Genomic DNA, 53083 nt, shown 5'->3' with positions numbered 1-53083 from the left:
GCGAAGTGCGCGAGAAGGTGCGCCGCAATTTCGGCATGCCGCGCCCGGAAGGTTATCGTAAGGCCTGTCGTCTGATGGAAATGGCTGAGCGTTTCAAGCTGCCGATCCTGACCTTCATCGACACTCCGGGTGCGTATCCAGGTATTGATGCCGAGGAACGCAACCAGAGCGAAGCCATCGCCTGGAACCTGCGCGTCATGGCGCGGCTGAAGACGCCGATCATCGCGACCGTTATCGGTGAGGGTGGCTCGGGTGGTGCGTTGGCTATCGGCGTATGCGACCAGCTGAACATGCTGCAGTATTCGACCTACGCGGTTATCTCCCCGGAAGGTTGCGCCTCCATTCTTTGGCGCACCGCCGAGAAGGCGCCGGAAGCGGCTGAGGCGATGGGTGTAACTGCTGAGCGACTGAAGGATCTAGGGATCGTCGACAAGGTCATTCCCGAGCCGCTGGGCGGCGCGCATCGCAACCCGGCGGTGATGGCAGCCTCGATGGGCGAAGAGCTGACCAAACAGCTGGATATGCTCAAGTCGCTGGATACCGACAAGTTGCTCGCGCGTCGCTACGAGCGCCTGATGAGCTACGGCATCGCCTGATCCTCAGGTAGATGCGAGGCTAGCGGAAGTCAAAGCAGTCAGTCGCGACGCTAGTCGTGCTGCAGTATCGAACAGGGTGCATTATGCACCCTGTTCTTTTTAACGGTGCTCGACATGCTTTGGCCCTGGCTCGCATTCGTTGCGTGAAATCCACGTCGTGATCGATATGTCTCTCGATGCCCGTCTGTTGTCAGCCTTGAATTCATGGCGCAGCGCGCCGCGCTGGCGTGTGGCGTTCTCTGGAGGGCTCGACTCTACGGTGCTGCTGCACCTGTTGGTCCGGCTCGGTCGCCGCGAGCGATTACCGCCGCTCATGGCGATTCACGTTCATCACGGGTTGCAGCCCGCTGCCGAGGCGTGGCCCGGTCACTGTCAGGCGCTTTGCGAAAAACTTGGGGTGCCGCTGGAGGTGGTGTCCGTTAGTGTCGCAACGGCGAGCAGCATGGAGCAGGCGGCGCGGCAGGCAAGGTATACCGCATTTGCCGAAAGTTTGGGCGAGAACGAGGTGCTGCTGACGGCGCAGCATCGTGACGATCAGGCTGAAACATTACTGTTCCGGCTATTGCGCGGCGCTGGCGTGCGTGGGCTGGCTGCTATGCCAGCCGAGCGTCCGCTCGGGCGGGGGCGACTGGTGCGCCCGCTGCTGGGCATTGGGAGAGTCGAGCTGGAAGGCTATGCCCGCGTTCATGGTCTCGACTGGGTCGATGATCCGAGCAACGGCAACATCGAATACTCGCGCAACTACCTGCGCCACCAGGTAATACCCGCACTTCGCCGGCATTGGCCGCAGGCCGCGTCGACAATCGCGCGCGCCACCATCCATATGGCGGAGGCTCAGACGTTGCTGGATGAGCTTGCAGGTATGGATATTGCGGCGGCGAGCGCGGCTGGTGCCTACGACTGGTTGCCTCTGCCGAATCTCGAGTTGTCTCCGCTCAAGGCGCTCAGTCCGGCTCGCCAGCGTAACGCGCTGCGCCATTGGCTGGGAGACTTCACGACGCTACCCGACAGTGACCATTGGCTGGGCTGGGAGTCTCTGCGTGACGCCTCGACCGACGCAACGCCCCTCTGGCGTATAGCCGCGGGCGAGCTGCATCGTTGTGGCGATCGCCTGTGGTGGTTATCGGGGCTCTGGCTGCAGCCGGCGGTTGGCGTGGTCGTCTGGCACGACCCTGGGGAACAGCTGCAGTTGCCGGGAAATGGCGTGGTGCGTGTCGCGGGGCTCGATGGCCGCGCGCGACTCGAGGTGCGCTATCGGCAGGGGGGGGAAGTGATGGATGTGCCAGCACGGGGCCGCCGCGACCTCAAACGCCTGCTTAACGAAGCGGGAGTGCCGGTTTTCCTGCGCTCTCGTCTACCGCTGCTTTATGCCGATGGTCAGTTGATTGCAGTGGCGAACATGCCACACCTGAGTGCGAGGCCGTTGTCCTTAGGTTGGGAGCCTCCGGCGGCCGACGCAGGTTTGAGGTGATAAGGGCTTTCCGGTAGACTACGCTCCCGTCTCAATACAGCTTCTGCGGCTTCCTCGGAATCCGCGGCAGTTGCGCTATTGCCGCCTGGCGCGCAATGGCATCTTCGCTTTCCCCCGGCGGCGCTGACCGCTTAACGCAGACTTCTAGGGTTTTTCATGACGCGCTACATCTTCGTCACGGGTGGTGTTGTTTCTTCATTGGGGAAAGGCATCGCCTCGGCTTCATTGGCGGCCATCCTGGAGGCGCGGGGCCTGAAGGTCACGATGCTCAAGCTGGACCCTTACATCAACGTCGATCCGGGCACCATGAGCCCGTTCCAGCACGGCGAAGTGTTCGTCACCCACGACGGCGCTGAAACCGACCTCGATCTGGGTCACTACGAGCGGTTCATTCGCACCCGCATGACCCAGAACAACAACTTCACTACCGGTCGCGTCTACGAAGACGTGCTGCGCCGTGAACGTCGTGGTGACTATCTCGGCGCGACCATCCAGGTCATTCCGCATATCACCGACGAGATCAAGCGCCGCATCATCAAGGGCGCTGGTGATGCTGACGTAGCGCTGGTGGAAGTCGGCGGCACCGTCGGCGACATCGAGTCGCAACCGTTCCTCGAGGCGATTCGCCAGCTGCGTGTGGAAGTGGGTGCCAAGCGCGCCATGCTGATGCATCTGACGCTGGTTCCCTACATCGCCACTGCCGGTGAGACCAAGACCAAGCCGACCCAGCACTCGGTGAAGGAGCTGCGTTCCATCGGCCTTCAGCCAGACGTGCTGGTCTGCCGTTCGGATCGTGCCATCGACGTGTCTTCGCGACGCAAGATTGCTCTGTTCACCAACGTCGAAGAGCGTGCGGTAATCAGCCTGCCGGACGCCGACACCATCTACAAGATCCCTGGCATCCTGCATGCTCAGGGGCTGGACGACTACGTCGTTGAGCGTTTCGATCTGAAGTGCGGCGGTGCCGATCTGTCCGAGTGGGATCGCGTGGTCGACGCCAAGCTGAACCCCGAGAAAGAAGTCACCATTGCCATGGTTGGCAAGTACATGGAACTTCTGGACGCCTATAAATCTCTGATCGAGGCCATGAGCCACGCCGGCATTCAGAGCCGTACCAAAGTGAACCTGCGCTACATCGACTCGGAAGACATCGAAAATCAAGGCACCGGTCTGCTGGAAGGTGTCGACGCCATTCTGGTACCAGGTGGTTTCGGTCTGCGCGGCGTTGAAGGCAAGATCGCCACGGTCCGTTATGCCCGTGAAAACAAGATCCCCTACCTGGGCATCTGTCTGGGCATGCAGGTGGCGGTCATCGAGTTCGCCCGGGACGTGCTGGGCTGGGCCGATGCCAATTCCACCGAGTTCGATAAGAACAGCACGCACCCGGTCGTTGGTCTGATCACCGAATGGGCCGACGCCAGCGGCGCGGTGGAAACCCGTACCGATAGCTCCGATCTTGGGGGCACCATGCGCCTCGGGGCTCAGGAGTGCGGACTGGAGCCAGGCTCGAAAGTTTATGAGTGCTACGGCCAGGAGCGTATCGTCGAGCGCCACCGCCATCGTTACGAAGTCAACAATACGCTGCTGCCCCAACTGCAGGCAGCCGGGCTGAAGATTACCGGGCGTTCCGGAGACGGGGCGCTGGTCGAAGTGGTCGAAGCGCCGAACCATCCGTGGTTCGTGGCCTGCCAGTTCCACCCGGAATTCACCTCCACCCCGCGTGACGGCCACCCGCTGTTCAGTGGCTTCGTGAACGCCGCGCTGGAATACAAGGCGAACAAGGCATGACCCAGAAGATCATCCGCGTCGGCAACATCGAGATCGCCAACGACAAGCCGTTCGTGCTGTTCGGCGGCATCAACGTGCTGGAATCCCGCGACCTGGCGATGCAGGCCTGCGAGGAGTACGTGCGGGTCACCGAGAAGCTTGGCATTCCCTACGTGTTCAAGGCCAGCTTCGACAAGGCCAACCGCTCCTCGATCACCTCCTTCCGTGGCCCGGGCCTGGAAGAGGGCATGAAGATCTTCGAGGAAGTGAAGAAGACCTTCGGCGTGCCGGTGATCACCGATGTGCACGAGCCCTACCAGGCGGCTCCGGTGGCCGAGGTGTGCGACATCATCCAGCTGCCGGCCTTCCTGTCGCGGCAGACCGACCTGGTGGTGGCAATGGCCAAGACCGGTGCGGTGATCAACATCAAGAAGGCCCAGTTCCTCGCCCCGCAGGAGATGAAGCACATCCTGCGCAAGTGCGAGGAGGCCGGTAACGATCAACTGATTCTCTGCGAGCGCGGCTCCAGCTTCGGCTACAACAACCTGGTCGTGGACATGCTCGGCTTCGGCATCATGAAGCAGTTCGAGTACCCGGTGTTCTTCGACGTCACCCACGCGCTGCAGATGCCCGGTGGTCGCGCCGATTCCGCCGGCGGTCGCCGCGCCCAGGTCACCGACCTGGCCAAGGCCGGTCTGTCCCAGGGTCTGGCCGGCCTGTTCCTGGAAGCGCATCCGGATCCGGACAACGCCAAGTGCGACGGTCCCTGCGCGCTGCGCCTGAACAAGCTGGAACCCTTCCTCACCCAGCTCAAGCAGCTGGATGACCTGATCAAGCAATTCCCCGCTATCGAGACCGCTTGAGGCTCTGCCACAAGCCCTTCACTGGAGTGTTAGCAAGCATGGCAAAAATCGTCGACATCAAGGGCCGCGAAGTCCTGGACTCCCGCGGTAACCCGACCGTGGAAGCCGACGTGATTCTCGACAACGGTATCGTGGGCAGCGCCTGCGCGCCGTCCGGCGCCTCCACCGGTTCGCGCGAAGCGCTCGAGCTGCGCGATGGCGACAAGAGCCGTTATCTGGGCAAGGGCGTGCTGAAGGCCGTGGGCAACGTCAACGGTCCGATCCGTGACCTGCTGCTGGGCAAGAACCCGGAAGACCAGCAGGCTCTGGACCGCGCCATGATCGAGTTGGACGGTACCGAGAACAAGGCCAAGCTGGGCGCCAACGCCATCCTCGCCGTGTCCCTGGCCGCCGCCAAGGCTGCCGCCAAGGCCAAGGGCATGCCGCTGTACGCGCACATCGCCGACCTGAACGGCACCCCCGGCGTGTACTCCATGCCGGTGCCGATGATGAACATCATCAACGGCGGCGAGCACGCCGATAACAACGTCGACATCCAGGAATTCATGGTCCAGCCGGTCGGTGCCAAGACCTTCGCCGACGCACTGCGCATGGGCGCCGAGATCTTCCATCACCTGAAAGCCGTGCTGAAGGCCCGTGGCCTGAACACCGCCGTAGGTGACGAAGGCGGCTTCGCGCCGAACCTGGCCTCCAACGAAGACGCCCTGGCCGCCATCGCCGAGGCCGTGGCCAACGCCGGCTACAAGCTGGGCACCGACATCACCCTGGCCCTGGACTGCGCTTCCTCCGAGTTCTACAAGGACGGCAAGTACGACTTGGCCGGTGAAGGCAAGGTGTTCAGTGCCGAAGGCTTCGCCGACTACCTGGCCGGCCTGACCCAGCGCTACCCGATCATCTCCATCGAAGACGGCATGGACGAGTCCGACTGGGCCGGCTGGAAGGTGCTGACCGACAAGATCGGCGAGAAGGTACAGCTGGTCGGCGACGACCTGTTCGTCACCAACACCAAGATCCTCAAGCGCGGCATCGAAGAGAAGATCGGCAACTCGATCCTGATCAAGTTCAACCAGATCGGCTCGCTGACCGAGACCCTGGAAGCCATCCAGATGGCCAAGGCCGCCGGTTTCACCGCGGTGATTTCGCACCGCTCCGGTGAAACCGAGGACAGCACCATCGCCGACCTGGCCGTGGGCACCGCCGCCGGTCAGATCAAGACCGGCTCCCTGTGCCGCTCCGACCGCGTGTCCAAGTACAACCAGCTGCTGCGTATCGAAGAGCAGCTGGGCGGCAAGGCCCCGTACAAGGGCCGTGCCGAATTCCGCGGTTGAGTATCGGCATTTAAAAAAGGGCGGCGCGAGTCGCCCTTTTTTGTTTCAATCGCCACGGCGGTCACCCGAACAGGGCTCTGTAGGCTCAGCGAGAAACTGTCCGCGTCTCCATTATCGAAAACAGCCGAAGTCGTTTCATGCCTGCTATGCGTCGCCCTTACTGGTTGTTCGTCGTGCTGATCCTGCTGCTGGGCGGCTTGCAGTACCGTCTGTGGGTGGGAGAGGGCAGCCTTGCCCAGGTCAGCAGCCTGAACAAGCAGATCGCCGAACAGCAAGGCGAGAATGAGCGCTTGCTCGAGCGTAATCGCATTCTCGAGGCGGAGGTGCTGGAATTGAAAGCCGGTATGGAGACGGTTGAAGAGCGCGCCCGGCAGGAGTTGGGCATGGTCAAAGAGGGTGAAACCCTCTACCAGCTGACCGAATGAACAGCTTCAATCTGCCTGGCTTCTGGGTCGTGATTCCGGCTGCCGGTGTCGGCAGTCGCATGCGCGCGGATCGGCCCAAGCAGTACCTGCGGCTAGGCGGGCGCTGCATCATCGAACATACCCTTGACTGCTTTCTCGAGCATCCGCAGCTCAAGGGGCTGGTGGTTTGCCTGGCGGCCGATGACCCGTATTGGCACGACATACCCTGTGCCCGCGATGTTCGTATCCAACGCGCCCTGGGCGGATTGGAGCGCAGCGACTCCGTACTAAATGGTTTGCAGCATTTGGTAGAGCTGGGCGCAGCGGAAGACGATTGGGTGCTGGTGCATGATGCCGCGCGACCGAATCTTGCGCGTGAGGATCTCGACAAGCTGCTGGGCGAGCTGGCGGATGATGCGGTCGGTGGCTTGCTTGCCGTGCCGGCGCGCGACACGCTCAAGCGTGCCGGGGCTGATGGCCGGGTGCTGGAAACGGTGGACCGCAGCGTGATCTGGCAGGCCTATACGCCGCAGATGTTCCGCTTGGGAATGTTGCGGCAAGCACTTGCTGCGGCACTGGCGGCGGGCGTGGCGATCACGGACGAAGCATCGGCCGTGGAGTGGGCAGGATTTTTGCCACGACTAATCGAAGGGCGTGCGGATAACCTGAAAATCACGCGTCCTGAAGACCTGCAATGGCTTGAGCAGCGCTGGCGCAACTTCTGACCTGACGCGGAGGCGTCGCTGAGAGAGCGCTGACGGTTTCAGCGTGCAACAGCGGGGTTGTCTGCATATTCGGGGCGTCGGGCCAGACCGTTCTTCAGCGCCTCGATGAGCAGGCGGACCTTGGGCAGCGGATAGCGCCGCTGCGGGTAGACAGCCCAGACGGCCGTGTCCGGCGGCTGGTTGACTTCCAGCAACGAGATCAGCTCGCCGCGGCGCAGTGGTTCCTGTACGTAGTAATCCGGCAGCTGGCACAAGCCGAAGCCACGCAGCGCCGCGTCCAGTACGGCCTCTCCACTGTTGCATCGCCAGTTCCCGCTGGGCTTGAAGTGCTGTTCGCGGCCTTCGGTCTGAAAAGACCAGATGTCGCTCGTGCCGATCAGACAGTTGTGTCGCGCCAGCTCAGACAGGGTGTGTGGCCGTCCGTAGCGCTCCAGATAGCTCGGAGCGGCGCACAAGTACATCGCTCGTGGCGCGATGCGCGTGGCAACCAGGCGCGACTCACCCAGCTTGCCGAGGCGGATGGCCAGGTCGTAACCCTCCTGAACCAGATCGAGGGTGCGGTTGGATAGCTCGATATCGACGCGCAGTTGCGGATGCTGAGCCATGAATTCGTTTACCAGCGGCACGATGAACCGCTCGCCATAGGCCACTGCAGCGGTCATGCGTAGCAGCCCGGTTGGCGCGCTGTGCAGATCGCTGATGGCCAGAAAGGCTTCGTCACGTTCTTCGATCAATCGCTGACAGTGGGCGAAGAAGGTATGCCCGGCTTCGGTCAGCGACACGCGGCGCGTCGTGCGATAGAGCAAGCGCGCCTGCAGACGTTCTTCAAGGCGCGCAACCTGGCGGCTGACATGCGAGGACGACACCCGCAGGCGCTCAGCGGCGCGCATGAAGCTGCCGCATTCGGCAACCGCCACGAATTCGTCGAGGCCTTCCCAGCGACTCATGGGTTCTCCAGCAGATTCAGCGAGTGAGGTGAGCGGGAGATCCTAACGCGCTGCGAGTTTATTGTCCCTCAGTGGCAATAATGTTTTCCTGACGACTTCATTAATCCCTGTTTGGTCATGAATTACACTTTGTGTTTTCCCAATCACATCGAGAGTGATGTCCATGACCATCAAGTCGCGCGCAGCCGTTGCCTTTGGCCCCAACCAGCCCCTGCAGATCGTGGAAGTGGATGTCGCTCCGCCCAAGGCCGGCGAGGTCCTGATCCGTATCGTCGCCACCGGGGTTTGCCATACCGACGCCTACACCCTCTCCGGTGAGGATTCGGAAGGCGTGTTCCCCTGCATCCTCGGTCACGAGGGTGGCGGCATCGTCGAGGCGGTGGGTGAGGGTGTCACCTCGGTGGCGGTCGGCGATCACGTGATTCCGCTCTATACCGCCGAATGCCGCGAGTGCAAGTTCTGCAAATCGGGCAAGACCAACCTGTGCAGCTCCGTGCGCGCCACCCAGGGCAAGGGCCTGATGCCCGACGGCACCACGCGCTTCAGCTACAACGGCGAGCCGATCTACCACTACATGGGCTGCTCGACCTTCTCCGAGTACACCGTGCTGCCGGAAGTCTCGGTGGCCAAGATTCCCAAGGAAGCCCCGCTGGAAAAGGTCTGCCTGCTCGGTTGCGGCGTGACCACCGGTATCGGCGCCGTACTCAATACGGCCAAGGTGGAAGAGGGCGCCACCGTGGCGATCTTCGGTCTCGGCGGCATCGGCCTGGCGGCGATCATCGGCGCGAAGATGGCCAAGGCCAGCCGGATCATCGCCATCGACATCAACCCGGGCAAGTTCGCCATCGCCGAAGAACTCGGCGCCACCGATTTCGTCAATCCGAAGGAGCACGACAAGCCGATTCAGGAGGTGATCGTCGAGATGACCGATGGTGGCGTCGACTATTCCTTCGAATGCGTCGGCAACGTGCAGCTGATGCGTGCGGCGCTCGAGTGCTGTCACAAGGGCTGGGGCGAGTCGACCATCATCGGCGTCGCTGGTGCCGGGCAGGAGATCAGCACCCGTCCGTTCCAGCTGGTCACCGGGCGCGTCTGGCGTGGTTCGGCGTTCGGCGGCGTGAAGGGCCGTACCGAGCTGCCGAGCTATGTGGCGAAGGCGCAGAGCGGTGAGATTCCGCTGGATACCTTCATCACCCACAACCTGCCGCTGGACAAGATCAACGAAGCGTTCGACCTGATGCACGAAGGCAAGAGCATTCGGACCGTCATCCACTTCTGATCCCTAGGGTGGATATCGCCGCCGATCGGCGGCTTGTCCACCTCGACCGGTGGGAGCCCGCGCGGTTTCCACCTTGCGCGAGGCCCGTTCATGACCCTTGAAATCGTTTCCAGCAACAAGAGCTTCGGCGGCTGGCACAAGCGCTACCGCCACCGTTCCAGCGCTCTGAACTGCGACATGGTATTTGCCGTGTTCCTGCCGCCGCAGGCCGAGCAGGGCGAAAAACTGCCGGTACTGTACTGGCTGTCCGGGCTGACCTGCACCGACGAAAATTTCATGCAGAAGGCCGGTGCACTACGCATGGCGGCCGAACTCGGGCTGATCATCGTCGCGCCGGACACCAGCCCGCGCGGCCCAGGCGTGCCGGACGATCCCGATGGCGCCTGGGACTTCGGTCTGGGCGCGGGCTTCTATCTCAATGCCACACAGGAGCCCTGGGCCCAGCATTATCGGATGTACGACTATGTGGTCGAGGAGCTGCCGGCACTGGTCGAAGCCAACTTCCCAGTCTCCGACCGCCGCGGCATCAGCGGGCATTCCATGGGCGGGCATGGGGCGCTGATCTGCGCGCTGAAGAATCCGGGCCGCTATCGGTCCGTCTCGGCCTTTGCGCCGATCAGCAATCCGCTCAACTGCCCCTGGGGTGAAAAGGCCTTCGGCCGCTACCTCGGCGAGGATCGTTCGCGCTGGCGGGAGTGGGATGCCTGCGCGCTGATCGCCGAGGCCAGCGAGAAGCTGCCGATGCTGGTGGATCAGGGCGATCGCGATGACTTCATGGATGGCCAGCTCAAGCCGCAGGCGCTGCGTGCCGCTGCGGACGCTGCTGGGCACTCGCTGACGCTGCGCATCCAGCCGGGCTACGACCACAGCTACTACTTCATCGCCAGCTTTATCGATGATCACCTGCGGCATCATGCCGAGGCGCTGAAGGCGTAGGCTGGATAGCGGCGCAGCCTCATCCACGCGTCTGTTTCGGTCGGTGACCGTGCTGGCCGGGGCGTTTTGCATGCCGCGCTGGTCGCGTGGAAAACGCTTCGCGGTTTCCACCCTACGGCCCCAGAATGGGGCTCAGGGTAGATGACGGCGACGCCTCATCCACGCGTCTACCGACAGGAACGGCAGGTCATAAAAAAGGCCCGAGCGGACATGCCGCTCGGGCCTTTCCATCGCCAGGAGCTTAGAGCGACGGATAATCGGTGTAGCCGACCGGACCCTGGGCGTAGAACAACTCGGGCTTGGCCTCGTTCAGCGGCGCATCCCGGCGCAGACGCTCGACCAGATCAGGGTTGGCGATGTAGGGAATACCGAAGGCCACGGCATCGGCCTTGCCTTCCGCCAGCCAGGCGTTGGCCTGTTCCTTGGTGAAGCGTTCGTTGGCGATGTAGACGCCGCCGAAGAGCTGCTTGAGCTGCGGGCCGAGGCTATCTTCACCGGCCTTCTCGCGGGTGCAGATGAAGGCGATGCCGCGCTTGCCCAGTTCACGGGCAACGTAGCCGAAAGTCTCGGCACGGTTGGAATCGCCCATGTCGTGAGAGTCGGCTCGCGGTGCCAGATGCACACCGACGCGGCCGGCGCCCCAAACGGAGACGGCGGCCTCGGTCACTTCCAGCAGCAGCCTGGCGCGGTTTTCCAGCGAGCCACCGTAGGCATCGGTGCGCTTGTTGGTGCTGTCCTGCAGGAACTGGTCGAGCAGGTAACCATTGGCGCCATGGATCTCGACACCGTCGAAACCGGCTTCCTTGGCATTCTCGGCACCCTTGCGGTAAGCCTCGATGATGCCGGGGATCTCGTCGGTCTCCAGCGCGCGAGGCGTTTCGTAATCCTTCATCGGGCGGACCAGGCTGACATGCCCGGCGGGCTTGATGGAACTGGGCGCGACCGGCAGCTGGCCGTCGAGGTAGATCGGGTCGGAGATACGGCCGACATGCCAGAGCTGCAGGACGATCTTGCCGCCTTTGGCGTGCACGGCGTCGGTGACCTTCTTCCAGCCTTGAGTCTGCTCGGCGGACCAGATGCCGGGGGTGTCCGGGTAGCCGACGCCCATCGGGGTCACCGAGGTGGCTTCGCTGATGATCAGGCCGGCGTCGGCGCGCTGGGCGTAGTACTCGGCAATCAGGTCGCCGGGAACGCGGCCGGGCTCGGCGCGGCAGCGGGTCAGCGGCGCCATGATGACGCGGTTGTTCAGTTCCAGGTCGCCGATCTTGATCGGGTCGAAGAGTGTGGGCATAGCGATACTGCTCCTGTACGGGTGGTGCAAGAAAGGATTCAGAGTTCGTGGCCGATGCGCTCGACGAAGGTCTGGATGACCGCGTCGTTGCGCTTGAAGAAATGCCACTGGCCGACCTTCTGGCTGGTGACCAGCCCGGCCTTCTGCAGGGTGGCCAGGTGCGCCGATACGGTCGATTGCGACAGTCCGGCACGCTGGTCGATCTGTCCGGCGCAGACACCACTCTCCAGCGAGTGACGCTGCTCGGCGAAATAGCGTTGCGGCTCCTTGAGCCAGCGCAGGATGTCGCGGCGCAGCGGATGGGCGAGGGCCTTGATGATGTCGTCGAAGTCGTCCGGCATGGTCTTCAGCTGCCTATATCGGGTTGAGGCGAACTATATATCGGTGTTTGGCGATACAAGATCGATTCGGCTGATGGTGGTTATCGGCGGCGTCGATGTACGGGCGCGCCGCGGCGATCCGCTCAGGGACATCCGCCTCCTGTAGAATCGCCGCCTCTAGTTATTCCAGGGTGTTTGATCTATGCGTATCGGCCACGGTTATGACGTGCACCGCTTCGGCGAAGGCGACCACATCACGCTTGGCGGCGTGCGGATTCCACACCGGTTCGGGCTGCTGGCCCATTCCGACGGCGACGTGCTGTTGCATGCCCTGAGCGACGCGCTGCTCGGTGCTGCGGCGCTGGGAGATATCGGCAAGCATTTCCCGGACACCGACCCGCAGTTCAAGGGCGCCGACAGCCGCGTGCTGCTACGCCATGTGCTGGCGCAGGTGCAGGCCAAGGGCTACGTGGTCGGCAATGTCGATGCGACGATCATCGCCCAGGCGCCGAAGATGGCGCCGCACATCGAAAGCATGCGCGCGCTGATCGCGGCTGATTTGCAGGTTGAGCTGGATCAGGTCAACGTCAAGGCCACCACTACCGAGAAGCTCGGCTTCACCGGGCGCGAGGAGGGGATCGCCGTGCACGCGGTTGCCTTGCTGGTTCGCGTATGACCGAAGATCAGTTGCTCGGGCCGCGCGCCCACGGCGAATCCTGCGGCAGCGCCGTGCTCAAGGCGGTCGCCGAGGATTTTCAGGTTGATGAGGTACTCGACATCCCGCTGTCGGGAGAGGGGGAACACCTCTGGCTCTGGGTGGAAAAGCGCAACCTGAATACCGAGGAGGCGGCCAAGCGCATCGCTCGCGCGGCTGGCGTGCCATTGAAAATGATCAGCTATGCGGGGTTGAAGGACCGCCAGGCGCTGACCCGGCAGTGGTTCAGCTTGCATCTACCGGGCAAGGCGGACCCTGAGCTTGGTGCGGCGGAAAACGACAGCCTGACGATCCTCAAACGCACGCGGCACCAGCGCAAGTTGCAGCGCGGCGCGCATTCGGCCAACGGTTTTCGGCTGCGCCTGACTGAGCTGCGCGCCGACCATGCACTGCTCGATGCGCGGCTGGCGCAGATCAAGGCATGCGGTGTGCCCAATTACTTCGGTCTGCAGCGCTTTGGCTACGAGGGTGGCAATCTGCATGGTGCCCGTGAGTTCGCTGCAAAGGGGGACTTGCCGGTGCAGCGCAACCTGCGTTCACGTCTGCTTTCGGCCGGACGCAGCTACCTGTTCAATCGTGTGCTGGCCGAGCGCGTTGCAGACGGCAGCTGGGCTCAGGCGAGGATAGGGGATCTGCTGGCGTTTACCGACAGTCGCAGTTTCTTTCCCGCCGGTGAGGCGGAGTGCAGCGACCCACGCCTGGCGATCCTCGACCTGCATCCCACCGGTCCACTCTGGGGCGAAGGTGGCTCGCCGGCGGGCGCCGAAATTCAGGCGCTAGAGGATGCGGTGGCTGCAAATGAAGGGGCGATCGCCAATTGGTTGGCGCAGGCCGGGATGAAGCACGAACGGCGCATCCTTCGCCTCCCCATCAGCGGTTTGTCGTGGCATTATCCCGGGCCTGACATTCTGCAACTGGAATTCGTCCTGCCGACCGGATGTTTTGCCACCGCTGTGGTGCGCGAACTGGTCAGCCTGGCAGGGCAGACGGACATCTGATGCGTATTCTGATCGCCAACGACGACGGGGTGTATGCACCCGGGCTCGCCGCGCTTTATGACGCGCTGGCCGACTATGCCGAGTGCCGGGTGGTAGCACCGATCCAAGACATGAGCGGCGCCAGCAGCGCCCTTACCCTGGACCGGCCGCTGCACCCCGTGCGCATGCCCAATGGGTTCATCGGCCTTAACGGTTCGCCCACCGATTGTGTGCACCTGGGCCTCAATGGCCTGCTTGACGAGGCGCCTGACATGGTCGTCTCAGGGATCAATCTGGGTGCCAACCTCGGCGACGATGTGCTCTATTCAGGCACCGTCGCGGCAGCTATCGAGGGGCGTTTCACCGGCCGTCCGGCCTTCGCCTTTTCGCTGATCTCACGCTCGCCGGAGAACCTGCCAACCGCAGCTGCCATCGCTCGAACGCTGGTCGAGAAGCATGATCAGCTGGATCTGCCCGCACGCACTGTACTCAGCGTCAATGTGCCAAACCTGCCGCTGGACCATATCCGTGGTATCCGGCTAACCCGCCTCGGCCACCGCAGTCGTGCCAAGCCACCCGTCAAGCAGGCCAACCCGCGGGGCAAGGAAGGCTACTGGATCTCCGTGGCCGGTGATGTCGAGGACGGCGGCCCGGGCACCGACTTCCACGCGGTCATGCAGGGTTACGTATCGATTACGCCGTTGCAGCTGGACCGGACATTCCACGAGGCCTTCCAGGGTCTTGAGCACTGGCTGGAGGATCTGCTGTGAGCCATCGTGGACCCGGCGACTTGATGCGACACGGTACTGGCATGACCTCGCAACGCACCCGTGACCGCCTGATCCAGCGGCTCTACGAGGAGGGCCTGTCCAACCCCCATGTGCTGGAGGTGATCCGCCGTACCCCGCGACACCTGTTCGTCGATGAGGCTCTGGCGCATCGCGCCTACGAGGACACGGCGCTGCCTATCGGGCACAACCAGACGATTTCCCAGCCATTCATGGTGGCGCGCATGAGCGAGCTGCTGCTGGCCGATGGTCCGTTGGATAAGGTGCTGGAGATTGGCACCGGCTCGGGGTATCAGACCGCGGTGCTGGCGCAGCTGGTCGAACGGGTGTTTTCCGTTGAGCGCATTCAGGCATTGCAGGATCGCGCCAAGGAGCGTCTGACCGAACTCAAGCTGCGCAATGTGGTCTTTCGCTGGGGCGATGGTTGGGAGGGCTGGCCCGCACTGGCGCCCTACAACGGCATCATCGTTACCGCGGCGGCGACCGAAGTGCCGCAGGCTCTGCTCGATCAGCTGGCGCCCGGAGGGCGGCTGGTGATTCCGGTCGGGGCCGGCGAGGTCCAGCAATTGATGCTGATCATTCGAGAGGAAAACGGTTTTTCCCGCCATCTTCTGGATACCGTGCGCTTCGTGCCGCTGCTCAATGGCCCCGTGGTTTGATCATTCAGCGGAAGGATGCATGAAAAACGCTTTGTTGTTGTACGCCAAGGGCATGGCCATGGGCGCGGCGGATGTGGTGCCTGGTGTATCTGGCGGTACGGTCGCGTTCATTACCGGCATTTACGATGAATTGCTGCGCTCTATCGCCGCGTTGCCATATGCCGTTCGACCGCTGGTGCGCGGGCGGCTGGTCGAGGCATGGGCAACCGCCAATGCCGGCTTTCTGCTGACTCTGCTGGCGGGCGTGCTCACCAGCGTTTTCAGCTTGGCTCGTCTGATTACCTATCTGCTGGAGCAACATCCGATCCCCGTGTGGTCGTTCTTTTTCGGTCTGATCCTGGTGTCGGTGCATCTGGTTGCCAAGGAGATCCAGCGGCGCAATTTGTCGCGTGGCGTCAGTTTCGTCCTTGGAGTCGCGTTTGCGTACTGGATAACCGTTGCCGCACCGATGCAGTGGGGTACCGATAGCCTGAGCCTGTTCTTCGCCGGCGCCATCGCTATCTGCGCCATGATCCTGCCCGGCATTTCCGGCAGTTTCATTCTTGTCTTGCTCGGGTTGTACCCGGCGGTGCTGGGCGCAGTGCGCAGCATGGATATTGGTGTTTTGTTGGTGTTCGCGGGAGGTTGTGCGCTGGGTCTGCTCAGTTTCGCCAAACTGCTTAGCTGGACGCTGCGTAAGTGGCGCGATCTCACGCTGGCATTCCTGACCGGGCTGATGCTCGGTTCGCTGAACAAAGTCTGGCCGTGGAAGGAGACGCTGACCTGGCGTACCAATTCCCATGGCGAACGCACCCCGCTACTGGAGCAGAATCTGCTCCCGGGGGCGTATGGCGATCTTACCGGGCAAGATCCGCAGCTATTGCTGGCGATTCTGCTGGCCGTTGCCGGTATCGTCGTTGTGCTTGGTCTGGAATGGTTCGCCACTCGACGTCAGCCGATCACCGAGCGCGTCTGATTGTTCTTCAAAGGGAGCGAGCATTGAGGCTCACCACCATCCAGCGGTTGATTCGCGATCCCTTATGCCGCTCGCTACCTGTCGTGCTACTGACCGGCTGGCTGCTGGTTGGCTGTTCCACGCCGCAGCAGGGGGGCGTCCAGGTGGTGGACCGCAACGGTCGTCCGGCCGCAACGAGCGGTTATCACACGGTCCGTCGAGGTGACACGCTGTCATCGATCGCCAGACGCTATGGTTGGGACTGGCGAGCGCTCGCGCGCGCCAACCGTATTCCGCCGCCTTATGTCATTCATCCGGGGCAACGTATCCGTTTCGATAGCGGTGCCCATAGGGCAGTCGCCAGTGCGCAGCCTCCACGCACCGTAACCGCACCTGCTCCGGCAGCCGTTCCTACACGGACACCGCCAGTTGTCGCGACCCCCGTCCCGCAGCCGCCAGCGATCACTACGACGCCCGTCAAGCCGGCGCCGGCCCCGAGTATCACGCCCGTTGCGCGCTCCGCCAGTGGCTGGGCATGGCCAGCAAATGGCCAGATCATCGGGCGTTTTTCCTCAAACGGCAGTTTGAATAAAGGAATTGATATCGCAGGGGAATTAGGACAGCCTGTTTTGGCTGCTTCTGATGGGACTGTGGTGTACGCCGGCAGTGGTTTACGGGGTTACGGCGAACTTGTGATCATCAAGCACAACGATACCTATGTAAGCGCCTACGGCCATAACCGCAGGTTGCTGGTACGGGAGGGCCAGAAAGTCAAAGCTGGGCAAAGTATTGCCGAGATGGGATCGACGGGAACCGACCGCGTAAAGTTGCACTTCGAAATCCGTCGTCAGGGGAAACCCGTAGATCCGATGCAGTACCTGCCAAGGCGTTGACCGATGGCCGCCCGTTCCACAGTAGGATGGGCTCGAGTTTCGCCAAGGATTGCGCGTCGCCCGAGCCCGTGGTCGAACTCAGAACGGGACAATAAAAATGGCACTCGAAAAAGAAGCGCTGGAGTTTGACGTCGACGATGGGGTTCTTCTCATGGAACCTACCATGGACTTCGATACGACTGGCGAAGTGCATCGGATCTCCGCGGGCAGCAAAGCCAAGTCTGCGGCTACCAAACAACACAAGTTCATCGATTACAACCGGGCCCTCGACGCCACGCAGTTGTATCTCAACGAAATCGGTTTCTCGCCCCTCCTGACTCCGGAAGAGGAAGTCCACTTCGCCCGTCTGGCACGCAAAGGCGATCCGGCTGGCCGCAAGCGCATGATCGAAAGCAACCTGCGCTTGGTCGTGAAGATTGCCCGGCGGTACGTCAACCGCGGCTTGTCGCTGCTCGACCTGGTCGAGGAGGGGAATCTGGGGTTGATTCGTGCAGTGGAGAAGTTCGATCCGGAGCGTGGCTTCCGCTTCTCCACTTACGCCACCTGGTGGATCCGGCAGACCATCGAACGGGCGATCATGAATCAGACCCGGACCATTCGCCTGCCGATTCATGTAGTCAAAGAGCTCAACGTCTATTTGCGTGCCGCTCGCGAGTTGACGCAGAAACTTGATCACGAGCCCAGCCCGGAAGAAATTGCCAATCTGCTGGAGAAGCCGGTGGGTGAGGTCAAGCGCATGCTTGGCCTCAACGAGCGGGTCACGTCGGTAGACGTTTCGCTTGGCCCGGACACCGACAAGACGCTGCTTGATACGCTGACGGACGACAAGCCCAGTGATCCCTGCGATCTGCTGCTGGATGATGACCTGTCCGCCAGTATCGATCAGTGGCTGTCGGATCTGACGGAGAAGCAGCGGGAGGTCGTGGTCCGCCGGTTCGGTTTGCGTGGCCACGAGAGCTGCACTCTGGAAGAGGTTGGTCAGGAAATCGGCCTCACCCGCGAGCGCGTCCGTCAGATTCAAGTCGAAGCGCTGCGCCGGCTGCGCGAAATCCTCGAGCGTAATGGGCTGTCTAGCGACGCCTTGTTCCAGTAATCGGCTGTGGTCATCCGCCCGGAATCCTCCGGGCGGTTTCTTTCTCGATCGAATCTTTCGAGCGCTTGTTCGGCCGGGATGGCGCCGGTTTCGCGCCAGTAAGCTGTCAGCCGGGAGAACTAATCCTTTTCTTGCCCGATTTCCACGTTGCCGTTTTGCGTTGTAAGCATTTACTTACATGAGCTGTAGGAAAAGCGTGGAGAGACCCTGTCGCGTTCGGGCTGAACAGCACTTTTTCTGTCATATCTGTTTGATTCTTAAAGATCTATTTTGGAATGCAGGCAGGCGAAGCGGATTGCGAGCGGGCTTTCAGGGAGTTGCTCGAGCGCTCGCAGTCATTAATATCGCCACCGTGCTGACGGATAAGCGCAGGCCACCAAGGATGATGGTCAGGAGCAATCGCTGGAGGCGATTTCATCAGGACGATGAGCAGGAAATAAAGGGAGCATGGAAGAAGACGGGCGGGGATAAACTCCCGCCCCTTTTTTTGCTCGCAGGAAAGTGCCAAAGGCGCCGAACCGATGATCGAGCGAGTGGCCTAATGGTTCACTGTGGTTCGACAGGAGACGCGTAATGAACAGTACTCGCACAGACCGGCAGGCTCCAGCTGATGATCCAGAACGGCGTCCGGAAGAGGCTGACGAGGAGCAGTTGGATGAAGCGCTGGAGGAAACCTTTCCGGCGAGCGATCCGATTTCGCCATGACGCTGGCGTAGCTGCCGGCTATCGTCGTTCTGGGGCAAAGCAGCCGCTTTGCTCCAGCAGTACTGGCAGAATGCGCTCGCGCAGTAGTGGTGCCAGATGCTCGGTGCGCGCGGGCGGCAGCTCCAGCCAGTCCAATTCTTCCAGCTCCGCCTGCACCTGCACAGCCTGCGTCAGTCGGCCTTGGAACACCTCCGCTTCGACCCAGTGCCCTGGCTCGTTGGCGGCCGGGGCTGCATAGTGCCCGAGGGGCTGAAGGTCCCGCTCTTCCAGCTGCAGTCCCAATTCCTCCAGTAGCTCCCGCTGCAAGGTTTGCACGGGCGTTTCGCCTGCCTCGGCCTTGCCGCCGGGGAGCATGAAGTAGCGGCTGCCACGCTTGCGCACAATGAGAATGCGTCGAGCATTGTCGAACAGGCAAGCGATGGCGATCGTCAGGGTCGGCATGGGCATGGTGGATATCCAGTCGTTGCGTTGGAGGGCGATCAGCGTCTTGGTTTGCTGGTAGCGTGCCAGCCGGTCGGCCAGCGGTTCTGGCAGGGTGGTGGCCGAGGTGAAACCCAGCCGAGCATAGAATCCGTAGAGCCGTGGCTGGCAGAACAGCCAGACCGGCTGGTGAATATCGCGCAACGCGCACTCCACCAGTTGCGCGCCGATGCCCTGATTGCGCTCACTGGGAGCCACCAGCAGCCCTGTGAGGAAATGCCCGCTCGCCACGGGCGTAAGGCATAGGCCGCCGACGATCTCACCACGCCGGGCGACCCAGCACTGTGCTTGCGGCCGAACTCGGTTGCGGCTGTTGTGGGCTCGGTAGAAACGCACGATCAGTGGTTGCTGCGCGGCGGAGAGCTGCTGGATTTCGAGGGCTGGCATGGCCGTCCGATGGTTTGAAGGGCGTCCAGTTTAGCGCCGCAGTCGCCGTTGCCGAAGCTCGCTGCCGTTTATCTGCTCGTTGCATCTTTTTCTGTCGATTGGCGCTCTCACTTTCATAGGCCTCCAACGACAGGAATAACAAGATGTTGGACTTGCTCATCGTGCTGATCTTCGTGCTCTACGGTCTTGCCTCGGGACTGCGGGCGCGCAACAAAGCCTCACAAAGCCTGGACGAATACTTTCTCGCCGGTCGCACTATAAAAGGCTGGCGCGCTGGGGTGTCGATGGCGGCAACCCAGTTCGCGGCCGACACACCGTTGCTGGTCAGTGGGCTGGTCGCCACGGCGGGCGTTTTCGCACTGTGGCGGCTGTGGATATACGGTTTGGCCTTCCTGCTGCTCGCCTGGTTGTTTGCTGCCGGCTGGCGTCGTTCCGGCGTGCTGACGGACGCGGAGCTGACCCGGGTGCGCTATAGCGGAAAGGCCGTGGTGCCGCTGCGCCTGTTCAAGGCGGTGTACTACGGCACCGTGATCAACTGTGTCGTACTGGCGATGGTGCTGGTCGCCGCGATCCGTATCGCTGAGGTGTTCCTGCCGTGGCACGAGTGGCTGCCTGCGGGGCTGTATCAGCCGGTCGTCGGGCTGATCGAAGCAAGTGGCTTGCGCCTGGGGGAGAGCATCAGCGGCTTGGATCCGGCGACGATGAGCGCAAATAACCTGATTTCCATCCTGCTGATTCTCGTATTCACTGCCATGTACTCGATTACTGGCGGACTGCGGGCTGTGGTGCAAACGGACGTCATGCAGTTCAGTGTTGCGATGCTGGGAACCTTCGCCTATGCCTGGTTCGTGATCGATGCCGTGGGTGGGCTAGGCGCGCTGACCGATCGAGTCGTCGAGCTGTATGGTTCCGAGCAGGCCGGCAAGCTGCTCGCCTTTGCACCGCCCGCCGATGCCGGCGAGGCATTGCTGCCGTTTCTGGTGATCGTCAGCATGCAGTGGCTGTTCCAGATGAATGCCGACGGTACTGGCTATCTGGCCCAGCGCAGCATGGCCTGCCCGACCGATCGCGAGGCGCGGATCGCCGGGCTGGTGTTCACCTGGCTGCAGATTCTGCTGCGCAGCCTGTTCTGGCTGGCCATCGCCATCGGCCTGCTGGTGCTCTATCCCTTCACACCGGCGGAAATGAGCGGGGACGGCTTTACTGCGGCACGCGAGGCGCTGTTCGTCACCGGCATTGAAGAGCTGCTACCGCCGGGTATCCGTGGCCTGATGCTGGTCGGCTTGTTGGCCGCGTTGGCATCTACGGTGGATACCCATCTGAACTGGGGGGCGTCGTATTGGAGTAACGATGTCTACGGCGCGGTTGTCGCGCCGCAGCTGCTCAAACGCAAACCGCGAGACAGGGAGCTGGTGCTGGTGGCGCGGCTGTCGAACGTACTGATTCTGGTAGTCGCCATGCTGATCATGGCCAATCTGGGGTCGATTCAGACCGCTTGGTTCATCTCGTTGCTGTTCGGTGCCGGCATGGGTTCGGTGCTGGTGCTGCGCTGGCTGTGGGAGCGCATCAATCTGTATTCGGAGCTGGCCGCCATGGTGGTGTCGTTGATCACGGCACCGCTGCTGCTGTACTACCTGGGCACCGATGCCGAGCGGGAATGGCAGCGCCTGGGAATCATGTCATTGGTGGCCTGTAGCGCGGCAATCCTGATTACCTTCGTCACCCCGGCGACTGATGACAGCACGCTGGATCGCTTCTATCGTCGCGTGCGTCCTTTCGGTTTCTGGGGGCGTACCGCCAGGCGTTGCGGGAGCCTGGGGCACGACGCCTTGCTTGGCTTGCGCGGACGTCTGGTCGCGGTGATTCTCACCGCGGCGTCGCTTTACTGCCTGCTGGTGGGTATCGGACGACTGCTCTTCCCGGCGCCTGAAGGCAGCGATGTGCTGGCCTGGATCTGCATTGCACTGGGCTTGCTGCTGTTGCCCATCTGGCTGCGCATGGCGTTCAGCCGCCGCTTCGATGACTCGCCTGAGCAGCAGGCGGGCGAACCGCAGCGGATAGCCGAACGGGCCTGAGCGGCGGATTGTGCTCAGGCCTGTCCGGCCGGGCAGCCGCGCGCCTGCTGGGCCTGGCGAATCCGTTCAGCAGGTACCCGTAGTTGCCGCAGCAAATATTCAGCAAATTCCACGGAGTAGGGCTGGCGAGCGATGGCCTGGGCCATGCAGTCGAGCCAGGCGTCGCGCTCGCCGTCGCCGACGGTCCAGCGGGTATGGAACTGTGGAATGCTGATGGCGCCGAACTTTTCCGCATAGTCCCGCGGCCCGCCCAGCCATCCGCTGAGGAAGGCCGCCAGTTTCTCGCGCGCCAGCGTCAGGTCTTCAGGGTACATGGCGCGGATGCTCGCAGCCTGAGGAAGCTGGTCCATAGCCAGGTAGAAACCTTCGACCAGTCGCTCGATGCCAGCGGTGCCGCCGGCTGCCTGGAATGAGGCGTCGCCGACGCCGAATTGGGGTGTTTCGCTAACGGTCATTGGCGCTTTCCGAGCTCAGTTGACGGGGCGCGAGATGATGCCGGCTTGTGCCAGATCAACACAAGACGTGATGGCGCGCACCGCTGTCATGCCGCTGGGCTATGCTCAACAGCACTCAAAAAAAGGGAGGTGCCTATGCGCAATATTCTGGTTGCATTCGATGGTTCGGAGAACTCCAAGCGCGCCCTGCAGTACGTCATCGACTTTGTGCGTGAGACCTCACTATCGCCCCAGGTACACGTGCTGAATGTTCAGCACGAACCCATCATCTACGGCGAATACGTCACCGCGAGCCTCATCGAGGATCTCAATGCCGGTCTGATGGCCCAAGCCCAGGAGGTGCTCGATGAGGCCGCCGCATCGTTGAAAGCGGCCGGTATCACTCATGAAACTCATGCGGTGCTGGGCAATGTCGCCGAACAGATCAATGACGCGGTCAAGCGGCTGGGCTGCGACACCGTGGTGATGGGAACTCGCGGGCTGGGCAGTTTCACCGGCCTGGTCCTTGGCTCGGTGGCGAACCGGGTGATCCATGAGGTATCGGTCCCGGTTCTGCTGGTCAAGTGATGCGAAAAGACGGCCCGCCGATCATCCTTCCTGCTTGCCCTTGAGCAGGTCGGCTAGGTTGGCGAAGGCCTTGAAGGTTTCCTTCGGGCCCAGGTCACTGCCTGGCCGTGCTTCGGCCTGATATTGATTGTCCGTGTAACGCGAGTGCTCGTTGTCGTGACAGTACAGGCACAGCAGCTCCCAGTTGGAGCCATCCTCGGGGTTGTTGTCGTGATTGTGGTCCTTGTGATGGACCGTCAACTCACTTAGGCGCTTGCCGGAAAACTCCCGCGCGCAGCGCCCGCAGACCCAGGGATACATCTTCAGCGCCTTTTCACGATAACCCTGCTCGCGCTGGCTGTACGGCGTGGTTGGCTTGTTCGTGCTCATCTGACGGACCTATCGGGTTGCGGCTGCAATTCTCGAGTGTAGACGCGGTCGGGCTGCATCAGCCCGCCAGCCCGACGTAGACGTGCTGAACATCGTCGTGCGCGTCGATGGCTTCGAGGAAGGCTTCGACTTCCTCCAGTTCGGCTCCGGAAAGGGTAACTGGATTCTTCGGCCGATAGCCCAGCTGCGCCGACTGTACGGTGAAGCCGAATTCCGGCAGCGCCTTGCATACCGCATCGAGATCGGTCGGCTCGGTGATGAACAGGGTGGCGCTGTCATCGGCAGGCTCAAAATCCTGCGCACCGGCTTCGATGGCGGCCATCTCGGGATCAGCGTCCGGTTCGGGCATCGCTTCGATCATGCCGACGTGGTCGAAATCCCAGCTGACCGAGCCGGAAGAACCCAGCTGACCCTTGCGAAACAGCACGCGGATCTCTGCCACGGTCCGGTTAACGTTATCGGTCAGGCACTCGACGATCAGCGGCACCTGATGCGGCGCGAAGCCTTCGTAGAGGGTGCGCTCGTAGTGGACAACCTCGCCGCTCAGGCCTGCACCCTTCTTGATGGCGCGTTCCAGGGTGTCTTTGGGCATCGAGGCTTTCTTGGCCTGTTCGACCACCAGACGCAGGCGTGGATTCATGTCCGGATCGGCACCGCTACGGGCCGCGATCATGATTTCCTTCGACAGTTTGCCGAAGATCCGGCCCTTGGCATTCGCCGCCGCTTCCTTATGTTTCGCTTTCCACTGTGCGCCCATAGTCTATCTCGTGTGATGGTCGATCCAGCCGCGGATTCTAGCCGGTCACGACGCCAGCCACACCAGTGTGCGGGCGAACGGCCACGCAACTGTATGGACGAATTGCCGCGCCACTGTATGGAGAGTGCTGAGAATGCGCCGGCTTTAATGAGCCTTTGCCTGATTCGGGTGAGTGCCATGTCACCGAAAGATCTGCTGCTCGCGCTGGTCGTCATCGTCGTCTGGGGACTCAACTTCGTCGTGATCATGGTGGGATTGCATGAGGTGCCGCCGATGCTGCTCGGCGCCTTGCGCTTTCTGCTCGCGGCGTTGCCTGCGGTGTTTTTCATCAAGCGTCCGCAGGTTCCGCTGCGCTGGCTGCTCGCTTATGGACTGACCATTTCGCTGGGGCAGTTCGCCTTTCTGTTTTCCGCCATGAAAGTCGGCATGCCGGCTGGCCTGGCCTCGTTGGTGCTGCAGTCGCAGGCCTTCTTCACGCTGTTCTTTGCCGCGCTGTTTCTTGGCGAGCGCCTGCGCGCCAGCAACTTGTTTGGTCTCTTCATCGCCGCCGGCGGGCTACTGCTGATCGGTGCGCAGAGCGGGCAGGGCATGACTCTGGCGGGCTTCGTGCTGACCATCTGCGCGGCGTCGATGTGGGCGCTGGGCAATATCGTCACGCGCAAGGTCGGCAAGGTGAATCTGGTCGGTCTGGTGGTGTGGGGCAGTCTGGTGCCGCCATTGCCGTTTCTGGCGCTGTCCTGGTGGCTGGAAGGACCGGTGGCCATCGAAGTGGCGTTGCAGGAGCTCGGCCTCGATGCGCTGCTGGTGCTGGTGTACCTGGCATTCGGCGCGACCATCCTCGGTTACAGCCTGTGGAGTCGTCTGCTGTCGCGCTATCCGGCGAGTCAGGTGGCGCCGTTCTCGCTGCTGGTTCCGGTGGTGGGGCTATCGTCGTCGGCGCTGCTGCTTGATGAGCGTCTCGGCCCGCTGCAGATGGCTGGCGCCGTGCTGGTGATGCTCGGCCTGCTGGTCAACATCGGCGGCGGGCGCTTGTTTGACCGCTTGCGCCCAGCGGCGGTGCGCCAGCAGAGCTGAACGCCAGAAAGCAAACGCCCCGCGATGCGGGGCGTAAAGGCTGCTCTAGTGGGGCGCGGCGTGGCTACCCAGCAGGGTGGGGCCATCCTTCTTGGCGCGCTTGGCCATGCGCTTCTCCTGCGCAGTTTTCAGCGGCTTCTTCTTCGCCTGCTTCTTCGTGTCCATACCCTTGCTCATGGTGTTTCACCTCCGACGGTAAGTGGCGCGGCACATCGGGTTCGCGGGCTTTGCAGGGACACCGAGGCACGATTGGGTAGACGACCTGGCGCTCGATCAGTGGTCTCTGCACCCGCCTCAGCAGTATGGACCAACCCTCATCCCACAAGGCGCTATTTTGCCCCGCGGCATCTCCGGCTGCGTTTCAGTCGCGCTGCTTTTCGTTGAGGCGTTCGAGCTCGCGGCGAACCATGGCGGTGAACTCCGGTGGGCTGAGCTGGTATAGCTCGGTGGCCACCCAGGGCAGCCAGCGTGAGCCCATTGCCGCGCGCTGGTCGAGAAGGCGCTGCGCCTCGGCCGTGGCGCGTTCGGCGTTTTGCTGATGAAAGTCTGCTCGGCTCATGAGGTCCTCCTGTCGATACAAGCGCCTGCATAGTAAAGCCTGCGCGTCGGTGCCAGTCTCGTGGCTTGGTTATGGCAGCGGCTCGCGTTAGGCTCGGCGCTTTAGCCTCTGCGAGTGCGACAGATGCCGGTGAATTTCAAGGACAAGATCTCCCGCCAGCGGCCCTACGGCAAGGTCGAAACCGGCCTCCGGGCTTGCGACGGCGACCTGGCCGCAGTGATCGACCAGCTGGAAAGCGATCGCGGACGCATCATCAATTCCGCAGCCGTGCGGCGTCTGCAGCAGAAGACTCAGGTCTTTCCACTCGAGCGCAACGCTGCGGTACGCAGCCGCCTGACGCACTCGCTTGAGGTGCAGCAAACCGGCCGCTTCATCGTGCGTACCCTCTACAAGCAGCTCGGTGCCCGCGCGGCCGATTACGGCCTGGACGGACTCGAAGGGGCGCTCGAAAGCCTGGTGGAGATGGCCTGTCTGATGCACGACATCGGCAATCCGCCGTTCGGCCACTTTGGTGAATTCGCCATCGGCGAATGGTTCGAACGCCATCTCGACGAGCTGTTTGCCGTCGTGGTGCCTGTGGAGCAGGGCGACGCCGAGCTGCGGGCGCGCATGCTCACCGATCTCAAGCGGTTCGAGGGTAATGCGCAGGCGATCCGATTGGTCGTGACGCTGTTGCGGCTGAACCTCACCTATACCCAGACCGCCGGTTTGCTCAAGTATGTGCGCGCCGCCTATGCCGATCGGCCGCCGTCAGGCAGCCCCGGCGCCTACCTGGGCAAGAAACCGGGCTTCTACCTCTCGGAGCAACCGTTCATCGAGCAGCTTCAGCAGGCGCTCGGCCTGCAATCGGGCAGCCGCCACCCGCTTGCGTACATCATGGAAGCGGCCGACGACATTGCCTATTGCCTGGCGGACATCGAGGATTCGGTGGAGAAGGGCATTTTCAGTATCGAGCAGTTGGCGCAGCTGCTGCTGGCGAAGTTCGCCGAGCATGGCGCACTGGATGCACCGATACCGGGGGCTGAACGCAGCTTCCGCAGCATGGTCAACTACGCCCTTGAGCGTGCGGACAGAGAGCCGATCAACAAGACCGGCGAGTTCTTTATCTGGCTGCGCGTGACCATGACCCACCCATTGGTGCAGCATGCCGCTCGGCAGTTCATCGACAACATCGAGGCGGTCTATCACGGCACGCTGGACCGCGCGCTGCTGGAGGATGACAGCCTGCCCAACGCCATCGTGCAGACCTTCAAGGACGTGGCGATGGAGCGGGTGTTTTGCCACCGTGAGGTGGAAACCCTGCAGCTGCAAGGCTACCGGATTCTCCAGGGGCTGCTTGATGACTACGCGCCGCTGCTGCGGGTTGCTCCTGACACCTTTCATGCACTCGCCGCCGGAAGTTGCCGCCGCGAGCCGCATCTGCAAATGCTCGCCCGCCGTCTGCCGAACCAACTGATCAAGGCCTACCACGAGGCGCTCAAGGATATTCCGCGGGACTGCGCAGACTGGGCATTGTGGGAATTCTATTGCCGTAGCCGAATGTTGCAGGACTTCGTCAGCGGCATGACCGATCAACTCGCCCAGGACGAATACCGCGCGCTGTCGGCGTTGTAGCGCTTCGTGCTGCAGCGAGGCGCACCGCGAGACAGCACGGGGCGCCTTCTCTCATCAAGCTGGTACAGGCATTGCTATGCCCTGGTGCAGCAGTCAGCGTGAAAGCCCTCAAATGGCGCACGGTTGAATGCGGGGCTTGGCGCTAACCTTTTGAAATAAAAGACCAAAAGGGCGGATAGGGAAAATCCGTCGCACCGCCTCGTCTGCAAGTGGACGGCCTACCGCGCCGTGTCGGTGATGCATCCTGGTGCGGCCGGCTCGGCGACCTGGCCGTTTTGGTGCGTCCCAACCGGCAAGGCGGTCAGCAATCGATGGAAAACCTGAACAGCGCGGTGGAAACTCTGATCCACGGCGCGAACACACTTTTTCTCCTGATGGGGGCGGTGATGGTGCTGGCGATGCACGCCGGTTTCGCCTTCCTCGAAGTCGGCACGGTGCGGCTGAAGAATCAGGTCAACGCTCTGTCGAAGATCATCAGCGACTTTGCGGTGTCCGCGCTGGCGTACTTCTTCGTCGGTTATTGGATTGCCTACGGCATGACGTTCATGCAGCCTGCCGAGCAACTGGTGGCCGATCACGGTTACGCATTGGTGAAGTTCTTTTTCCTGCTGACATTCGCCGCGGCGATCCCGGCGATCATCTCCGGCGGTATCGCCGAACGTGCCAAGTTCGGCCCGCAACTGTGCGCGACGGCGCTGATCGTGGCATTCATCTATCCCTTCTTCGAAGGATTGATCTGGAACGGAAACCTGGGTTTCCAGGCCTGGCTGGAGCACCAGTTCAGTGCGGCGTTTCATGATTTCGCCGGCTCCGTCGTGGTGCATGCGATGGGCGGCTGGCTGGCCTTCGGTGCGGTGGTACTGCTGGGACGGCGCAATGGCCGGTATCGCGAAGGTCGCCTGGTTGCTTTTGCGCCGTCGAACATTCCGTTTCTCGCGCTGGGTTCGTGGATTCTCATCGTCGGCTGGTTCGGTTTCAACGTGATGAGCGCGCAGACCGTCGCCGGCATCAGCGGCCTGGTGGCCGTCAATTCGCTGATGGCGATGGTCGGCGGCACGATCGCCGCGTGGGCGGTGGGACGCAACGATCCGGGCTTCCTGCATAACGGACCGTTGGCCGGTCTGGTGGCTATCTGCGCCGGTTCCGATCTGATGCACCCCGTTGGTGCGCTCGTTACCGGCGCGCTGGCCGGGGCCCTGTTCGTCTGGGCGTTCACTGCCACGCAGAACAAATGGAAGGTCGACGACGTGCTGGGTGTCTGGCCGCTGCACGGGCTGTGCGGCGTCTGGGGCGGCCTGGCCTGCGGCATCTTCGGTCAAACGGCGCTGGGCGGCCTGGGCGGTGTCAGTCTGGCCAGCCAGTTGATCGGTACCGGCCTCGGCATGCTGGTGGCACTGCTGGGCGGTTTTGCAGTGTACGGCCTGCTCAGGGCAGTGCTGGGCATCCGCTTGAGCCAGGAGGACGAGTACAACGGCGCTGACCTCTCGATCCATCGTATCGGTGCGCTCAGCCACGACTGAGTCGGAAGCCACTGGAGCACCCGAGGCAGTCGCTGCGCGTCGCGTTCGGGCGCGCATGCGGGTCATTGTGGAACTGCGTCTGGCCTGAGGGCCTCTTACCTTCAACAGCTGGGCACGTGAAGTACGCGCCTGGCCCGAACCTAGCCGTAGGAGAGACGTATGGAACTGCCTAACAAAGACCTGGGTACCCTGTTCGAACAGCTGGGTTTGCCTTCCGACCCGGCCAGTATCGATGCCTTCATCGCCAGCCATGCGCCATTGCCCAACGAAGTGAAGGTTTCGGAAGCTCCGTTCTGGAACGAATCGCAGGCCGCCTTTCTCAAGGGTGAACTGCTGGAAGATGCCGAGTGGGCACCGATCGTCGATGAACTCAATGTGCGGCTGCACGAACACCCTGCACCGTAATCACAGCGCCCGGTCGACGCTCACGTGCTCTGCGTGAGGTCGACCGCCAGCCCCAGCGCGATGCTCAGCGAGAAACTCAGCAAGGTGCCGAGCAGCACGTATTCGCTGCGCTGGCGGTTGTTGCGTCCCTTGAGTTCGTTGAAGCGCAGGATGCTCTTGGCCGTCAGCAGAAAGCCGATGGCCTGCCACTGACCGAGCAGGACGAAGGTCAGAATCAGCCCGCGCTCCAGATAGCCGACGAAGGCGCCGCCGTTGACCAGCGAGTCGTCGGTGCCGATGCGCTCCTGCCAGGGCTTGAGCAGGGCGCCGATCAGCGCCGAGGCCGGCCTGAACACCACCAGGTAGGCCAGCAGAATCGACAGGTGTCGGGGGCTGGCCTGTGCCTGCAGGTAGTCGGGTAGCAACGGCCACAGATGTTCGCCGGACAACCAGAACGCCAGGATCAGCAGCGACTGTACGGCGTGCTCCAACAGCAGTGTGGCCGCCGAACGCCGCGCGTGACTCGCGGCCCAGGCGGCCGTCAGTAGGCGGGCCAGTGCCAAGGTCAGCGCAGCGCTACAAGCCAACGCCAGATCACTGCGCAGCACGCCGAATATCGCCAGCACCATAAGCCCTTGGCCTAGTGCCAAGGCGTATAGCGGCGGGCTACGCCAGGCCGCTGCGCCCATGCGAACCCGCTGGCGCAGCGGCAGGAGGAAATCCACTGCGACATGGCCGAGCAGCAGCGTCAGCAGCAGGGTTGCCGAATCAGTCATCCTGCAGCTCCTCGATCCAGGTGCGCATGGTTGCCAGATAGCGGTCCACCAAGCGGGCGTCGGCGCGTTGCAGGGCTTTGGTCACCGTCACGCGCGATTTGCCCAGTTGTTCGGCGATGGCTTGCTGATCCCGGCGCTCGGTCAGGTGCAGGAAATAGGTCTGCGCCTCCACAGGCGTCCAACGGTCGATCAGTGCAGCGAGGAAGGCCGTCGGCAGCTCGATGCAGCGAAGCAGCGAGGCCTCGTTGCTGAACACGCAGAACGTCTCCTTCTTCATGCCGTCCAGGCCCTTGCCGGAGAGCACGAAGGCTTCGCCGTAGGGCTGGTCCGCGGCGGCGGAGTGGCCGAGGCCCAGGGCAATTCTCGCGTCCCAGCGTTCGCCGGACGGGCTCGCTGCAATCAGGCCGGCGCGTATCGCGACCGCGCAGTCGAAGGCGTCCTGTGCGTGCGGCATGACCAGCTGGAAGCCATCGCCGCGAAAGGTCTCGACCTGCGCGCCATAGCGTATGCCGAGCTCGCCGAGCAGGGCTTTGAGGTGCGCAATGAACGCTGCAGTGTCGTGCATCGAACGAGAGTCGATGAGGTCTCCGGTCAGCACAGCCATTGGTTTCACGATTCGCTCCGTAGTGCAAATAAGCTACCTGTTGAAAAGTAGCCTTATTGGGCTACTAAAGCAAAAGTTGCTTTTATAGGCTACATCTGGCGAGCGCCATTCAAGGCTCAACGGCGGTATGCCCAGGCCGTAGCTCTCATTAGAATTCGCAGCCTGCCACTTTTGGTTTGCCGAACAAGGATTGCGTGATGACCCCTTTGCAGAGCCCTGCCACCGACCTCGATATCGAGGCGCGTTACACCTGGGCAAAAAGCGTGGCACAGCAGGCGGCGCAGCTGGGGATGGATTTCTATCGGCGGCGCAACGATCTGACGGTAGAACACAAGGGCAGTGACCGACAGGACGTGGTCAGCATTGCCGACAAGCAGATCGAGGAATTCATTCGCGCCGAACTGACTGCACGTTTCCCCGAAGACGGCTTTCTTGGCGAGGAGAGTGGCTCGTCGCATCTTGGGGCACGCTGCGTCTGGGTCATAGATCCCATCGACGGCACCGCCTGCTTCGTCAATGGTCTGCACAACTGGTGTGTTTCGGTCGGTCTGCTGATCGATGGCGAGCCGCACCTGGGCGCGATCGCCGATCCGAACCACGATGAGCTGTTTCATGGCTGCCTGGGCCGGGGTGCCTTCGTTAACGACACGCCGCTCACGGTCAGTGCCGCGCAGCATGTACGCGAGGGTTTGACCGGAACCGGCACCTTTCATCCGCGCGGCAAGGAGCATTTCATTCCCTTCCTGCAGCAGCTCCTCGGCGAGGGCGGAATGTTCATCCGCAACGGTTCCGGAGCGCTGATGACCGCTTATGTAGCCGCCGGCCGGCTGATCGGCTATTACGAGACCCAGCTCAAGAGTTGGGATTGTCTGGCGGGTTTGGTGCTGGTGCGGGAAGCCGGCGGGCGGGTCAATGATTTCTTCCGCAACGATGGCCTGCTCGACGGCAATCCCTATCTGGTGGCCTGCCCAGGCGTCTACGACCAGCTGGCGGCGTTGATTGGCCCGTCACTGGACGGCTGAACGCAATTCGTCGGTCGCGCATTGCATTGGCGGGGCGAGGCGCGCAGCCTGTGGCCTACGCCTCGGCCAGGCTCTGCTGTCTGTTGCCGGAGGTGGGTATTTGGCTACTCCAACGGGGCTTTGTTGCTGAAGGAGCAAACTGTCGTACCGTCCTGATGGATGCCTTCGAGACTGCGAGGTACCGATCATGAGCACGATGCAATGCACCTACCGTGGCTACGACATCATCGCCGAGGTGATGGAGTATCCGGGGTCACCAACCCCCTGGGCCGGCGGCTGTCGGATCAGCGATCCGGCCGGTCATACCACGCGGCGTATGCCGTTACCCGTCGAGCATGCCTTCATGGCCGAGTTGGATAAGGCGCAACGACTGTCCATCGCTCACGGAAAATGGCTGGTGGATCAATGTCTTGATCACGGCCGAAGCCTTTTTCCCGAAGCGGCTTGAAAGGAAGTTTCGAAGATTCGATATGGCGGGCAGCTATTTCAGTGCGGCCCGCCGTTTTGAGTCGTGGCGGCGATCGGTTGGCATTGGCGGACATCTGCCTGCATCGAGTGTCGAATCCGTTCGGTTGTGCGGTCGCGACGCGACGTTTTCTCACGGCTGTGTCGATTTTCCCCGTTGCTTAATATCGGCAACGGTGGCATAGCTTGTCTCAAGCCATTCCCAAAGATGGCGTTCACGAAGCGGAAGTAAGGACGACGTATGCAAATCCAGGTTCATAGCGATAACCACATCGAAGGCAGTGCTCGGTTAGTCGACTGGGTCAGTGCCAGTGTCGCCAGCAAGCTGGAGCGTTTCGACGACGAACTGACCCGGATCGTCGTGCACCTCAATGACGAAAATGGTGAAAAAGCCGGCGCTCAGGACAAGCGCTGCCAGATCGAAGCCCGGCCAAAGGGCCAGCAGCCAATTTCCGTGACCCACAAGGCCGAATCTCTGGAGCTGGCCATCGACGGCGCCATCGACAAGCTCGGTAATGCGTTGAGCCATCAGTTCGGCAAGCTGCGCAGCAAGCGTTCCGTAGCGCAGGCGCAGGTAGCCGGTGGCAGCGGTGTGCAGGATGCGCTGCTGGAAGAGGACTTCCTGGCCGACGAACAGCTGCGTAGCTCATAACCAAGCCTATCCGCTTCCCGGACCGCGACTGCGGCCGGTAAGCGGATCACTCACTGTTCTATGCGCCTGCTCGGCGCGCCAAAAAAGCTGCCCCGCAATGATGCGGGGCAGCTTTTTTTAGGGTTGCCTCAGCGCCTCAGTGCAGCAGCTCTGGCGGAATGCTGCCGCCGTGCTCGGCGAGCTTCTGCATCACCGTCTTGTGCAGCCAGATGTTCATGGTGCCGGAGTCGGTCATCTTGTCCTGCGGGCAGCCGAGCTCCGTGGCCAGCTCCTTGCGAGCAGTCAGGCTGCTATCGAGGCCCAGCAGTTTGAGCAGATCAACGATGGAGGTGCGCCAGTTGAGCGTCTCAGGATGGGTTGCCGCCATGCCGTCGAGCTTGACCGCGACATCCACCTGCGACATTGCCGGGGCTGCGGCCGGCGTGATCGTCGCATTGGTCGTGGCTGTTGGCCGATCCGCACCCAGGGTGGCCCCTTCGGCGCTGGTGGCTGTGGCATTGGCCGGGGGCGTGGATGCCTGCTTGTGCGCCTCGCTGGAGTCGTGGCCGAAGCCGAGTTTTTCTTTGATCCTGTCGAACAGTCCCATGGGGAGCACCTCCTCGTTTGGTCGTGCCGCATTGGACCGCTGAGCAAGCGAAAGCATTCGCGGCGGCGAAAAGTTTTTTTGCCGTGTTGGATGGGATGAAGAGGGGCGGGAAGCGAAAGATGAGCCAGAAGGCGGGCGGCTGATCGTGAACCAGCGGGGTGCGGGGTAATGCGTTTTTTGCTGTGAGCGCCCCCCACCGAAGCGAGGGGCATATCCGGTCAGTCTTCGCGACTGGTGACTTCCAGCAGGTGATAGCCGAACTGAGTCTTCACCGGGCCCTGCACGACGTTGATCGGCGCGCTGAAGACGACGGTGTCGAATTCGCGAACCATCTGCCCCGGGCCGAAGGAACCAAGATTGCCGCCATCACGGCTGGACGGGCAAGTGGAGTTCTCCTTGGCGACCTGGGCGAAGTCGGCACCGCCTTCGATGGCGGCTTTCAGTTCGTTGCACTTGGCTTCGGTGGAAACCAGGATGTGGCGGGCGGTGGCGCGGGCCATGGGGTGACTCCTATAGGACTCTTGAACGAGGCGTCGAGGCTACCGCAATCACCCCGCGTTTGGCGACCAGCGAGTCAGTTTCTCGCGTGACCGGACTGCGTAGGAATGAAGGCCCCCCGCCAGCAGGGCTTTTGCTATCCTCGCGCGCTTTTTCACCAGCCCGGATACCTCCCAATGCTTGAAGCCGCTCTCGTCCAGCTCGAACGTGTCGTCGCCGACCTGCTGCAACAGAACCAGTCCCTGCGCGAAACCTCCGCGATGCTTGAGCAGCAATTGCAGCAGGCTCGCGAGGAGAACGACAACCTGCAGCTGGCCGCTCTCGAGCAGGAAGAGAAGCAGGGGGCGGCGCTGGCGCGGCTGCAGTCGCTGATCGAGCGCGCCGCGGCCGGTAATGCTGCATGAAGGATGAGGGCATCCAGATCCTGAAGGTCCTCGGACGCGATTATTCGATTCGCGCTGCCGAGGGCCAGGGAACGCTACTGAGCGATGCGGCGGCGTTGCTGCAGGAGCATCTGGAGGCCAGTCGCCGGCTGTTCCCTGGCGCCAGCAGTGACAAACTGCTGGTGCTGACTGCGCTCAATCTGTGTGCTCCGCTGCTCGAGCAAGGCGAGCAGCTGCGTGCAGCGGAGCAACGATTGATCGCCAGCGTCGAGCGCATCACCAGCCGGTTGCGTGGGTGAAAGCGCTCAGGCCGCGTCGCTGTTCCGTCCGTTGTTCTCTGGCTGTTCGGCGAGATAACGCTGCAGTCGCGCCTTGTCCTGTGCGTTGAATAGCATCCCGAGTTTGGTACGGCGCCACAGGATGTCGTCGACCTGACGCGCCCATTCCTCGCGCTGCAGATAATTCACTTCCTGGCTGTAAAGCTGCGGTCCTAGCCGCTGGCCGAGCTGATCGAGCGAATGAGCACTGCCGAGCATTCGCCACACGCGACAGCCGTAAGTGGTGGCCCAGCGTTGTGCGAGTTCTGGGGGGGCGTCGACGACGTGGCCGGCGATCGCCACGGCCAGCGCTTGCACCGTGTTCATTTCCTCTCCGCCCGGTAGTGGCGCGGTTGCCGTCCAGCGTTCGCCCATGCCGGGGAAGAACGGCTTGAGCTGTGCCAGCGCAGATTCGGCGAGCTTGCGGTACGTGGTCAGCTTGCCGCCGAATACCGACAGTAGCGGCGCCTGCCGCTGTTCCGCCGCGAGGGCAAGGGTGTAATCGCGCGTCACGGCTGCAGGATTGTCCGATTCGTCATCGCACAGCGGGCGCACGCCGGCAAAGGTATGCACTATGTCGGCGGGCGCCAGCTGCCTGCGGAAATGCGTATTGGCCACGCCCAGCAGGTAACCGATCTCTTCCTCGCTGATGTGTACCCGTGCCGGGTCGCCCTGATACTCGCGATCGGTCGTGCCGATCATCGTGTAATGCTCCAGATAGGGAATGGCGAAGACGATCCGACGATCCTCGTTCTGCATGATGTAGGCCTGTTCGCCCTTGTACAGTCGGGGCACGACGATATGGCTGCCCTGAATCAGGCGAATGCCGTAGGGCGAACGCTGTTGCAGGTTCTCGCCAATGAAACGCGCCACCCAGGGGCCGGCAGCGTTGACCAGCGCCTTGGCGCGGATGGCGAAGCGGCTGCCATCCTGGCGCTGTAGCTCGACCTGCCAGACACTCTTCACACGCTCGGCGCTCAGGCACTGAGTGCGGGTATGGATGTGTGCGCCGTGCTCGCGAGCACTCATGGCGTTGAGCACCACCAGCCGCGCATCGTCCACCCAGCAATCGGAGTACTCGAAACCTCGCGTGATGTGAGGCTTGAGCGGGCTGTCAGCAGTGAAGCGCAGCCCGCGCGAGCCGGGCAACTTCTCGCGCTTGCCAAGATGGTCGTAGAGGAACAGCCCGGCGCGGATCATCCATGCCGGGCGCAGATGGGGACGGTGCGGCAGTACGAAACGCATCGGCTTGACGATGTGCGGCGCCTTGCGCAACAGCACCTCACGCTCGGCCAGCGCTTCGCGGACGAGACGGAATTCGTAGTGTTCCAGGTAGCGCAGGCCGCCATGGATGAGCTTGCTGCTGGCCGATGAGGTGTGACTGGCAAGATCGTCGCGTTCACATAGAAATACCGAGAGGCCACGGCCCGCAGCATCGGCAGCAATACCGACGCCATTGATACCACCGCCGATCACGGCGATGTCGTACAGCTCGGAGACGGGGGTTAACGGATCTGGCACGCTGCTCTCCTCGAAAACGAATACCAATGTTCGGATATGAACATGCTAACGCGTAATATATCCGCATTCCATGGCATAAATGTTCTATTTAGATAAGTAAAAGAAAATTATCGAACTAATGGCAGGCGGTCTGGTAACGAGCGTCAGGAGCGGAAAAGGTCAGTCAGCGATTTCGAGTTGCACGCTGTGTCGGGCCAATAGCTCGACGAAGGGCTCCGCTGGCTGCGCATCGGTGAACAGGCAGTCAATCTGCTCCAGCGAACCCAGGCGCGTCATGGCGCTGCGGCCGAACTTGCTGGAGTCCGCGGCGAGGAAGACCTTGCGTGCGTTGTGGATGATCGCCTGGGAGACGCGAACTTCCTGGTAGTCGAAGTCGAGCAGGGTGCCGTCCTCGTCGATGCCGCTGATGCCGATCAGTGCGAAATCGACCTTGAACTGGCTGATGAAGTCCGCGGTGGCCTGGCCCACTACGCCGCCGTCACTGCGCACGTTACCGCCAGCAATCAGCACATCGAAGTCTTCCTTGGTGCTGAGGATGCTCGCCACGTGCAGATCGTTGGTGATGACTTTCAGGTCCCGGTGGTTGAGCAGGGCCTGGGCGATGGCTTCGGTGGTGGTACCGATGTTGATGAACAGCGAGGCCTGGTCCGGTACTTGGGCAGCCATTGCGGCGGCGATACGGCGTTTCTCGTCGCGCATCTGCCGTGCGCGCATGGTGTAGGCGGTGTTCTGCACGCTGGAGTCATGAGCTGCGCCGCCGTGATAGCGACGCAGCAAACCGGCTTCGCCCAGCTGGTTGATGTCCCGGCGAATGGTTTGCGGGGTCACAGCAAAGTGCCTGGCGAGTTCTTCGATGCTGACATAGCCGCGCTCGCGCACGAGTTCGAGGATGTTCTGCTGTCGGGGCGCCAGGCTCATGGAGGCTTCCTTGTTCGCGATGTTGCGCGAAGCATGCCGTAGTCTGGCTTTCGATTAAAGCAGCGGTTTTTCGGATTCGCGCAATGCCGCGGCTGCCTGCGAACCGCTCGCAGGCAGCGCGGGGCGCGGCCTTTCAGTCCTCGGCCCAGTTGCGGGTGCGGTCGACCGCCTTCTGCCAGCCGCGATAGAGCGCCTCGCGTTGTTCGCTTCCGCACGCCGGTTCGAACACCCGCTCGATGCTGCTCTTGCTGCGCAGTTCGTCGAGATCGCTCCAGAAACCGGTCGCCAGCCCGGCCAGGTAGGCCGCGCCGAGGGCGGTGGTTTCCTTCATTTGCGGGCGTTCCACCTGGGTGCCGAGCAGGTCGGCCTGGAACTGCATGAGGAAGTTATTGGCCACCGCGCCGCCATCCACACGCAGTGCGCGCAGGCGCTCGCCGGCGTCCTGCTGCATGGCGTCGAGCACGTCGCGGGTCTGGTAGGCGATGGATTCCAGCGCCGCACGGATCAGGTGGTCGACCTTCACGCCGCGGGTCAGGCCGAACAATGCGCCGCGGGCGCGCGGGTCCCAATAGGGCGCGCCGAGCCCGGTGAAGGCCGGCACCAGGTAGATGCCGTTGCTGTCCGGCACCTTGGTGGCGAAGTACTCGGAATCCAGCGATTCATTCAGCACCTTCAGCTCGTCGCGCAGCCATTGCACGGTCGAGCCGCCGTTGAAGATGGCGCCTTCCAGCGCATAGTTCACTTCACCACGCGGGCCGCAGGCGATGGTGGTCAGCAGGCCATGTTCGGATTGCACCGCCTTGGTCCCGGTGTTCATCAGCAGGAAGCAGCCGGTGCCGTAGGTGTTCTTCGCCTGGCCGGGCTCGACGCACATCTGGCCGAACAGCGCCGCCTGCTGGTCGCCGGCGATACCCGCGATGGGAATGCCGGTGCTCTGGCCGGAGCCGATGTAGGCGTGCCCGTAGACCTCTGACGAGGAGCGCACCTCCGGCAGCATCTCGCGCGGGATATCCAGCGCTTCGAGCATCACCGGGTCCCAGTCCAGCATGTGGATGTCGAACAGCAGGGTGCGCGAAGCGTTGGTGTAATCGGTGACGTGGGCTTTGCCCTGGGTCATCTTCCAGATCAGCCAGCAGTCGACGGTGCCGAACAATAGTTCTCCACGGCGGGCACGTTCGCGGCTGCCCTCGACGTGGTCGAGAATCCATTTGATCTTGGTGCCAGAGAAGTAGGGGTCGATCACCAGGCCCGTAGTCTTGCGGATGTGCTCTTCCATGCCGTCGCGCTTGAGCTGGTCGCAGATCGGCGTGCTCTGGCGGCTCTGCCAGACGATGGCGTTGTAGATCGGCCGGCCGGTGACCTTGTCCCAGACGATGGCGGTTTCGCGCTGGTTGGTGATGCCGATCGCCGCCACCTGCTCGTTGCTGATGCCGGCCTGGGCCAGCGCCTCGACGAACACGCCGCTCTGGGTCGCCCAGATTTCCATGGGGTCATGTTCGACCCAGCTCGGCTGCGGGTAGATCTGCGCGAATTCGCGCTGGGCGATGGTCACCACGTTGGCGTTGCGATCCAGCACGATGGCGCGCGAGCTGGTGGTGCCCTGGTCGAGGGCGACGACGAATTGCTTGTTCTGGTTGCTCATGACGACATTTCCTTAGCGAACTTTGCTGATGTCGGGCTGGGCGGAGCCCATTTCGGCAGAGGCCATTTCCTTGGGTTTCGGTGCATCGCAGGCGGCCGAACCTACCCCCGGCAGGTGCCGGCAGATCAGCGCCTTGTAACCGGCGGCGCCCAGGCAGGCGCCGAGGATCGGCGCAAAGATCGGCACCAGGAAATACGGAATGTCCCGCCCGCCGGTGAAGGCGACATCACCCCACCCGGCGAAGAAGGTCATCAGCTTGGGCCCGAAGTCCCGAGCCGGATTCATCGCAAAGCCGGTCAGCGGTCCCATCGCTCCGCCGATCACGGCGATCAACAGGCCGATCAGCAGCGGCGCCAGCGGGCCGCTGGGCAGGCCGTTACCGTCATCGGTGATGGCCATGATCATCGCCAGCAGAATCGCGGTGATCACCACTTCCACCAGGAACGCCTGGCCGAACGACAGCGACGCGTGCGGGTAGGTGGAGAACACCGAGGCCAGCTCCAGGCTTTCTAGGCTGCCGCGCAGCATGTGGTTCGCCTGCTCGAAATCGATGAACAGGCTGCTGTACAGCCCGTACACCAGCGCGGCGGCACAGAAGGCGCCGGCGACCTGGGCGAGGATGTACGCCGGCACGCGATGCCGCTCGAAGGTGCCGAACAGCCACAGCGCGATGGTTACGGCCGGGTTCAGGTGCGCGCCCGATACGCCGGCGGCCAGATAGACCGCCATCGACACACCGATGCCCCAGATGATGCTGATTTCCCATAACCCGAGATTGGCGCCGCCCAGCTTGAGCGCGGCGACGCAGCCGGTGCCGAAGAAGATCAGAAGGGCGGTGCCGAGAAACTCGGCGATGCATTGTCCCTTGAGCGTCGGGACGGATGGAGTACTCATGCGCGGGAGCCTCATATGGATTGTTGTTGTTTTCGAGCCGACAACGGAATGGTTCGTAAATGTTCGGAAACGAAAAGCTATGAGCAAAATACGGTGCTGTCAAAGTAAAAAATTGAACATTCTGACGAAGGGTCGGCGAACGATTTCCGCGCATCGTTGTCGGGCCCGCAGCTGTGCGGGCAGTGTCTGGAGGGCGTTTTCACTGAGAAAAATGGCCGCGGTGCCTGCAGCTATCGCCACTGTGTTGTTCGCTGTTTCGGCAACAGTGCAGCGTGCAGGTTCGGCGCAGACAGGGGAGCGTGTTTGGCATCCTCTGCCTGCCCAGGGGAAGGGACTACAGCACGTCTTCCAGAATGATGTAGACGATGCCGGTCGCGATATTCAGCAGGATCAGATCTCTGCCCAGGCGACGCCATTCGTATCCTTCGTAATAGGGGATGCCGCGACGTTGCCGGGCAGTTAGCGGCCGGCCCCAGCCGTGCGGCAGCGGCTTACCTTTCTGCACGACGACATACCCCGGAACCGGGCCGCCGCGGCCGATCTGTGCCCGATGCAGTTCGACCTGTCGCCGGACATGGCCGAGATCTTCCGGCAGGTACTGGCGCTGCTGGAACTGGCGCTCGCGCCGCTCGCCCGCGCGCAACTCACGATGCGGCTGCTGCTGCCAGTGTCGCTGCTGTTGGGATGAGCGTTGCGGCTGGTGTTGTGGAGGCCGCTGCGGCTGGCGTTGCTGGAGTTGCGGGCGTTGCCGAGAATGGACATGCGCCGGTTGACGCTGATACGGCCCCGTGTCCGGTGCGGCGGTGGTACCGCCAGTCATACCCAGGGCCAGGCTTGCACAGAGCAGTGAAGTCGTGAGTTTCATCCGGATACCTCCTACGCGATGCTGCAGCACCGCAGCAATGAGTTAAGCGTAGCGGTCCCGCTGGAAGCGGGGCGGAAGAGACGGCTTTAATCGACTGGTTTTCGGGCTGAATCAGTCCGTCAGCGTTTGCGCCGCCAGAGCGTCCAGCCCAGACGCAGGTCATCCCACATCGGAACCAGGGCGAGAAACAGCAGCGCGCCAGCCAGCGGTATGGTGGAGAGAAAGCCGAAATGCTTGAAACCGATCGCGCCGCTGACACCGCCGGCGAAGAAGCACCCGACCATCAGGCTGTTGATCAGCAGACGCGCGCGGTCGGCGCGTACCGGCTTCTGCCCCGTCTGGCGTGACCGATTGATGTACACCAGCTTGCCGAGCTCGATGCCGATATCGGTAACCATGCCGGTGATGTGGGTGGTGCGGACTTCGGCATTCGAAAGCTTGGTGATGATCGCGTTCTGCAGCCCCATGATGAAGCACAGCAGCATGACCGTAAGTGGCACGAAGAACCCCGGCACGTCCATCAGCCGTGCTCCCAGCACGCCGAAGCACAACAACAGCACGGCCTCCAGCGCCAGCGGCAGGGCGTATTGGCTGTGCAGGTGCCGTCGCCGGGAGACGTTGATCATGATGGTCGAGCACATCGCCCCCAGCAGGAACGACAGCAATGCGCCGAGCCCGCCGAGGGCCAGGTCGCTCGCACCCAGCGCCAGGTTGTCGGCCATCGAGGAGACGATCCCGGTCATGTGCGAGGTGTATTGCTGCACGGCGATGAAACCACCGGCATTGGCTGCGCCGGCATTGAACGCCAGCCACAACCCCAGTTGGCGATTGCTCTGCTTGGAACGCCGGCGACCGGTCAGACTGCGTGCGTAATTGAATGGCATGACGCCGAGAAACTCCCATGCGGGGCGCTTGGTAACGGGGTGGCGATTATACGGCGCGGTGGCGAAGCGTGGTGGTGACCGCACAGCTGACGGCGATCAACTAATTCCAATCGCGCGATGATAGCTAGTGGCCATTAATCGAGGCCTTGCCCTATAGTTCGCCGCGCAATGGATGGCGATTTATCTGGCCGAGCCGGTGCCGGTCGGCGCCATCGATTCCGATGGTTAAAAAGGACTTGGTAATGAACGTCAAACACCTCTTCGCCGTGGCCACCGCGGCCGCCCTGCTGTCAGCCTGTAGCGCCACCACCTCGCTGCGTTCCAGCGACCCCAAACTGGCCGTCGAAATCAATGAAGATGCACCGTTGATGCTGGCAAATCCGGTCAACAAGACCTACAAGGCCACGAGTTTCGGCCAGTACCGCTTCCGCGCCAGCAAAGAGGGCCTGGAGCCGATGTACGGCCTGATCCCGCTGAAGTTCAACGGCGGCTATCTGGCGGCCGACATTCTGTTCTTCGCCCCCGCTGCGTTCTACAACCTGCGCGAGGTGTATCCCTTCTACGAGTTCGATATCGAGAAGGGCGAGATTCGCTACAAGAAGGATGAGGCCGATCCGTGGATGAGCTACAAGCCGACTCCTGCCGAAGCCGAGCGCGCCAGGGCTTACTTTGCCAAGTAAGCAATTGATGATCGACGGGACCTTCGACCCTGGCGGTTCCGTCGACAGCTAGCGCTCCGCCTTCGGCGTAACGCTGGCCGATTGCTCGAGTTGCTCCGCATCTGGCTTATTCCGGGTGTACTGCAGCTCCGCTCGCAGGCTCCGTACTTCGAGGGTCAGACTGTCGACCTGCTCCAGCAGTCGGAGCATCAACTCGCGGTCATTCGCGTCGCGCTTTTCTTCTTCCTCGTTCTGGTCGGCGACGAACAGCGAACCGATATAGGCGGCAAAGCTGCCAAACAGGCCCACGCCCGACACCATCAGCAACACCGCCACGACGCGCCCCTCGGTCGTCACCGGATAAAAATCGCCATAACCGACCGTCGTCACCGTGACGAAGGCCCACCACAGCGCCTCTTCCGGCGTATTGATCGAGCTTTGCGGATTCGGCGCCTCCACCAGCAGCATGGTGATCGCGCCGAAAGCCACCAGCAGCATGGTTGCGGTCGCCGCGGATGCCACGATGCCTTCGGCGCGATTGCGGAACAGCACCCGCCAGATCAGTTGCAGCGACTTCAGCGCGCGCAGGATACGCAGCACCTGGAACGCACGCACCAGCTTGGCTGCCTGCAAGCCGCTGGCTGGCACGCTAGCCAACAGGTCGATCCAACCCCAGCGCATGAAGCGCCACTTGTCCTCGGCTTGCTGCAGGCGCATGCAGAAATCGAGGAAGAAAAAGAAGCAGACAATGGTGTCCAGGTAACCCAGCAGGGTCGAGACATCATCAGGCAGCTCGAAGAACAGATCGGCTACCAGTGCGCCTAGCACGTAGAACGACAGCACGAGGATGAAGATCTGGAAGGGCGTTACGGTGCGTTGCTTCATGGGGCGTCCGGGCAGCGAGGGGGTTCGCCGGTAGTGCAGAAGAAGGGCACGAGTTTAAAGCATGCGACGGCACAGGCGTTCGCCAATCCGCTCATCGCACTGAGCCTGATTCGGCAGAGCGTCCGCGCCGGATAGCCTAAGCTCAGCGTCCGCTGCTTGACCGGTGTGTTTGTCGAAAGGAGGAACAAGGTGAAGGTACTGACACGGCGACAGTTATCCTTGCTGGGTAGTGCGCTGCTGCTCGGTGGCGCGCTGCTTCGGGGCGACCGGGCGTGGGCCGTCGAGCAGCACGGCGATGACCTCACGCAGCGATTCGCCGAGCTGGAAAAACAGCTGGATGCGCGCCTGGGCGTGGCGATCATCGACAGCCAGTCCGGCCGGCAATGGCGGCACCGTGCTGATGAACGCTTCCCATTGTGCAGCACCTTCAAGCTGCTGGCGGGCGCGGCGGTATTGCGGCGGGTCGATGCCGGCGCGGATTCGCTGCACACACGCATCCGCTATACCGCGGACGATCTGGTGACCTACTCGCCCGTCACCGAGCGGCATGTCGACGATGGCATGACGCTCGCCGCGCTCTGCGAAGCGGCCATCACCCTCAGCGACAATACGGCGGGCAATCTGCTGCTGCGTCACCTCGGCGGGCCGGGCGCGATCGGCGCTTTCGCACGCACGCTCGGCGACCACCACACTCGCCTGGATCGCTGGGAAACGGAGCTGAACGAGGCACGTCCTGGCGATCCGCGCGACACCACCACGCCGGCGACGATGGCGGCGAATCTGCAGCGTCTGGTACTGGGGGACAGCCTGTCGGCGGCCTCGCGTGACCAGCTCATCGCCTGGATGCTCGCCAGCCAGACCGGTGCGGCCAAGCTGCGCGCCGGCCTGCCGCCAACCTGGCGCATCGGCGACAAGACGGGTTCGGGCGAGCGCGGCACGACCAACGAGATCGCGGTGATCTGGCCGCCGCAGCGCAAACCGGTGATTGCCTGCGTCTACCTCACGCAGACGCAGGCGAGCGCCGAGGAGCGCAACGCCGCGCTGGCGGCGATCGGCCGGGCGCTGGCCGAGGCGCTGACGGCCTGAGCGCGCGCGTCAGGCCTGCGGCTTGGCTTTGATGGTCTTGAGCAGGTCTTCAGGGCTGATCTGCCCGACGATGCTCGACGCGCTGCCCGGCAACGGCAGGTCGAGGATGTGGCCCTTCATCTTGCCGACCACGTGCATCTCGCAGGGCTTGCAGTCGAAGGTCAGGGTCAGCACCTCGTCACCGTGCACCAGTTGCATCGGTGCAACCTTGGTGCGCACGCCGGTCACGCCCTTGGCCTGCTTCGGGCAAAGGTTGAAGGAGAAGCGCAGGCAGTGTTTGGTGATCATCACCGGCACCTCACCGGTCTCCTCGTGGGCCTCGTAGGCCGCATCGATCAGCTGCACGCCGTAACGGTGGTAGAAGGCGCGCGCCTTCTCGTTGTAGACGTTGTAGAGGAACGACAGGTGCGACTCCGGGTAGACCGGCGGCGGCACGCTGACCGGCTTGCGCCCTCCGCGCGGACGGATGGCTTCGCGGGCTTCGCTCAGCGCCTCGATGGCTTCGCGGCGCAGCGCCTTGAGCTGCGAGTTGGGGATGAAGAACGCCTGCGGCGCATCCACCTCGACCTCTTCGGCGTGGTAGATGGTGGTGCCCAGCTGACTCAGCAGGTCGGCAATCTGCCCGGGCACCTGCTCGGGTTTCTTCGCTTCGCCGAACGGGCCGGGCAGGGTGGCCGTGGCATAGGCGCCTTCCTCGCTGGTGACGTGCAGCTCCAGCGAGTCGGCACGCAGCTTGGCCAGCCAGCGCACACCGACGCGGCGCTCGGCGGAGGTTTTCAGCAGCGCGTTCTGCCAGTTGTGGTCCAGGTTGCGATTGAGCGGATGGTTCGGTCGTACCTGACGTAGCGCGGCGGGCATTTCGTTGGGTTCGACGCGGTACTGCCAGAACGACTGGCCGTCTTCCTCGAACTGCTTCAGCGGCTCGACCACGCTGGCGCGAAAGCCCACCACCTCGCGTTTGATCAGCACGTTGAGGCCGTCACCGTTGGACAGCGGCTCGCGGGTCTGCACGGTCAGGTCATGCTTGCCGACCTTGAGCACTTCGCCGACGGCGAGGCCGGTGAAGGTCGGCGAATCGAAGGCGCCGATGTCGATCTTGCGGTCGGTGACGAAGTAGTCGGTGCTGCCGCGGTGGAAGGTCTTGTCCGGGTCCGGTACGAAGAAGTGATCGGTGCGGCCGCTGGACGCGCGCGCCAGGTCAGGGCGTTCGGCGAGGATGCCGTCGAGGCGCTGGCGGTAGTAAGCGGTGATGTTCTTCACGTAGCTCACATCCTTGTAGCGCCCCTCGATCTTGAACGAGCGCACGCCGGCATCGACCAGGGCGCTCAGGTTGGCGCTCTGGTTGTTGTCCTTCATCGACAGCAGGTGCTTCTCGAACGCCACCACGCGGCCCTGATCGTCCTTCAGCGTGTAGGGCAGGCGGCAGGCCTGCGAGCAGTCGCCGCGGTTGGCGCTGCGCCCGGTCTGTGCGTGGCTGATGTTGCACTGCCCGGAAAAGGCCACGCACAGGGCACCGTGGATGAAGAACTCCAGGGTCGAATCCACTTCGTCGTAGATCGCGCGGATTTCCTGCAGGTTCAGCTCGCGGGCGAGGACCAGCTGCGAGAAGCCGGCCTTGTCGAGGAACTTCGCCCGCTCCAGCGTGCGGATATCGGTCTGGGTACTGGCGTGGATCTCGATGGGCGGGATATCCAACTCCATGATGCCCATGTCCTGCACGATCAACGCATCGACGCCGATCTCGTAGAGCTGATGGATCAGCGTGCGCGCGGCTTCCAGCTCGTCGTCATGCAGGATGGTGTTGAGGGTGACGAATACCCGCGCATGGAACAGGTGGGCGAATTTCACCAGCTCGGCAATGTCCGCCACGCTGTTCTCGGCATTGTGCCGCGCACCGAAGCTGGGGCCACCGATGTACACGGCGTCGGCGCCATGCAGGATGGCCTCGCGGGCGATGGTGACGTCGCGCGCGGGGGCGAGCAGTTCGAGGTGGTGTTTGGGAAGCGACATGAGCACGGACCGGCAATGAAACGAAGGCGCGCATTGTAATGGCTTGCGGCCGGTTTGGGATTCGCCACTGGGCGAGTGGGAGAAAGGTATGCCGGGCATCACGTAAATGGATGCTGGCGCGTCCGGGCGACCCTTCCCACGCGGGAGCGTGTGATGGCTAGGTACTTAGATGCCACCCAACAGATCATGCGCATCGAGCAGGCGCCAGGCGATCTCCGGGTGCTTCGCCAGCCCGCGGCGAATGGCGGCGGCAAGTGCGGGGCGGGTCTTGCGGCACAGGCCGGGCTGATCAGCGAAGTCGATGGCGATACCGCGCATGCTGCGCACCTCGTTGTGCCCGGGGGCGATATCCATGCGGATGCCCAGTTGCTCGAACATGCGCTGCTGCAGCCGCTCGAGGTCGGCCAGGCTCTGCACGTTCTCCAGGCGCTCGAGCAGGCGACGCTCCTCATGCAGGGTCAGGCGCAGGATGCGCATGTCGGCGCCCGGTGTTTCCAGCAAGGCATCGCGGCTGCAGGTGCAGGTGCCGGGCGGGCAGGGCTGGCGGAGCGGAGGCTGGCTGTTCATGGCGTTCGATCATAGCCAAGGCCGCGCAACTGGCACAGCGGCAGGCGTCGTGTGGCTGCTGGTGCGGTGATGACAAGCGCGGCGGCCTCGCGCACCATGGCGTTCGTTCGCGCCGGGGGCGCACCGTTTCGTCAGGGATTTTCGCTGGAGAGCTGCCATGCGTGTTCTTTCATCCGTCCTGCTGCTTGCCACGCTGAGCTTCGCTGGCGTAGCGGTTGCCGAAGAGGCTCGCCTGGTCGAGTCCATCAATGCCTATCGCAGCGAAGTGCAGCGCTGTGGCAACAGAGCGAGCGAAGAGTTGCCGCCGCTGACGGCTGATACGCGCTTGAATCTGCCGGTCGAGGGCGCTGGCGACCTGCCGCAGGAACTGGCGCGTGCGGCCTATCCGATGATGACGGTGCAGGCCATCAGCCTGTCCGGACCGCGTGATGCCCAGGCGGCGATGCAGGCGCTGCACGAGAGCTTCTGCCAGGTGCTGCTCGATCCGCAGTTCGTCGATATCGGCGTCAGCCGCGAGGGCCGCGACTGGCGCATCGTGCTGGCGCGGCCGCTGCTCGACGGGCGTCTGGGCGACTGGCAGGCCGAAGGGCAGAAGCTGCTGGAGCTGATCAATACCGCGCGTGCGCAGCCACGTCAGTGCGGCTCGCAGGCTTTTGCCGCGGCGGCCCCGCTTGGCTGGAACGCGACCCTCGGCGGCACGGCCGAGGCCCATAGCCGGGCGATGGCCAATCGCAATTTCTTCAGTCATCTGAGTGAGGACGGCCGCACGCCGGGCGACCGCGCCGAACTGGACGGTTATACCGGCGGCGTAGTGGGCGAAAACATCGCCGCCGCGCTGCCGACTCCGCGCCGGGTGCTCGACGGCTGGCTGGCCAGTCCGGGCCATTGCGCGAATCTGATGAACCCGCAGTACAGCGAATTCGGCGCGGCCTATGCGGTCGATCCGCAGAGCGACGCGGCCATCTACTGGACGGCGCTGTTCGGCGCGCCGTAAGCCGCGCTCACGCCAGCCGCTCGGCGCGCAGTTCCGCACGGGCGTGACGGGTGATCTGCACCGCTGCGCTGATGGCCAGCAGCGCCATGATCGTAGCCACGATCAGGTCCGGCCAGCCGGCGCCGGTGCCGAACACGCCCAGCGCGGCCAGCATCACTGCGAGGTTGCCCAGCGCATCGTTGCGGCTGCACAGCCAGACACTGCGCATGTTGCTGTCGCCGTCCCGATAGGCGTAAAGCATGACGGCCACTGCAATGTTGGCCAGCAGTGCAAGCATCCCGACCAGGCCCATGGTCGAGGCGTGCGGCACGCTGCCGTCGAGGAAATTGCGCACCGCGACCACCAGGATGAACAGGCCGAACAGGCCCATGGTCAGCGCTTTGGCCAGCGATGCCCGCGCGCGCATCACCACACCGAGACCCAGTACGAACAGGCTGACGCCGTAATTGGCTGCGTCGCCGAAGAAGTCGAGCGAGTCGGACAGCAGCGATACCGACTCGGCCCGTACGCCGGCACCGATCTCGACGCCGAACATCGCCAGGTTGATCAGCAGCGCGAGCCAAAGCACACGCCGATAGCGGCCCCTGGCCAGCGAGCTGGCACATGCATCCGCACAACAATTTCCCGCCATGAGCTTCGCCTCCAGATTTCGATGGCAGTACGCTAAACCCTGTAGCGACTACAGGGTCAAGCCATGCCTCTTACCATCGGCAAACTCAGCCAGGCGACGGCGGTAAACGTGGAAACCATCCGCTATTACGAGCGCATCGGCCTGCTGGCCACTCCGGCACGTACCGACTCCGGTTACCGGACCTTCGGCGAGCAGGACGCCGCGCGGCTGCGCTTCATCAAGCGTGGGCGGGAGCTTGGCTTCTCGCTGGAGGAGATTCGCACCCTCGTGGGGCTGGCCGACCAGCCGGGGCACTCCTGTACCGATGTCGATCGCCTGGTACAGATCCATCTGGTCGAGGTCCGCCAGCGTATCGCCGACCTGCAGCGGCTGGAGAGCGAGCTGGAGCGGTTGGCCAGTTGCAGCGAATCCACAGTCCGGGAGTGCCGCATCATCGAGGCTCTGACGGCGCCGGGCGAACGTGGTGGCTGACATGACGCTGATGCGAACCATGGCGCGCTCGCTGGACAATTCGAGCCGCGCGGCCTAAAAAGGCGCGCTGCGGCGGTTGGCGCCTGCAGTGTCATTCTTCAGAGTCAGGTGAACCGTGAGAAAGAAAAAGCCCGTCGACCCCATCCGGCAAGCTGAAAAGAACCGTGCACACCGGATTGGCTGGCTGATCGCCCTGGCCGGCATCGTGGTGGGGTTCATTCTGGTGGCGCTGAAGCAGGCGTGATCGTGCGTCGTAGCCAGTAATTCTTCGCCGCTCGCACGCTCGATAACCGCAAGGACTTCACAGGCGACCATTGAACTGGCCGTTTTGCGGGGTGCTCAGGGCAAGGGGGCGGCACTGCGCGGCCTTGGCTTACATCCGTGCGGTCATCACAGCGACTCGGCGATCTGCCGGCGCAGCCATTCATGGGCGGGATCCCGGTGGGAGCGTTCGTGCCAGAGCATGGACATCTCGAAGCCCGGCACCTCCACCGGCGCATCGACCACCTGCAGGGCGTCCTGATCGCGCACCAGTCGCTGCGGCAGCATCGCCACCAGATCAGTACTTTCCAGCACCGAACGCAGAAACAGAAAGTGGGGCACGGACAGCACCACGCGACGCTGCGCGCCGTGCATTGCCAGCACCTCATCGGTGGCGCCGTGAAAGCCGCCGCCATCCGGCGAAACGATGACCTGATCGAGCGTGCAGAATTGCGCCAGTGTCGGGCGCTCCTTCAGCCGAGGATGACCCGCGCGACCCGCCAGCACGTAACGCTCGGTGAACAGCGCCCGCCGTCGCAGGTTGGCGGGCGAGCCTTCGCTGGTATGCAGGGCCAGATCGATAGCCCCCTGTTCCGCTTGCCTGGCAATACGCGCCGGCGCCATCTCGACCACGGCCAGGCGGCTGGCGGGCGATGCGGCGCGCAGTACCGGCAGTGCCGGGAGCACGATCGCGGACTCGCCGTAGTCGGTCGCGGCGATGCGCCAGGTGTGCGCAGCCGCTGCCGGATCGAACGGTGCGGCGGGCGCGACGGCACGTTCCAGCGCGGCCAGCGCCAGGCGCAGCGGCTCGCGCAGCTCCTCCGCGCGGGCGGTCGGCCGCATGCCGCGCGGCCCCGGGAGCAGCAGCGGATCGGCGAATATCTCTCGCAACTTGGCCAGGTGAACGCTCACCGAGGGTTGAGAGAGGTTCAGGCGCTCGGCGGTGCGGGTCACGTTGTGTTCGGCGAGCAGCGTATCGAGGGTGACCAGGAGGTTGAGATCCAGACGTCTGAGATTATTCATGCCTATACCTGGAATTTCGAACATTCATTTCAACTATACAGTCGAGCGCCGCATTCTGCGTCCGTGTTCAACGGAGGTGCCCAACATGAATGTCTTGCTCGTCTATGCCCATCCAGAACAACGCTCACTGACCGGCGCGCTGCGTGATTTCGTCGTCCAGCGCCTGGACGAAGCCGGCCACCATGTCCGGGTTTCCGATCTGTATGCGATGGGCTGGAAGGCGACCGTCGATGCCGACGACAATCTCGATCACGAGCCCGGGGCGCGGTTCGATCCGTCGCAGGATTCGAAGTGGGCTTTCGCCAATGGTCGGCAACCTGCCGATATCGCCCAGGAGCAGGAAAAACTGCTGTGGGCGGATGCCTTGATCATGCAGTTTCCCCTGTGGTGGTTCAGCATGCCGGCGATCCTCAAGGGTTGGGTCGACCGCGTCTACGCCTATGGTTTTGCCTACGGCGTGGGGGAGCACTCCGATGTACGGTGGGGCAATCGCTACGGCGAAGGTGCGATGGCGGGCAAACGCGCCATGCTGATCGTCACGACCGGCGGCTGGGCCTCGCATTACAGCCCGCGGGGTATCAACGGCCCGATCGACGACCTGCTGTTCCCCATCCAGCACGGCATTCTGTTTTACCCGGGTTTCGACGTGTTGCCGCCGTATCTCGTGCATCGCACCAGCCGTGTCGATCAGGCCCGATTCGAGATGATTCGCGACGAGCTGGGACAGCGCCTCGACGACCTCTGGCGGACGACGCCGATTGCCTATCGCCGACAGAATGCCGGGGATTACGACATACCGGCGCTGACGCTACGACCGGAACTGGTGCCGGGGCAGGCAGGCCTGTGGGTGCATGTGGTGGACTGCGATGGCTGAAGTCGGGGCCAGCGTTAATTCCCCGGCCCGCTGAAAACCTTGGATGCGACGAACGCCGCCGGCGGAGCCCACGCCCAGCGTGAGGATAAGCACGCGGCGTGTTTGCTCGTACAATCGCGCCGCGCGATGCTCGTTCAGCATGCGTGCGCTTACGACTCCGCCATAGCGCAACCCAGGGAGGAATAACCATGCCGACTTATGACTATCGCTGCGAAGCCAATGGCCAGGTTTACGAGGTTCGCCATGCGATGGCGCTGCGCCCCAAGACTTGGGGTGAATTGCGAGCGGCCTGTGCGCTGGCCGAAGATGCGTCGATTCCGGACGATGCGCCGGTGACCAAGCTGATGAGTGCCGCCGGGGTGGTGAATAGCCGGGTGCTGAAGAACCCCGAGGCACCGGCCTGCGCACGCGGCGGCTGCGCCGGCAACTGCCGCTGAGGTCGGCGTTCAGGGCACGGCGTGCGTCGAGCACGCTGTCGCGTGGAAAGCGGCGAGGCCTTTACAGCGGCCGTTCGGCTGCCGCGCCGCGAATCACCACCTCGTGAATCAGAACTGCGGTCCCGAGCGGGTATTGTTGCCTTTGGCCAGACGGTCGTAGAGCACCACATTGACCGTGGCCGCGAGATTCATGCAGCCATTGGTGGGGATGTAGACCACGTCTTCGCACCAGTCGCGGATCTCCTTGCTCAGTGAGCCGTCCTCGGCACCGAAGATATACAGCGCGCGATCCGGATGGGTGTACTGGGGCAGGGCGCGGGCGCCGTCGACCAGCTCCACGGCCACTGGCACGCAGCCGAGCGGGAGGATCTTGCGCAGGTCGTCGATGTTGATCAGCGGAATGTCCTGATGGACTTTCTTGGTATCGGTGACGAAGTCCTTGGCCCGGTCGTAACGGGTGCCGGTGTAGAACACCGAGGCCGCGCCATAGCAGCCGGCCGCACGCATGATTGCGCCCACGTTGGACGGTGATTTCGGGTTGCTCAGGCCGATGCAGGCATAGCGTTTGTTGCTCACAGAAGGGACTCGCGCGAAAAGCCGCGAGTATAAGGGGCGACTGGTGTACTCCGGGTGGAAAAGCGTCAGGTCTCGACCGCGCGATTGCCAGGCGATTTCCCTGTCGCCGGGATATGATGCGCGCCCCAAACGCTCCCGCTAACACATCAGGTCACCATGCCCGGCGATGCTCTCTATACCGACTTGTCGGGTTACTACGATCTCATGTGCGCCGATATCGACTACGGCGCGCAAAGCCACTGCGTCCATCGTCTGCAGCAGCTGTTCGGCAATGCCGGCAACCGGCATCTGGATCTCGCCTGCGGGACCGGGCCGCACGTGCGTCATTTCATCGATGCGGGCTATGAAAGCAGCGGCCTCGACATCAACCAGCCCATGCTCGACAGAGCGGCCATTCGCTGCCCGGAAGCCCGGTTTTCGTTGCAGGACATGTGTGGCTTTGCAGTCGAGCAGCCTGCCGACCTGATCACCTGTTTCCTCTATTCCATCCATTACAGCGGCACTATCGAGCGGCTGAGGAGCTGTATCGCCAGCGCGCATGGCGCCCTTGCGGCAGGCGGGCTGTTCTGCTTCAACGCGGTGGACAAGCGTCGGATCGACAACGCTTCATTCGTCTCCCACAGCGCCAGCCACGCGGACGGCCTGTTCAGCTTCAGCTCGGGCTGGAACTACCCGGGTGCCGGCGCGCACCAGGCGCTGCGGCTGCGCATCGAGAGAACCGTCGCGGGTGAAAGCCAGGTCTGGCACGACGAGCATGCGATGGTGGCGGTGAGCTTCGCCGAGCTGATCGAACTGCTGCAGCCGTACTTTGAAGTGCATGTGCTCGAGCATGACTACGAGAAGATCGTTCCCTGGGACCAGGCATCCGGGAACGCTATCTTCGCCTGTGTGAAGAACTGAGCGGATCGTCAAGCTGATTGATTCATTACGCAGCTAGAACCGGGCAGAAAAAAGCCCCGCGGTTGCGAGGCTTTGCTTGGGCGACGGTTTGTCCGCAGCGTTAGCGTGCCAGTTCGGTTTTCGCTACAGCTTGCTGGCCTTCGCTTTCCGTTACTTCGGTCAGCTTCGCACCACCCACGAACACGCCCATCTTGATCGACTGACGCACGTAATGGTTCTTGCCAGCTATGGCGTCCAGTTCGATGAGGTTGTCGCTGAACTCGGACTCGGTCGCCAGGGTGTGCTTCCCAGGCGTGACGAGACGGTAGAAGTAGGTGTTCGCTGCCGTTTCGCCGATGACCTCACCGTCGATCTTCACCGATTTCTTCAGAGCGGCTCCAAGCATGGAGTCGCGGAAGATGTACAGTCCGGCTTGATCCTGCGGCGGTGCCGGGAAAGTCTTATATGCTTGGTCCTTTTCGGGAGATTCCATTGGAACCGATGCGCAGCCGGTCAAAATGGCAAAGCTCAGCGCCGCGGCGCTCATCATGAAATGCTTGAACATGAATACTCGTTCCTGAGTGTTAAGGCGAATTGCCGGGCGATATTAAAGTGACATCACCTAGTCGGTAACCCTCGGCATCATCGAGCGCGTTCTGGTAAGCGGTTTTAGTGATAGGAGTCACGCTAATGGAGTGCGCGTGGCGGTGCTGTGCGGCGGAACGGTTGCCTGGCCAAGGTCGATCTTGCCTGTTATGACCCTGGTAACGG

Annotated in this window: 62 protein-coding genes (1 of these 62 running past the window's edge); 36 read left to right on the top strand and 26 right to left on the bottom strand. The window is 62.8% G+C overall.

Annotated features, from left to right (window positions below; translation table 11 throughout):
* From N8H22_RS10635 to ispD, 7 genes are all read left to right on the top strand, one after another.
* Positions 1–596, top strand: partial view of an acetyl-CoA carboxylase carboxyltransferase subunit alpha gene (locus N8H22_RS10635; RefSeq protein WP_264590474.1) — the 3' portion only. The gene continues 355 nt to the left of window position 1, outside the view; only the last 596 of its 951 coding nucleotides appear in the window; its start codon lies off the left edge, out of view; it ends in the stop codon at positions 594–596.
* 166 nt (positions 597–762) lie between these two features.
* Positions 763–2067, top strand: a complete 1305-nt coding sequence (gene tilS / locus N8H22_RS10630) for a tRNA lysidine(34) synthetase TilS (protein ID WP_264590473.1) — start codon at positions 763–765, stop codon at positions 2065–2067.
* A gap of 156 nt (positions 2068–2223) precedes the next feature.
* A complete protein-coding gene (locus tag N8H22_RS10625) occupies positions 2224–3855 on the top strand; it encodes a CTP synthase (protein WP_264590472.1) in 1632 nt (543 codons plus the stop codon).
* Positions 3852–4697 carry a 3-deoxy-8-phosphooctulonate synthase gene (gene kdsA / locus N8H22_RS10620; protein ID WP_264590471.1) on the top strand — a complete coding sequence of 282 codons (846 nt, stop codon included), beginning with the start codon at positions 3852–3854 and terminating at the stop codon, positions 4695–4697. The genes N8H22_RS10625 and kdsA overlap by 4 nt, the downstream gene beginning before the upstream one ends.
* A gap of 38 nt (positions 4698–4735) precedes the next feature.
* The gene (gene eno / locus N8H22_RS10615) at positions 4736–6025 is read left to right on the top strand and encodes a phosphopyruvate hydratase (protein WP_264590470.1); all 1290 of its coding nucleotides are present in this window, start codon (positions 4736–4738) and stop codon (positions 6023–6025) included.
* Between the two features lie 146 nt (positions 6026–6171).
* Positions 6172–6450, top strand: a complete 279-nt coding sequence (ftsB, locus tag N8H22_RS10610; protein ID WP_264590636.1) for a cell division protein FtsB — start codon at positions 6172–6174, stop codon at positions 6448–6450.
* The gene (gene ispD, locus N8H22_RS10605) at positions 6447–7154 is read left to right on the top strand and encodes a 2-C-methyl-D-erythritol 4-phosphate cytidylyltransferase (RefSeq protein ID WP_264590469.1); all 708 of its coding nucleotides are present in this window, start codon (positions 6447–6449) and stop codon (positions 7152–7154) included. The genes ftsB and ispD overlap by 4 nt, the downstream gene beginning before the upstream one ends.
* A 38-nt stretch (positions 7155–7192) precedes the next feature.
* Here the strand turns inward: ispD and N8H22_RS10600 are convergent, their stop codons facing one another.
* Positions 7193–8101: a LysR family transcriptional regulator gene (locus N8H22_RS10600; protein ID WP_264590468.1), complete on the bottom strand. Its 909-nt coding sequence runs from the start codon at positions 8099–8101 to the stop codon at positions 7193–7195.
* Positions 8102–8264: 163 nt separating this feature from the next.
* On the opposite strand from N8H22_RS10600, the gene N8H22_RS10595 reads away from it, so the two are divergent.
* Together N8H22_RS10595 and fghA are read left to right on the top strand one after the other, a co-directional pair.
* Entirely contained in the window at positions 8265–9380 is a 1116-nt protein-coding gene (locus N8H22_RS10595) for an S-(hydroxymethyl)glutathione dehydrogenase/class III alcohol dehydrogenase (RefSeq protein ID WP_264590467.1), read from the top strand.
* 90 nt (positions 9381–9470) lie between these two features.
* Positions 9471–10316, top strand: a complete 846-nt coding sequence (gene fghA / locus N8H22_RS10590; protein WP_264590466.1) for an S-formylglutathione hydrolase — start codon at positions 9471–9473, stop codon at positions 10314–10316.
* 241 nt (positions 10317–10557) lie between these two features.
* On the opposite strand, the gene N8H22_RS10585 is transcribed toward fghA, so the two are convergent.
* Entirely contained in the window at positions 10558–11607 is a 1050-nt protein-coding gene (locus N8H22_RS10585) for an alkene reductase (RefSeq protein WP_264590465.1), read from the bottom strand.
* Between the two features lie 38 nt (positions 11608–11645).
* Entirely contained in the window at positions 11646–11948 is a 303-nt protein-coding gene (locus N8H22_RS10580; protein WP_264590464.1) for a helix-turn-helix transcriptional regulator, read from the bottom strand.
* Between the two features lie 181 nt (positions 11949–12129).
* Here N8H22_RS10580 and ispF point away from each other — a divergent pair, with 181 nt between their 5' ends.
* From ispF to N8H22_RS10540, 8 genes are all read left to right on the top strand, one after another.
* Complete coding sequence (gene ispF, locus N8H22_RS10575; protein ID WP_264590463.1) at positions 12130–12603, top strand: 2-C-methyl-D-erythritol 2,4-cyclodiphosphate synthase; 474 nt, start codon at positions 12130–12132, stop codon at positions 12601–12603.
* Positions 12600–13640, top strand: a complete 1041-nt coding sequence (gene truD, locus N8H22_RS10570; RefSeq protein ID WP_264590462.1) for a tRNA pseudouridine(13) synthase TruD — start codon at positions 12600–12602, stop codon at positions 13638–13640. The genes ispF and truD overlap by 4 nt, the downstream gene beginning before the upstream one ends.
* A complete protein-coding gene (gene surE / locus N8H22_RS10565; RefSeq protein WP_264590461.1) occupies positions 13640–14389 on the top strand; it encodes a 5'/3'-nucleotidase SurE in 750 nt (249 codons plus the stop codon). The genes truD and surE overlap by 1 nt, the downstream gene beginning before the upstream one ends.
* Positions 14390–14430: 41 nt before the next feature.
* Positions 14431–15066: a protein-L-isoaspartate(D-aspartate) O-methyltransferase gene (locus N8H22_RS10560; protein WP_264590460.1), complete on the top strand. Its 636-nt coding sequence runs from the start codon at positions 14431–14433 to the stop codon at positions 15064–15066.
* Between the two features lie 19 nt (positions 15067–15085).
* Complete coding sequence (locus tag N8H22_RS10555; RefSeq protein ID WP_264590459.1) at positions 15086–16021, top strand: DUF368 domain-containing protein; 936 nt, start codon at positions 15086–15088, stop codon at positions 16019–16021.
* Positions 15979–16893: a peptidoglycan DD-metalloendopeptidase family protein gene (locus tag N8H22_RS10550; RefSeq protein WP_264590458.1), complete on the top strand. Its 915-nt coding sequence runs from the start codon at positions 15979–15981 to the stop codon at positions 16891–16893. The genes N8H22_RS10555 and N8H22_RS10550 overlap by 43 nt, the downstream gene beginning before the upstream one ends.
* Positions 16894–16990: 97 nt before the next feature.
* The gene (gene rpoS / locus N8H22_RS10545; RefSeq protein ID WP_264590457.1) at positions 16991–17986 is read left to right on the top strand and encodes an RNA polymerase sigma factor RpoS; all 996 of its coding nucleotides are present in this window, start codon (positions 16991–16993) and stop codon (positions 17984–17986) included.
* 573 nt (positions 17987–18559) lie between these two features.
* A complete protein-coding gene (locus tag N8H22_RS10540) occupies positions 18560–18691 on the top strand; it encodes a hypothetical protein (RefSeq protein WP_264590456.1) in 132 nt (43 codons plus the stop codon).
* Between the two features lie 18 nt (positions 18692–18709).
* Here the strand turns inward: N8H22_RS10540 and N8H22_RS10535 are convergent, their stop codons facing one another.
* Entirely contained in the window at positions 18710–19558 is an 849-nt protein-coding gene (locus N8H22_RS10535) for a GNAT family N-acetyltransferase (RefSeq protein ID WP_264590455.1), read from the bottom strand.
* A 143-nt stretch (positions 19559–19701) separates the two neighbouring features.
* Between N8H22_RS10535 and N8H22_RS10530 the strand changes: the two genes are divergently transcribed.
* The gene (locus N8H22_RS10530) at positions 19702–21633 is read left to right on the top strand and encodes a sodium:solute symporter family protein (protein ID WP_264590454.1); all 1932 of its coding nucleotides are present in this window, start codon (positions 19702–19704) and stop codon (positions 21631–21633) included.
* Between the two features lie 14 nt (positions 21634–21647).
* On the opposite strand, the gene N8H22_RS10525 is transcribed toward N8H22_RS10530, so the two are convergent.
* The gene (locus N8H22_RS10525) at positions 21648–22088 is read right to left on the bottom strand and encodes a group II truncated hemoglobin (RefSeq protein ID WP_264590453.1); all 441 of its coding nucleotides are present in this window, start codon (positions 22086–22088) and stop codon (positions 21648–21650) included.
* Positions 22089–22223: 135 nt separating this feature from the next.
* Between N8H22_RS10525 and N8H22_RS10520 the strand changes: the two genes are divergently transcribed.
* Positions 22224–22655, top strand: coding sequence for a universal stress protein (locus N8H22_RS10520; protein WP_264590452.1), 432 nt, complete (start codon positions 22224–22226; stop codon positions 22653–22655).
* Positions 22656–22676: 21 nt separating this feature from the next.
* Here the strand turns inward: N8H22_RS10520 and N8H22_RS10515 are convergent, their stop codons facing one another.
* Both N8H22_RS10515 and N8H22_RS10510 read right to left on the bottom strand, forming a co-directional pair.
* The gene (locus tag N8H22_RS10515; protein WP_264590451.1) at positions 22677–23024 is read right to left on the bottom strand and encodes a YajD family HNH nuclease; all 348 of its coding nucleotides are present in this window, start codon (positions 23022–23024) and stop codon (positions 22677–22679) included.
* 58 nt (positions 23025–23082) lie between these two features.
* Positions 23083–23781 carry a YebC/PmpR family DNA-binding transcriptional regulator gene (locus N8H22_RS10510; RefSeq protein ID WP_264590450.1) on the bottom strand — a complete coding sequence of 233 codons (699 nt, stop codon included), beginning with the start codon at positions 23779–23781 and terminating at the stop codon, positions 23083–23085.
* A 177-nt stretch (positions 23782–23958) separates the two neighbouring features.
* Here N8H22_RS10510 and N8H22_RS10505 point away from each other — a divergent pair, with 177 nt between their 5' ends.
* Positions 23959–24855, top strand: a complete 897-nt coding sequence (locus tag N8H22_RS10505) for an EamA family transporter (protein WP_264590449.1) — start codon at positions 23959–23961, stop codon at positions 24853–24855.
* Positions 24856–24900: 45 nt separating this feature from the next.
* Here N8H22_RS10505 and N8H22_RS10500 read toward each other — a convergent pair whose 3' ends face one another.
* Positions 24901–25032, bottom strand: coding sequence for a hypothetical protein (locus N8H22_RS10500; RefSeq protein ID WP_264590448.1), 132 nt, complete (start codon positions 25030–25032; stop codon positions 24901–24903).
* A gap of 184 nt (positions 25033–25216) precedes the next feature.
* The gene (locus N8H22_RS10495; protein WP_264590447.1) at positions 25217–25414 is read right to left on the bottom strand and encodes a hypothetical protein; all 198 of its coding nucleotides are present in this window, start codon (positions 25412–25414) and stop codon (positions 25217–25219) included.
* A 123-nt stretch (positions 25415–25537) separates the two neighbouring features.
* On the opposite strand from N8H22_RS10495, the gene dgt reads away from it, so the two are divergent.
* The 3 genes from dgt to N8H22_RS10480 all read left to right on the top strand — a co-directional run bounded on the left by dgt (position 25538) and on the right by N8H22_RS10480 (position 28953).
* Positions 25538–27028 (top strand): dGTPase, encoded by a 1491-nt coding sequence (gene dgt, locus N8H22_RS10490; RefSeq protein WP_264590446.1) that lies wholly within the window; start codon positions 25538–25540, stop codon positions 27026–27028.
* A 311-nt stretch (positions 27029–27339) separates the two neighbouring features.
* A complete protein-coding gene (locus N8H22_RS10485; protein WP_264590445.1) occupies positions 27340–28548 on the top strand; it encodes an ammonium transporter in 1209 nt (402 codons plus the stop codon).
* Between the two features lie 159 nt (positions 28549–28707).
* Positions 28708–28953, top strand: a complete 246-nt coding sequence (locus N8H22_RS10480; protein WP_264590444.1) for a DUF2789 domain-containing protein — start codon at positions 28708–28710, stop codon at positions 28951–28953.
* A 20-nt stretch (positions 28954–28973) separates the two neighbouring features.
* On the opposite strand, the gene N8H22_RS10475 is transcribed toward N8H22_RS10480, so the two are convergent.
* Both N8H22_RS10475 and N8H22_RS10470 read right to left on the bottom strand, forming a co-directional pair.
* Positions 28974–29708 (bottom strand): hypothetical protein, encoded by a 735-nt coding sequence (locus tag N8H22_RS10475; protein WP_264590443.1) that lies wholly within the window; start codon positions 29706–29708, stop codon positions 28974–28976.
* A complete protein-coding gene (locus tag N8H22_RS10470) occupies positions 29701–30312 on the bottom strand; it encodes a hypothetical protein (RefSeq protein WP_264590635.1) in 612 nt (203 codons plus the stop codon). The genes N8H22_RS10475 and N8H22_RS10470 overlap by 8 nt, the downstream gene beginning before the upstream one ends.
* A 197-nt stretch (positions 30313–30509) precedes the next feature.
* On the opposite strand from N8H22_RS10470, the gene N8H22_RS10465 reads away from it, so the two are divergent.
* The 3 genes from N8H22_RS10465 (at position 30510) to N8H22_RS10455 (ending at position 32451) form a co-directional block, all read left to right on the top strand.
* Positions 30510–31334, top strand: coding sequence for an inositol monophosphatase (locus tag N8H22_RS10465; protein WP_264590442.1), 825 nt, complete (start codon positions 30510–30512; stop codon positions 31332–31334).
* 187 nt (positions 31335–31521) lie between these two features.
* Positions 31522–31782 (top strand): hypothetical protein, encoded by a 261-nt coding sequence (locus N8H22_RS10460; RefSeq protein WP_264590441.1) that lies wholly within the window; start codon positions 31522–31524, stop codon positions 31780–31782.
* A 258-nt stretch (positions 31783–32040) separates the two neighbouring features.
* A complete protein-coding gene (locus N8H22_RS10455) occupies positions 32041–32451 on the top strand; it encodes an HPF/RaiA family ribosome-associated protein (RefSeq protein ID WP_264590440.1) in 411 nt (136 codons plus the stop codon).
* 136 nt (positions 32452–32587) lie between these two features.
* Here N8H22_RS10455 and N8H22_RS10450 read toward each other — a convergent pair whose 3' ends face one another.
* Together N8H22_RS10450 and N8H22_RS10445 are read right to left on the bottom strand one after the other, a co-directional pair.
* The gene (locus N8H22_RS10450; RefSeq protein ID WP_264590439.1) at positions 32588–33037 is read right to left on the bottom strand and encodes a DUF3597 domain-containing protein; all 450 of its coding nucleotides are present in this window, start codon (positions 33035–33037) and stop codon (positions 32588–32590) included.
* Between the two features lie 218 nt (positions 33038–33255).
* Positions 33256–33537 (bottom strand): peptidylprolyl isomerase, encoded by a 282-nt coding sequence (locus N8H22_RS10445; protein WP_264590438.1) that lies wholly within the window; start codon positions 33535–33537, stop codon positions 33256–33258.
* 174 nt (positions 33538–33711) lie between these two features.
* Here N8H22_RS10445 and N8H22_RS10440 point away from each other — a divergent pair, with 174 nt between their 5' ends.
* Together N8H22_RS10440 and N8H22_RS10435 are read left to right on the top strand one after the other, a co-directional pair.
* On the top strand, positions 33712–33939 hold the full coding sequence (locus N8H22_RS10440) for a hypothetical protein (RefSeq protein WP_264590437.1): 228 nt from the start codon (positions 33712–33714) through the stop codon (positions 33937–33939).
* Positions 33936–34217: a cell division protein ZapA gene (locus N8H22_RS10435; RefSeq protein WP_264590436.1), complete on the top strand. Its 282-nt coding sequence runs from the start codon at positions 33936–33938 to the stop codon at positions 34215–34217. Before N8H22_RS10440 ends, N8H22_RS10435 begins: the two co-directional genes overlap by 4 nt.
* Positions 34218–34223: 6 nt before the next feature.
* Here the strand turns inward: N8H22_RS10435 and glpD are convergent, their stop codons facing one another.
* The 6 genes from glpD to N8H22_RS10405 form a co-directional block, all read right to left on the bottom strand.
* The gene (gene glpD / locus N8H22_RS10430; protein ID WP_264590435.1) at positions 34224–35756 is read right to left on the bottom strand and encodes a glycerol-3-phosphate dehydrogenase; all 1533 of its coding nucleotides are present in this window, start codon (positions 35754–35756) and stop codon (positions 34224–34226) included.
* Between the two features lie 159 nt (positions 35757–35915).
* Positions 35916–36674, bottom strand: coding sequence for a DeoR family transcriptional regulator (locus N8H22_RS10425; RefSeq protein ID WP_264590434.1), 759 nt, complete (start codon positions 36672–36674; stop codon positions 35916–35918).
* Positions 36675–36807: 133 nt separating this feature from the next.
* The gene (gene glpK / locus N8H22_RS10420; RefSeq protein WP_264590433.1) at positions 36808–38316 is read right to left on the bottom strand and encodes a glycerol kinase GlpK; all 1509 of its coding nucleotides are present in this window, start codon (positions 38314–38316) and stop codon (positions 36808–36810) included.
* A gap of 12 nt (positions 38317–38328) precedes the next feature.
* Positions 38329–39210 (bottom strand): MIP/aquaporin family protein, encoded by an 882-nt coding sequence (locus N8H22_RS10415; RefSeq protein WP_264590432.1) that lies wholly within the window; start codon positions 39208–39210, stop codon positions 38329–38331.
* A 334-nt stretch (positions 39211–39544) separates the two neighbouring features.
* Positions 39545–40075, bottom strand: coding sequence for a hypothetical protein (locus N8H22_RS10410; protein WP_264590431.1), 531 nt, complete (start codon positions 40073–40075; stop codon positions 39545–39547).
* Positions 40076–40194: 119 nt separating this feature from the next.
* A complete protein-coding gene (locus N8H22_RS10405; protein WP_264590430.1) occupies positions 40195–40959 on the bottom strand; it encodes a YoaK family protein in 765 nt (254 codons plus the stop codon).
* A gap of 242 nt (positions 40960–41201) precedes the next feature.
* Here N8H22_RS10405 and N8H22_RS10400 point away from each other — a divergent pair, with 242 nt between their 5' ends.
* Entirely contained in the window at positions 41202–41639 is a 438-nt protein-coding gene (locus N8H22_RS10400) for a hypothetical protein (RefSeq protein WP_264590429.1), read from the top strand.
* 48 nt (positions 41640–41687) lie between these two features.
* On the opposite strand, the gene N8H22_RS10395 is transcribed toward N8H22_RS10400, so the two are convergent.
* Positions 41688–42503, bottom strand: a complete 816-nt coding sequence (locus N8H22_RS10395) for an ion transporter (protein ID WP_264590428.1) — start codon at positions 42501–42503, stop codon at positions 41688–41690.
* 189 nt (positions 42504–42692) lie between these two features.
* Between N8H22_RS10395 and bla the strand changes: the two genes are divergently transcribed.
* On the top strand, positions 42693–43589 hold the full coding sequence (gene bla, locus N8H22_RS10390; RefSeq protein WP_264590427.1) for a class A beta-lactamase: 897 nt from the start codon (positions 42693–42695) through the stop codon (positions 43587–43589).
* A 9-nt stretch (positions 43590–43598) separates the two neighbouring features.
* On the opposite strand, the gene N8H22_RS10385 is transcribed toward bla, so the two are convergent.
* Together N8H22_RS10385 and N8H22_RS10380 are read right to left on the bottom strand one after the other, a co-directional pair.
* Positions 43599–45599 carry a U32 family peptidase gene (locus N8H22_RS10385; RefSeq protein WP_264590426.1) on the bottom strand — a complete coding sequence of 667 codons (2001 nt, stop codon included), beginning with the start codon at positions 45597–45599 and terminating at the stop codon, positions 43599–43601.
* Between the two features lie 165 nt (positions 45600–45764).
* Positions 45765–46166: a hypothetical protein gene (locus N8H22_RS10380; RefSeq protein ID WP_264590425.1), complete on the bottom strand. Its 402-nt coding sequence runs from the start codon at positions 46164–46166 to the stop codon at positions 45765–45767.
* 157 nt (positions 46167–46323) lie between these two features.
* Between N8H22_RS10380 and N8H22_RS10375 the strand changes: the two genes are divergently transcribed.
* The gene (locus N8H22_RS10375) at positions 46324–47160 is read left to right on the top strand and encodes a CAP domain-containing protein (protein WP_264590424.1); all 837 of its coding nucleotides are present in this window, start codon (positions 46324–46326) and stop codon (positions 47158–47160) included.
* A 7-nt stretch (positions 47161–47167) separates the two neighbouring features.
* Here N8H22_RS10375 and N8H22_RS10370 read toward each other — a convergent pair whose 3' ends face one another.
* Entirely contained in the window at positions 47168–47791 is a 624-nt protein-coding gene (locus tag N8H22_RS10370; RefSeq protein ID WP_264590423.1) for a cation transporter, read from the bottom strand.
* A 63-nt stretch (positions 47792–47854) separates the two neighbouring features.
* On the opposite strand from N8H22_RS10370, the gene N8H22_RS10365 reads away from it, so the two are divergent.
* Both N8H22_RS10365 and N8H22_RS10360 read left to right on the top strand, forming a co-directional pair.
* Complete coding sequence (locus tag N8H22_RS10365; protein ID WP_264590422.1) at positions 47855–48262, top strand: helix-turn-helix domain-containing protein; 408 nt, start codon at positions 47855–47857, stop codon at positions 48260–48262.
* 115 nt (positions 48263–48377) lie between these two features.
* Complete coding sequence (locus N8H22_RS10360; RefSeq protein WP_264590421.1) at positions 48378–48506, top strand: hypothetical protein; 129 nt, start codon at positions 48378–48380, stop codon at positions 48504–48506.
* Positions 48507–48652: 146 nt separating this feature from the next.
* On the opposite strand, the gene N8H22_RS10355 is transcribed toward N8H22_RS10360, so the two are convergent.
* On the bottom strand, positions 48653–49546 hold the full coding sequence (locus N8H22_RS10355) for a LysR family transcriptional regulator (RefSeq protein ID WP_264590420.1): 894 nt from the start codon (positions 49544–49546) through the stop codon (positions 48653–48655).
* Between the two features lie 85 nt (positions 49547–49631).
* Between N8H22_RS10355 and N8H22_RS10350 the strand changes: the two genes are divergently transcribed.
* Complete coding sequence (locus N8H22_RS10350) at positions 49632–50420, top strand: NAD(P)H-dependent oxidoreductase (protein ID WP_264590419.1); 789 nt, start codon at positions 49632–49634, stop codon at positions 50418–50420.
* A gap of 188 nt (positions 50421–50608) precedes the next feature.
* Complete coding sequence (locus tag N8H22_RS10345) at positions 50609–50857, top strand: zinc ribbon domain-containing protein (RefSeq protein WP_264590418.1); 249 nt, start codon at positions 50609–50611, stop codon at positions 50855–50857.
* 108 nt (positions 50858–50965) lie between these two features.
* Here N8H22_RS10345 and N8H22_RS10340 read toward each other — a convergent pair whose 3' ends face one another.
* The gene (locus N8H22_RS10340; protein WP_008570307.1) at positions 50966–51433 is read right to left on the bottom strand and encodes an RNA methyltransferase; all 468 of its coding nucleotides are present in this window, start codon (positions 51431–51433) and stop codon (positions 50966–50968) included.
* Positions 51434–51589: 156 nt separating this feature from the next.
* On the opposite strand from N8H22_RS10340, the gene N8H22_RS10335 reads away from it, so the two are divergent.
* Positions 51590–52333: a class I SAM-dependent methyltransferase gene (locus N8H22_RS10335; RefSeq protein WP_264590417.1), complete on the top strand. Its 744-nt coding sequence runs from the start codon at positions 51590–51592 to the stop codon at positions 52331–52333.
* A 100-nt stretch (positions 52334–52433) separates the two neighbouring features.
* On the opposite strand, the gene N8H22_RS10330 is transcribed toward N8H22_RS10335, so the two are convergent.
* On the bottom strand, positions 52434–52877 hold the full coding sequence (locus N8H22_RS10330; protein ID WP_264590416.1) for a DUF2846 domain-containing protein: 444 nt from the start codon (positions 52875–52877) through the stop codon (positions 52434–52436).
* Between the last annotated feature and the right edge of the window lie 206 nt (positions 52878–53083).

The sequence above is a fragment of the Stutzerimonas sp. S1 genome, assembly GCF_025966695.1.
Taxonomy (GTDB): Bacteria; Pseudomonadota; Gammaproteobacteria; order Pseudomonadales; family Pseudomonadaceae; genus Stutzerimonas.
The sequence above is the reverse complement of the archived record's forward strand: the minus strand, read 5'-3'. Positions and strand labels throughout refer to the sequence as shown.

Excerpts from the sequence above, each read along its gene's own strand:
- tilS (WP_264590473.1), top strand. The coding sequence starts at position 763 with ATGTCTCTCGATGCCCGTCTGTTGTCAGCCTTGAATTCATGGCGCAGC.
- N8H22_RS10625 (WP_264590472.1), top strand. The coding sequence starts at position 2,224 with ATGACGCGCTACATCTTCGTCACGGGTGGTGTTGTTTCTTCATTGGGG.
- kdsA (WP_264590471.1), top strand. The coding sequence starts at position 3,852 with ATGACCCAGAAGATCATCCGCGTCGGCAACATCGAGATCGCCAACGAC.
- eno (WP_264590470.1), top strand. The coding sequence starts at position 4,736 with ATGGCAAAAATCGTCGACATCAAGGGCCGCGAAGTCCTGGACTCCCGC.
- ftsB (WP_264590636.1), top strand. The coding sequence starts at position 6,172 with ATGCGTCGCCCTTACTGGTTGTTCGTCGTGCTGATCCTGCTGCTGGGC.
- ispD (WP_264590469.1), top strand. The coding sequence starts at position 6,447 with ATGAACAGCTTCAATCTGCCTGGCTTCTGGGTCGTGATTCCGGCTGCC.
- N8H22_RS10600 (WP_264590468.1), bottom strand. The coding sequence starts at position 8,101 with ATGAGTCGCTGGGAAGGCCTCGACGAATTCGTGGCGGTTGCCGAATGC.
- N8H22_RS10595 (WP_264590467.1), top strand. The coding sequence starts at position 8,265 with ATGACCATCAAGTCGCGCGCAGCCGTTGCCTTTGGCCCCAACCAGCCC.
- fghA (WP_264590466.1), top strand. The coding sequence starts at position 9,471 with ATGACCCTTGAAATCGTTTCCAGCAACAAGAGCTTCGGCGGCTGGCAC.
- N8H22_RS10585 (WP_264590465.1), bottom strand. The coding sequence starts at position 11,607 with ATGCCCACACTCTTCGACCCGATCAAGATCGGCGACCTGGAACTGAAC.
- N8H22_RS10580 (WP_264590464.1), bottom strand. The coding sequence starts at position 11,948 with ATGCCGGACGACTTCGACGACATCATCAAGGCCCTCGCCCATCCGCTG.
- ispF (WP_264590463.1), top strand. The coding sequence starts at position 12,130 with ATGCGTATCGGCCACGGTTATGACGTGCACCGCTTCGGCGAAGGCGAC.
- truD (WP_264590462.1), top strand. The coding sequence starts at position 12,600 with ATGACCGAAGATCAGTTGCTCGGGCCGCGCGCCCACGGCGAATCCTGC.
- surE (WP_264590461.1), top strand. The coding sequence starts at position 13,640 with ATGCGTATTCTGATCGCCAACGACGACGGGGTGTATGCACCCGGGCTC.
- N8H22_RS10560 (WP_264590460.1), top strand. The coding sequence starts at position 14,431 with ATGACCTCGCAACGCACCCGTGACCGCCTGATCCAGCGGCTCTACGAG.
- N8H22_RS10555 (WP_264590459.1), top strand. The coding sequence starts at position 15,086 with ATGAAAAACGCTTTGTTGTTGTACGCCAAGGGCATGGCCATGGGCGCG.
- N8H22_RS10550 (WP_264590458.1), top strand. The coding sequence starts at position 15,979 with ATGGTTCGCCACTCGACGTCAGCCGATCACCGAGCGCGTCTGATTGTT.
- rpoS (WP_264590457.1), top strand. The coding sequence starts at position 16,991 with ATGGCACTCGAAAAAGAAGCGCTGGAGTTTGACGTCGACGATGGGGTT.
- N8H22_RS10540 (WP_264590456.1), top strand. The coding sequence starts at position 18,560 with ATGAACAGTACTCGCACAGACCGGCAGGCTCCAGCTGATGATCCAGAA.
- N8H22_RS10535 (WP_264590455.1), bottom strand. The coding sequence starts at position 19,558 with ATGCCAGCCCTCGAAATCCAGCAGCTCTCCGCCGCGCAGCAACCACTG.
- N8H22_RS10530 (WP_264590454.1), top strand. The coding sequence starts at position 19,702 with ATGTTGGACTTGCTCATCGTGCTGATCTTCGTGCTCTACGGTCTTGCC.
- N8H22_RS10525 (WP_264590453.1), bottom strand. The coding sequence starts at position 22,088 with ATGACCGTTAGCGAAACACCCCAATTCGGCGTCGGCGACGCCTCATTC.
- N8H22_RS10520 (WP_264590452.1), top strand. The coding sequence starts at position 22,224 with ATGCGCAATATTCTGGTTGCATTCGATGGTTCGGAGAACTCCAAGCGC.
- N8H22_RS10515 (WP_264590451.1), bottom strand. The coding sequence starts at position 23,024 with ATGAGCACGAACAAGCCAACCACGCCGTACAGCCAGCGCGAGCAGGGT.
- N8H22_RS10510 (WP_264590450.1), bottom strand. The coding sequence starts at position 23,781 with ATGGGCGCACAGTGGAAAGCGAAACATAAGGAAGCGGCGGCGAATGCC.
- N8H22_RS10505 (WP_264590449.1), top strand. The coding sequence starts at position 23,959 with ATGTCACCGAAAGATCTGCTGCTCGCGCTGGTCGTCATCGTCGTCTGG.
- N8H22_RS10500 (WP_264590448.1), bottom strand. The coding sequence starts at position 25,032 with ATGAGCAAGGGTATGGACACGAAGAAGCAGGCGAAGAAGAAGCCGCTG.
- N8H22_RS10495 (WP_264590447.1), bottom strand. The coding sequence starts at position 25,414 with ATGAGCCGAGCAGACTTTCATCAGCAAAACGCCGAACGCGCCACGGCC.
- dgt (WP_264590446.1), top strand. The coding sequence starts at position 25,538 with ATGCCGGTGAATTTCAAGGACAAGATCTCCCGCCAGCGGCCCTACGGC.
- N8H22_RS10485 (WP_264590445.1), top strand. The coding sequence starts at position 27,340 with ATGGAAAACCTGAACAGCGCGGTGGAAACTCTGATCCACGGCGCGAAC.
- N8H22_RS10480 (WP_264590444.1), top strand. The coding sequence starts at position 28,708 with ATGGAACTGCCTAACAAAGACCTGGGTACCCTGTTCGAACAGCTGGGT.
- N8H22_RS10475 (WP_264590443.1), bottom strand. The coding sequence starts at position 29,708 with ATGACTGATTCGGCAACCCTGCTGCTGACGCTGCTGCTCGGCCATGTC.
- N8H22_RS10470 (WP_264590635.1), bottom strand. The coding sequence starts at position 30,312 with ATGGCTGTGCTGACCGGAGACCTCATCGACTCTCGTTCGATGCACGAC.
- N8H22_RS10465 (WP_264590442.1), top strand. The coding sequence starts at position 30,510 with ATGACCCCTTTGCAGAGCCCTGCCACCGACCTCGATATCGAGGCGCGT.
- N8H22_RS10460 (WP_264590441.1), top strand. The coding sequence starts at position 31,522 with ATGAGCACGATGCAATGCACCTACCGTGGCTACGACATCATCGCCGAG.
- N8H22_RS10455 (WP_264590440.1), top strand. The coding sequence starts at position 32,041 with ATGCAAATCCAGGTTCATAGCGATAACCACATCGAAGGCAGTGCTCGG.
- N8H22_RS10450 (WP_264590439.1), bottom strand. The coding sequence starts at position 33,037 with ATGGGACTGTTCGACAGGATCAAAGAAAAACTCGGCTTCGGCCACGAC.
- N8H22_RS10445 (WP_264590438.1), bottom strand. The coding sequence starts at position 33,537 with ATGGCCCGCGCCACCGCCCGCCACATCCTGGTTTCCACCGAAGCCAAG.
- N8H22_RS10440 (WP_264590437.1), top strand. The coding sequence starts at position 33,712 with ATGCTTGAAGCCGCTCTCGTCCAGCTCGAACGTGTCGTCGCCGACCTG.
- N8H22_RS10435 (WP_264590436.1), top strand. The coding sequence starts at position 33,936 with ATGAAGGATGAGGGCATCCAGATCCTGAAGGTCCTCGGACGCGATTAT.
- N8H22_RS10425 (WP_264590434.1), bottom strand. The coding sequence starts at position 36,674 with ATGAGCCTGGCGCCCCGACAGCAGAACATCCTCGAACTCGTGCGCGAG.
- glpK (WP_264590433.1), bottom strand. The coding sequence starts at position 38,316 with ATGAGCAACCAGAACAAGCAATTCGTCGTCGCCCTCGACCAGGGCACC.
- N8H22_RS10415 (WP_264590432.1), bottom strand. The coding sequence starts at position 39,210 with ATGAGTACTCCATCCGTCCCGACGCTCAAGGGACAATGCATCGCCGAG.
- N8H22_RS10410 (WP_264590431.1), bottom strand. The coding sequence starts at position 40,075 with ATGAAACTCACGACTTCACTGCTCTGTGCAAGCCTGGCCCTGGGTATG.
- N8H22_RS10405 (WP_264590430.1), bottom strand. The coding sequence starts at position 40,959 with ATGCCATTCAATTACGCACGCAGTCTGACCGGTCGCCGGCGTTCCAAG.
- N8H22_RS10400 (WP_264590429.1), top strand. The coding sequence starts at position 41,202 with ATGAACGTCAAACACCTCTTCGCCGTGGCCACCGCGGCCGCCCTGCTG.
- N8H22_RS10395 (WP_264590428.1), bottom strand. The coding sequence starts at position 42,503 with ATGAAGCAACGCACCGTAACGCCCTTCCAGATCTTCATCCTCGTGCTG.
- N8H22_RS10385 (WP_264590426.1), bottom strand. The coding sequence starts at position 45,599 with ATGTCGCTTCCCAAACACCACCTCGAACTGCTCGCCCCCGCGCGCGAC.
- N8H22_RS10380 (WP_264590425.1), bottom strand. The coding sequence starts at position 46,166 with ATGAACAGCCAGCCTCCGCTCCGCCAGCCCTGCCCGCCCGGCACCTGC.
- N8H22_RS10375 (WP_264590424.1), top strand. The coding sequence starts at position 46,324 with ATGCGTGTTCTTTCATCCGTCCTGCTGCTTGCCACGCTGAGCTTCGCT.
- N8H22_RS10370 (WP_264590423.1), bottom strand. The coding sequence starts at position 47,791 with ATGGCGGGAAATTGTTGTGCGGATGCATGTGCCAGCTCGCTGGCCAGG.
- N8H22_RS10365 (WP_264590422.1), top strand. The coding sequence starts at position 47,855 with ATGCCTCTTACCATCGGCAAACTCAGCCAGGCGACGGCGGTAAACGTG.
- N8H22_RS10355 (WP_264590420.1), bottom strand. The coding sequence starts at position 49,546 with ATGAATAATCTCAGACGTCTGGATCTCAACCTCCTGGTCACCCTCGAT.
- N8H22_RS10350 (WP_264590419.1), top strand. The coding sequence starts at position 49,632 with ATGAATGTCTTGCTCGTCTATGCCCATCCAGAACAACGCTCACTGACC.
- N8H22_RS10345 (WP_264590418.1), top strand. The coding sequence starts at position 50,609 with ATGCCGACTTATGACTATCGCTGCGAAGCCAATGGCCAGGTTTACGAG.
- N8H22_RS10335 (WP_264590417.1), top strand. The coding sequence starts at position 51,590 with ATGCCCGGCGATGCTCTCTATACCGACTTGTCGGGTTACTACGATCTC.
- N8H22_RS10330 (WP_264590416.1), bottom strand. The coding sequence starts at position 52,877 with ATGTTCAAGCATTTCATGATGAGCGCCGCGGCGCTGAGCTTTGCCATT.